Raw genomic sequence first — 55,114 nt, 5'->3', positions numbered from 1 at the left:
GTGAACAGGTGCGTCATCAGTCGATGGCGCGCACGGTGGGCCTGTTGCAGGATGCCGGACTGATCTCCGTCGACGCTCATCCGCAGGACCGCCGCCAGGTGGTCGTGACGGCCACGCCCGCCGGCAGGGAGTGCTTGAAACGCGATCGCACGGCGCGGGCAGCGGCACTGGTGGGCGCGATCGAACGTGCTCTGCCACTGGCGGAACGATCTCGGGTCGGGGCCGCGACCGAACTGCTCAACCTCCTCGCCGACGCCGTCGAGGCGTGACGCGCGACATCGGAAGGACCGTTCGCCGCGAGGAAGCGGCGAACCCCGGTGATGTCGCACATTCGTGAATGGTTCGGACCCGTTCGGCCGATGGTTGGATTGCGCCTTTCGGCCCTATCGTCCTGTCGCATGGCGAGCGAATTTCAGCGCAGCAAGGTGGTTCTGGTCTTCGGGGCCATGGACGTCACCGAGGACGGCTACCTGACCGAGGAGGACTTCCGGCTGCTCGCGCGGCGCTGGTCGGCGTTGCGCGGCAGCGACGAGAAGCTGCTGACCACGGTGATGCTGGGCTGGTGGGAGACCCTCCAGCAGGCCGCGGGTTCGGACCGGGTGACGCTGGACGACGTGCTGAGCGTCGTGGACGTGTTGCCGCACAACATCGAACCCGTGCTGGGCACGGCCGACGCGATGTTCGGCGTCGTCGACTCCGACAACGACGACTTCGTCTCCGAGGACGAGTACCGGGTGATGATCGAGGCGTGGCTCGGCCACGAGGGCACCACCGACTTCGCTGTGCTGGACCTCGACGGTGACGGCAGGCTGTCGCGCGCCGAGTTCGCCACGCTGTGGGCCGAGTTCTGGGCGGGCGACGACGCGGACGCGCCCGGCTCGTACGTGTTCGGCCCGGTTCAGGCGGCCTGAACGAGGGTGAAGAACTCCTGACGTGACGCGGGGTTCTCCCGCAGCACGCCCTTCAGCGCGGACGTGACCGTGCGGGAGCCGTTGACCCGCACGCCGCGCAACGCCATGCACATGTGCTCGGCCTCGATGACGACGCCGACTCCCAGGGGCTGCAACTGGTCCTGCAACCAGTCGGCGACCTGCTTGGTGAGCCGCTCCTGCACCTGGAGGTCCCGGGCGAACATCTCCACGACCCTGGCGAGCTTCGACAGCCCCAGGATCCGTTCGCCCGGCAGGTAACCGACGTGCGCGACGCCGTGGAACGGCAGCATGTGGTGCTCGCACAACGACTGCACCGGGATGCTGCGGGCGAGCACGAGTTCGTCGTAGCCCTCGTCGTTGGGGAACGTCGTCATGGTGAACTCGCGGGGCGTCAGCATCTCCGCGTAGGCGTGCGCGACCCGGCGGGGAGTGTCCGCGAGGTGCACCGAGTACGGGTCCTTGCCGAGTGCCTTGAGCAGGTCCGTTACCGCCCGCTGCGCCGCTTCGACGTCCATGCCGTCACGGTAGATCTGCTTTCCGAATTTAGTCAACAAGAGTAGTTTTTAGAGATGCCTGATCCCGTCGCCGCCGTCGCGGCCCTGGACGAACCGAACCGGCGCAGGCTCTACGACCTCGTGGCCGCCGCCACGTCTCCCATCAGCAAGGACGAGGCCGCGCAGGCCGTCGACCTGCCCCGCACGACGGCCGCGTTCCACCTCGACAAACTGGTGGAGATGGGCTTGCTCACAGTGGTCCACGAGCGCCGCACCGGACGGTCCGGGCCGGGCGCCGGGCGTCCCGCGAAGCTCTACCGGCGGTCGGACGAGCACATCGAGGTGTCCTTGCCGGACCGTCGCTACGAGGCCGCGAGCCACCTGCTGACGGACGCGGTGGTGGAGTCCGAGCAGACCGGTGAGCCGGCGCGGGTGATCCTGAACCGGCGGGCCTACGAGTGGGGTGCCGATGCCGCGGACCCGTCGGACGGCGTGGTGGAGGCGTTGGCGCGCTTGGGTTTCGAGCCACGGGTCGAGGGAACGTCGATCCTGCTGCGGAACTGCCCGTTCCACAGCCTGGCGCACCGGCACACCGAGTTGGTGTGCGGCATGAACCTCTGCCTCGTCAGCGGCCTGCTCGACGGGATCGAGGCGCACGGCGTCACCGCCCGCCTCGCCCCGTCGTCAGGCCACTGCTGCGTCCGGGTCGATCAGGCGCCGTCCTCCAGGTCGCCCTCGGTCTCCAGGTAGGCCGCCCGCAGCGCGTCCAGAGTGGACTCCTCCGGGTGCTCCCACATCTTGCGCTCGGCCGCCTCCAGCAGGCGTTCCGCGATGCCGTGCAACGCCCACGGGTTCGACGTCTGCATGAACTTGCGGGTCTCCGGGTCGAGCACGTACGTCTCGGTGAGCTTCTCGTACATCCAGTCGGCGACGACCCCGGTCGTGGCGTCGTAGCCGAAGAGGTACTCGACGGTGGCCTGGAGCTCGAACGCGCCCTTGTAGCCGTGGTTGCGCATCGCCCCGACCCAGCGCGGGTTCACCACGCGGGCGCGGAAGATCCGCGACGTCTCCTCGGTCAGCGTGCGGGTGCGGACGGCCTCGGGGCGCGTGCTGTCACCGACGTACGCGGCGGGTGCCTTGCCCGTCAACGCCTTCACCATCGTGACCATGCCGCCGTGGTACTGGAAGTAGTCGTCCGAGTCGGCGATGTCGTGCTCGCGGGTGTCGATGTTCTTGGCCGCCACCGCGATCCGGCGGTAGGCCGACTCCATGTCCGCCCGCGCGGCGATGCCGTCGACGCCGCGGCCGTAGGCGTAGCCGCCCCACACCGCGTAGACCTCGGCGATGTCGGACGAGTCGCGCCAGTTGCGGCTGTCGATCAACGGCAGCACGCCGGCACCGTACGCGCCCGGCTTGGAACCGAAGACGCGCAACGTGGCGCGGCGCTCGTCGCCGTGCTCTTCGAGGTCCTTGAGCATGTGCGCGCGCACGAAGTTCTGCTCGGCCGGTTCGTCCAGCGCGGCCACCAGCTGCACGGCATCGTCCAACATGGACACGACGTGCGGGAAGGCGTCCCGGAAGAAGCCGGAGATGCGGATCGTGACGTCGACGCGCGGGCGCTCCAGCTCGTCGAGCGGGACGACCTCGAGCCCGGTGACGCGGCGGGACTGGTCGTCCCACACCGGCCGGACGCCGAGCAGCGCGAACACCTCGGCGATGTCGTCGCCGGCGGTGCGCATCGCGGACGTGCCCCAGACCGACAGGCCGACCGAGGGCGGCCACTCACCGTCGTTCTCGTCGCGGTACCGGGCGAGCAGCGAGTCGGCCATCGCCTGGCCGGTCTCCCACGCGAGCCGCGACGGGATGGCCTTCGGGTCGACCGAGTAGAAGTTGCGGCCGGTCGGCAGCACGTTCACCAGGCCGCGCAACGGAGAACCCGACGGGCCCGCCGGGATGTAGCCGCCGTCCAGCGCGTGCAGGACGTTCGTCATCTCGTCGGTGGTGCGGGCCAACCGGGGCACGACCTCGACGGCCGCGAACTCCAGGATCTTCTGGACGTCCTCCGACTCGTGCAGACCCGCTGCGGCGGCACGGTCCCAGCCCGCGTCCTCCATCGCCTGGACGAGCCCGCGAGCCTCTTCCTCAACCGCGTCAACGTCTTCGCGGCCCGTGGTCGTGAGCCCGAGCGCCTCCCGCAGGCCGGGCAGTGCCGCGACCTGGCCGCCCCACATCTGCCGTGCCTGGAGCATGGCGAGCACAAGGTTGACGCGAACGCTGCCGGTCGGCGCCTCGCCGAGGATGTGCAGGCCGTCGCGGATCTGGACGTCCTTGACCTCGCACAGCCAGCCGTCGACGTGCAGGATGAACTCGTCGAACTCCGCGTCGTGCGGCCGGTCCTCCATGCCGAGGTCGTGGTCGAGCTTCGCGGCCTTGATCAGCGTCCAGATCTGCGCGCGGATCGCCGGCACCTTGGCCGGGTCCATCGCGGAGATGTTCCCGTACTCGTCCAGCAACTGCTCCAGGCGCGCGATGTCGCCGTAGCTGTCGGCGCGGGCCATCGGCGGCACGAGGTGGTCGACCAGCGTGGCGTGCGCGCGGCGCTTGGCCTGAGTGCCCTCGCCCGGGTCGTTGACGAGGAACGGGTAGATCAGCGGCAGGTCGCCGAGCGCCGCGTCCGTGCCGCAGGACGCCGACATGCCGACGGTCTTGCCGGGCAACCACTCCAGGTTGCCGTGCTTGCCGACGTGCACGACCGCGTCCGCGCCGAAGTTCGACTCGACCCACCGGTACGCCGCGAGGTAGTGGTGCGACGGCGGCAGGTCCGGGTCGTGGTAGATCGCGATGGGGTTCTCGCCGAACCCGCGCGGCGGCTGCACGATCACCGCGACGTTGCCGGACCGCAGCGCGGCCAGCACGATCTCGCCGTCCTTGGACTTCGAGTGGTCGACGAAGAGCGTGCCGGGCGCCTCGCCCCAGTGCTCCTGCATCGACTCGCGGAAGTCGTCCGGCAGCGTCTCGTAGAACTCGCGGTAGTCGGCCGCGGCGATGCGGATCGGGTTGCTCTCGAACTGCTCCTGCGTGAGCCAGTCGGCGTCCTGGCCGCCGGCCGCGATCAACGCGTGGATGAGCTTGTCGCCGTCGAGCTCGTCGACGCCCGGCAGCTCGTCGCCGATGTCGTACCCGTGCTCCCGCATGGCCTTCAGCAGCCGGACGGTCGACGCGGGGGTGTCGAGGCCGACGGCGTTGCCGATGCGCGAGTGCTTCGTCGGGTACGCCGACAGCATCACGACGATCTTGCGTTCGGCGACGGGGATGTGCCTGAGCCTGCCGTGCCGCACCGCGATGCCCGCGACGCGCAGCGCCCGTTCCGGGTCGGCGACGTAGACGGTGAGCCCGTCCTCGTCGATCTCCTTGAAGGAGAACGGAACCGTGATGATCCGGCCGTCGAACTCCGGGATCGCGACCTGGGTCGCGGTGTCCAAAGGAGACAGTCCGTCGTCGTTCTCGTCCCACGTCTCGCGGCTGGAGGTGAGGCACAGCCCTTGCAGGATCGGCACGTCCAGCGCGGCGAGCGCGCCGACGTCCCAAGCGTCGTCGTCGCCACCGGCGGACGCCTTGGCGGGGTTCGTGCCGCCCGCCGCGAGCACCGTGACGACCAGCGCGTCAGCCTTGCGCAGCGTGTCGAGCAGCTCGGGTTCGGCGGTCCTGAGCGACGAGCAGTACACGAGCAGGGCCTTGCCGCCCTTGGCCTCGATGGCGTCGCACAGGGCGTGCACGAACGCCGTGTTCCCGGCGACGTGGTGCGCGCGGTAGTAGAGCACCGCGACCGTGGGACCTTCGGCCTTCGTCTCCTCCCGCTCCAGCACACCCCACGTGGGGGTGGCGGCGGGGGCCGCGAAGCCGTGGCCGGTCAGCAGCACGGTGTCGGAGAGGAACTTGTGCAGCTCGGTGAGGTTCGCCGGACCGCCGTGCGCGAGGTAGAGGTGCGCCTCCGCGCACACGCCACCGGGCACCGTCGACAGCTCCATGAGCGCCGCGTCGGGCTGCATCTCACCGCCGAGCACGACCACGGGCAGCCCACAGGCGAGCAGCCAGTCGAGCCCTTCCTCCCACATCCTGCGGCCACCGAGGATGCGCACGAGCACCAGCTCGACGCCCTCCACGAGCCCGGGAAGGTCGTCGACGGTCGTGCGCGCGGGGTTGCCGAGCCGGTACTCGGCACCGCTCGCACGCGCCGACAGCAGGTCGGTGTCGGAGGTCGACAGCAGCAGGATCACGCAGGCTCCATCCCTCGTGGGGTCCTCGCCCCAGGTTGCGGGTGACGGCCGAAGCGGAGTTCCTGACTCCCAGCGTCGTGCACTGGTCACAGTGGCGGGACCGCGCCGGATTCACACCGGCTTCCTCCTGCGCTTCGTCGTTCGGGCTCACCCTAACCGGCGGGTTACAGTCCGACCTATGCGTAGTCACCCGGATGCCTGCCCCGGCGCCGTCGAGCTGCACGCCGCGGCCGACGGCGGGCTGGCGCGCATCCGGGTGCCGGGCGGCACCCTTTCCGCTACTCAGTGGGACGTGGTCCGGGAGGCCGCCGCAGAGCTGGGTTCGGGTGCCGTCGAGCTGACCTCGCGGGCGAACCTCCAGATCAGGGGCCTGGCGGACGGCGTGGAGCTGGGTGCGCGCCTGGCTGCGGCGGGGCTGCTGCCGTCGGCCACGCACGAGCGGATGCGCAACATCATCGCGGCGCCGTTGGAGGACAACCAGCCGCTGGTCGACGCTCTGGACTCGGCACTGTGCGCGGACGCCTCGCTGGCAGACCTGCCGGGCCGCTTCCTGCTGACGGTGGGTGCCGCGGCGAGTGGGCTCGGCGGGGACTTCGGGCTGGTCAGCGTCTCCCCTGGCGTCTTCGCCCTGCTGCTCGCGGGCCAGGACACCGGCGTCCGCGTGACCGATCCCGTGGACGCCGTGGTGTCCGCCGCCCGCCTCTTCCAGCAGTGGCGCGGCTCGGCCTGGCGCCTGTCCGAAGTGGACGACGGTGTGCGAAAGATCACCGCCCACTTCGGCACTTCGGACGCCCCGCGCATCACCCCGGCTGTGACCCCTGTCGCACCTTCACCGTTGACCCCGGGCGTCCCACTCGGCCGCCTCGACGCGACCCAACTCCCCGGCACCGCCCTGCGCCTGACCCCGTGGCGCAGCCTGGTCGTGCCGGCTGGCACCGACGTCTCCGGCCTCATCACCGACCCGCGCTCCCCCTGGCACGGCGTCAGCGCCTGCACCGGCCGCCCCGGCTGCGCCAAATCGCTCTCCGATGTCCGAGCCGACGCGCGCGCGTGGCTCGGCACCCCGCACTCCCGCCCTGTGCACTGGTCGGGCTGTGCCCGCCGCTGCGGCCGCCCGGCGGGCGAAGTGATCGAGTTCGTCGCGACCGGCGACGGCTACGAGGAGATCCGTTGACGCAGTACATCAAGGACGGGGCGGAGATCTACCGCCAGTCCTTCGCCACCATCCGCGCGGAGTCGGACCTCACCGGGTTCCCCGACGACGTCGCCCAGGTCGTCGTCCGCATGATCCACGCGTGCGGCATGACCGACCTGCCCGCCGACGTCGCGTTCTCGCCCAACGTCGTTCGCGACGCCCGCACCGCCCTGCGCAGCGGCGCGCCGATCCTGTGCGACGCCAACATGGTCGCGTCCGGTGTGACCCGCCGACGGCTGCCCAAAGACAACGAAGTCCTGTGCTACCTGCAGGATCCGCGCACACCGGCCCGAGCGCAGGCCATCGGCAACACGCGCAGTGCCGCCGCACTCGAGCTCCTGCAGGACCGGTTCGGCGGCGCGGTGATCGCGATCGGCAACGCGCCCACGGCGTTGTTCCACCTCCTCGACCTGATCGCCGCCGGGGCACCTCGGCCGGCCGCGATCCTCGGCATCCCGGTCGGGTTCATCGGGGCCGCGGAGTCCAAGGAAGCTTTGGCCGCAACGGATCTGGAGCACCTCGTGGTGCGCGGACGGCGCGGCGGCAGTGCCATGACGGCGGCGGCCATCAACGCGATCGCGAGCGAGGAAGAGTGACGGGCAAACTTTACGGCGTCGGCCTGGGTCCGGGCGACCCCGAACTCGTGACGGTCAAGGCCGCGCGGCTCATCAGCGAGGCCGACGTGGTGGCGTTCCACAGCGCGCGCCACGGCCGGAGTGTCGCGAAAACCATTGCGGCGCCTTACTTCCGCGACGGCCAGATCATGGAACAGCTCGTCTACCCGGTCACCACCGAGGACACGGACGACTACCAGGGCGAGATCGACGCCTTCTACGAGGAGGCCGCCGCCACGCTGGCCGCGCACCTCGACGCGGGCCGCGACGTCGTCGTGCTCGCCGCCGGAGACCCGTTCTTCTACGGCTCCTACATGCACATGCACAAGCGCCTCAAAGACCGCTACGAGTGGGAGGTCGTCCCCGGCGTCACGTCGGTGAGCGGCGCGAGTGCGGTCCTCGGCACGCCACTCGTCGAACGCGACGAGGTGCTCACGATCCTGCCCGGCACGCTCCCGCCCGCCGAGCTCGCGAGCCGTCTCGCCGACACCGACTCCGCCGCGATCCTCAAGCTGGGCCGCACTTTCGGCAACGTGCGGGAGGCGCTCGAAGCGTCCGGCAGGCTCGACGGCGCCTGGTACGTCGAGCGCGCGACCACCGGCAGGCAGAAGATGTCGCCGCTGGCCGACGTCGACCCCGCCGACGTCCCGTACTTCTCGATCGCCGTGCTGCCGAGCCAGTCGAAGCCCGCCAGGCCGAAGGGCGAGGTCGTCGTCATCGGCCTCGGCCCCGGCGACCGCGCGTGGCTCACCCCGGAGGCCCGCCAGGAGCTGGAGGCGGCCGATGAACTGGTCGGCTACAGCACCTACCTCGACCGGGTCCCGCACCGCCCCGGCCAGAAGAAGCACTCCTCGCACAACCAGGTCGAGTCCGAACGCGCCGCCTTCGCCCTGGACCTGGCCCGCAAGGGCGCGCGGGTCGCGGTCATCTCCTCGGGCGACCCCGGCGTCTTCGCGATGGCCACGGCGGTCCTCGAAGTGGCGGCGGAGACGAACGACGTGCCGGTGCGCGTCATCCCCGGTGTCACGGCCGCGAACGCCGTGGCCGCCAAGGCGGGTGCGCCGCTCGGGCACGACTACGCGGTGATCTCGCTCAGCGACCGCCTCAAGCCGTGGGACGTCATCGCCGACCGCCTCACCGCCACGGCGAAGGCCGACCTGGTGATCGCGATCTACAACCCCGCGTCGAAGGCCCGCACCCACCAGGTGGCGGACATGCGCGACCTGCTGCTCCAGCACCGCGCGCCGGAGACCCCGGTCGTCGTCGGACGTGACGTCGGCGGCCCGGAAGAGGAGATCCGCGTCCTCACGCTCGGCACGCTGGACCCGGCCACGATCGACATGCGCTGCCTGCTGATCATCGGCTCGTCCCAGACGATCGTGACCGCGCAGGGCGTGGTGTTCACACCCCGGCGGTACCCGACCAGCTGACGGCGTCGTCCACGGAGGCCACCATTTCCGCCGGCGGGAGCGGTGGCCTGCGCACGACCACCACCGGAATCCCGAGCTGCTGGGCGGCGTCGAGCTTGGCCGACGTCATCGCCCCGCCGCTGTCCTTGGTGACGAGCACGTCGATCCGCCGCGACCGCATCAGCTCCAGCTCACCGTCCACAGTGAACGGACCACGCGCGAGCAGCACCTCGATCCGGTGGGGCAGAGGCGGTTCCGGCGGCTCGACCATGCGCGCCAGGAACCACTGCGGGCACCCCGCGAACTCGGCGAGGTCCTGCCGCCCGGTCGTCAGGAACACCCTGGCGCCGGGCAGGGTCCGCGCGGCTTCGGCCACGCTGTCCACCCACACCCAGCCGGGCCGCGGCGCGAACCCGGGTCGCCGCAGGATCAGCAACGGCACGCCGACCCGCTGACAGGCCTCGAAAGCGTTCTGGGTGATCTGCCGCGCGAACGGGTGGGTCGCGTCGACCACAGCCCTGACAGCGTTGTCCCGCAACCACTCCGCCAGGCCGTAAACGCCGCCGAACCCGCCGATCCGCACCTCGCCGGCGGGGAGGGCCGGGTTGCTGACGCGCCCGGCCAACGACGAGACGACCTTCCGTTCCGCTGCCACCAGCCGCCGCGCGAGTTCCCGCGCCTCCCCCGTGCCGCCGAGGACCAGGATCATCGAACGCGGGTGGCCGAGTACAGGTGGCTGTCCGGGAACTGCGTCGCCCCCAGCACCTGTCCCACGATGATCACCGCGGTCCGCTTGATCCCGGCCGCCACGACCTGCGCCGCGATGTCGTCCAACGTCCCGCGCAGCACCACTTCGTCCGCGCGCGACGCGTAGGCGACGACCGCGACCGGGCAGTCCGGCCCGTAGTTCGGCACCAGCTCCGCCACGACGTCGGAGATCCGCTGCACGGCCAGGTGCAGCACCAGGGTCGCGTGGCTGCGGCCCAGCGTGTCCAGGTCCTCGCCCTCGGGCATCGGCGTGGCGCGCTGCGAGGTGCGCGTCAGGATCACGGTCTGTCCCACGCCGGGCACGGTGAGTTCGCGCTGCAACGACGCCGCGGCAGCGGCGAACGCGGGCACGCCCGGCGTCACGTCGTACTCGATACCGAGAGCGTCCAACCGGCGCATCTGCTCGGCCATCGCGCTGAACACCGCCGGGTCGCCGGAGTGCAGGCGGGCCACGTCGAGCCCGGCCTCCGCGGCCGCGACGAGTTCCGCGACGATCTCGTCCAAAGTCAGCTGCGCGGTGTCGATCTTTCGCGCGCCCGGCGGGCAGAAGTCCAGCAGTTCCACCGGGACCAGCGCGCCGGCGTAGAGGCAGACCGGCGACTTGGCGATCAACGACTGCCCGCGCACGGTGATGAGATCGGCCGCCCCCGGTCCGGCGCCGATGAAGTGCACGGTCACTTGATGACACTCCAGGTCGTCACGGGCATGTGCGGCCGCCACCCGGTGAACTTGCCGACCGCCGACCCGCGGTTCACCGCGATCCGCACCAGGTCGCCGCCGAGCTTCGCGTACCACTGCGCCACGACGGCCTCGGACTCGAGCGTCACGGCGTTCACCACCAAACGACCGCCGGAAGCCAAGGCGTCCCAGCAGGCCTGGAGCACGCCGGGCACGGTCACGCCGCCGCCGACGAAGATCGCGTCGGGCTTCTCCAGGCCCTGCAACGCCTCCGGCGCCCGTCCGATGTGGACCTCCACGCCGGGCACGCCCAGAGACGCAGCGTTACGACCGATTCGCTCTGCGCGTTCGGCCGACTGCTCGACGGCGATGGCGCGGCACGTCGGATGCGTGCGCGCCCACTCGATCGCGATCGAGCCCGATCCGGACCCGACGTCCCACAGCAGCTGCCCGGGCAGCGGCGCCAATCTCGACAGCGAAATAGCCCGCACCTCTCGCTTCGTCAGCTGGCCATCGGATTCGTACACGTCGTCGGGCAGTCCGGGAACCCGCGGGAGAGCGCTTCCGCCGTACTCGATCGCGATCACGCACAGGGGGTCCGAGTCCTGCCCGGACCAAGGGTAAACCCGCTCGGCGGCACCACCTAGCTGTTCGAGCACGATGATCGGGCCGGCAAGCGCCGCAACGGTCTCCGGGTCGCCACCGAGCACGAGCACGCGCCGTCCCGGAGTCAACACGGGGCGTAGCAGGTCGGCCGAACGGGCCACCAGCGACACGACCTCGACCTCGTTCAACGCCCATCCGAGCCGCGCGCAGGCGAGCGACACGGAGGACGGATGCGGGATCACCGTCACCCGGTCGCCCAGCAGCCGCACCAAAGTGGTCCCGATGCCGTGGAACATCGGATCCCCGGACGCGAGCACGCACACGTCCCGGTGCTTCTCGAACAGCTCGGGCAACGCCGGGACCAGCGGCGACGGCCAGGCGACGCGTTCGAACTCCCCCGGCACGAGATCCAGCTGCCGCTTCGACCCCATCAGCACACGCGAGCGGGAAACAGCCTGTTGGGCGGCAGGGGAAAGCCCGTCCCAGCCGTCGGCGCCGATGCCGACGACCACGACGTCAGACGGTGCCGGTGACACGCTTCACCTGGATCTCGATGACGACGCGCTCCGGGTTGACCCGCGGCTTCTTGTAGCGCAACGCGTACCGCCGTTCGGCCTCGCGCACGGATTCCACGTCGTCGCGCACGACGGCCGGACCCTCCAACGTGGACCAGCGGCGACCGTCCACCTGGCACACCGCGGCGTAGCCGGCCTCGCTGACGTGCTTGACCTTCCACGACGCGCCGGACGTGATGATCCGCGCGACCCCGGCCTCGGCGTCGAACGTGACGCCGACCGGCACCACGTGCGGAGTCCCGTCGAGACGGACGGTGGAAAGCGTGCACAGGTGCCGCTCGGTCCAGAACTCGGTGAACGCGGCACCGCGGTCGATCGACATGGCCTGATCATAGGTGCCGGCAGCGATGCGGCCCGTCACCAGGAGGAGGTGACGGGCCGCACTTCAGTGCTGCTCTGCGGACTGCTCTACGGGTAGTTGATGACGTTCACCGGGACCGTGCCCGGCGGTGTCACCCCGCCCACGCCGTTGATCACGTGGGAGATCGTGCCCTGGTAGTTCAGCGACACGGTGAGCAGGTTGTGCATCCTCACGCCGGACCGGTTCGGCACCTCGAACGCGTTCTCGGCGCGCACCGACGGGTTGACGTTGAAGAAGCAGTAGCTGCCCAGGCCCCACGCCTCGTGCGTCGTGACGCTGTCGGCGACCTTGTAGGCCGCGTAGCCCGTCACGCCGTTGGGCGCCATCCAGGCGGCCTGGTTGGGCACGTCGTACGGCATCTCGTTCTGGAAGAAGATGGTCCGCCCGCCGTTGCCGTTCCAGATGACCTGGTACTTCTGGTAGTGCTCGACGAACAGGCCGGTGGCCAGCACGTCGTTGCCGTTCACGACCAGGCCGGTGTCACCGATGGCCTCGTCCCAGCCCCAGGTGCCGGCGTTGCCGTGGTCGGCGCGCCAGATCCAGGTGTGGTCGATGATCGTGTTGTGGCTGTTGATCACGAGGCTGTTCGTCGCCTTGCCCGCGATCGCGCCGCCGACGCGGAAGAACACGTCCTGCAGCGTGGTCGGGTTGGACGCGTGCGACGCCGACGAGCCGGCCGGGCCGACGGTCAGCAGCGAGTTCGACAGCGTGGTGCCGGCGTCGAACAGGATGCCCTTGATCCGCACGCCGTCGACGTCCGCGACCTGCATCGCGGTGACGCCGTTCTGCGGCACGATCGTCGCGTAGCCGATGCCCAGCACGACGGTGTTGGGCCGCGTGATGTTGATCGTCTGGTTGACGTTGTAGATGCCGGGCGTGAAGAACAGGTTGCAGCCGTTGCCGAGCGCCGCGTTGATCGTGGCGGCCGTGTCGCCGGCCTTCACGACGTAGAACTCGCTCATCGGCTGCGACGTGCCGGGCGTGCCGCCGTTGACCCACGACGCGCCGGAGGCGTTGGTGCGCAACGAGGGCAGGAACACCCGGTACTTGCCGTTCTCGAAGTAGAGGTACGGCACGTCGCGGGAGATCGGCGTCGTCGCCAGGTTGGTCGACGGCGGGCTCGGGAACGTCGTGGCGGGCGCTCCGGGCGTGCCGGAGAACACCATGTTCCACACGCCGCCGTTCCAGCTGCCGTAGTTGGAGTCGCGGGTGTACCACTGCTGCTGCGACACCGAGGCGGTCTGCCCGGACACGCGCGTGTCGGCCGTGTAGCCGCCGCTCGCGAAGCCGTAGCTGGCCGGGTAGAGCGCGAGGTTGCCGCGGACGTCCATGCGGCGGAACGGCGCGGCCTGCGCGACGGCCCACCGGTTGGTGCCGCTGCTCGGGACCACGGCCATGTTCTCGGCGGAGCGCCAGAAGTTCTGCAGCGCCACGCCCTTGTCGGACTCGTTGAACGCGTCCACGGTGATGTCACCGTTGATCACGACGTCACCGGGGTTCTTGCCCAGCCCCGAAACCGACGTGTAGTAGCCGACGTCGTCGTGGATGCCGCTGTAGGTACCGGGCTTGAACAGGTGCGCGACCCGGCGAGGCGCCATCTGCGCGGTGATCGTGTCCTTCTGGTTGTTGAAGTCGATGTCGAGCTGCGTCTGGATGCTCGTCGCCGACATGCTCGGGTCGAAGATCCGGGTGTTCGGCCCGAAGTTCGGGGTGTCGGACTGCAGACACCCTTGCTGCGTCCCGATCGTGTACGTCGCGCTGGCCACGGCCGAGTTCACGAGCCCGGACTTGATGCCGATCGCGCTGATCGTCCTGTTGCCGGTCACGGAGATCGGCCCGCTGTACACGGGCGAGCTGCCGGTCGGCGTCGAACCGTCCACTGTGTACCGGATGGTCGCGCCGGACGTGCTCGTCGAGATGGTCACCGTCTGCGCGGACGCGTAGGCACCACCGGGCGGACTGAACGTCGGTGTGGCGACCGGCGTGCCGATCACGTAGGACGCGCTGCCCACCACCGAGTTCGGTTGCCCCGACTTGATGCCGATGGCGTTGACGGTCCTGCTGCTGGGCACGCTGATCGGCCCGCTGTACACCGGGCTGCTGGTGGTCGGCGTCGACCCGTCCGTGGTGTAGCGGATCGTCGCACCGCTGGTAGAGGTCGAGATCGTCACCGTCTGCGCGGTCGAGTACGTGCCCGCGGGCGGGCTGAACGTCGGCGTCGCGACCGGTTGCGCCGCACCCTGGTGGGTGTAGGTGAAGTGCGGCGTGTCGTACTGCGGACCGCTCTTCTCGTAGGTGAACCAGTACTCGATGACCGTGCCCGACGACAGCGACCCGACGGTCTTCTGCCAGGTCCCGGCGTTGTTGGTCATGCGGAAGTTCTGCTGCGGAGTACCCGTGACCAGGTAGTGCACGTCGACGTAGTTGGCAGGGGTCGTCGGCGTGAAGTTGATCCGGGCCTGAGTCGCGTCGATCGCGGTCACGTTCTGCGTGTAGTCCTCGGCCGCGTGGGCGGCCTGGACCGTCGCCAATGACGACAGGGCAATCGCTGCGGCGGCTAGTCCCCGCCGCCATCTCGTCTTTGAGAGCGCTCTCACACCTGGAACGGTAAAGCCGAGATGTCAGCTTTGGAAGACGTAAGTTACGTGAAAGCTCGAACGCTCTAGCGCCGCGCGATTCCCGGTCCCCGAACCGTTTTCACCCGAACGAGCACCTGATTGTATGGAATACAAGCCATAGCGTCGTCATATGACTGCATCCACGGCGTACAGCCGGGACCTCGGCGACGAGCTCCGACGGCTCCGCGAGACCTGCATGGGTCTGGCCGGCAACAAGATGGCCGAACGGCTCGGCTGGGACCCGAGCAAGGTCTCAACAGTTGAGAACGGCAGGGCACGGGCCAGCGAGGTCGACCTCATCCAGTACTTGTCCATGTGCGGCAAGGACATCGACTTCATCAACGACTTCCGGCGCCGCTACCAGTACGCGTTCGACGAGTACATCGTCCAGCTGCCGGACAACCTCCGCACCGTCGGCAAAGCCGAGGCGACCGCCGTGACGATCACCAGTTACGACACGATGCTCGTACCCGGCCTCCACCAGATTCCCGAGTACGCCGAGGAGGTGTACCGGGTGCACGGAACGGTCTCGAGGGAGCGCATTCCCGAACTCGTGCAGTGCCGGACAGACCGACAGTCGGTGCTACGACGACACGATCGGCCGGATTGCGTGTTCTACGTCCATGAGCTAGCGCTGCAACAGCCGATGGGTGATGCTGCCGTCATGCAGGCCCAGTACAGGCGCCTGCACGCCGCTGCGCACATGATCCGGCTCGTCCCAGCAGACGTGCCCGTGATGTCGGCAGGGTTCATGATGTGGGAGTACGAGAAGGCGAAACCCGTCGCCTACAGCGAGTCGGAGTTCGCGTGCGTCTTCGTGCAGGACCTCGGTGCGATCGCGAAGGCACGACAGCTCTTCGAACGCCTGGCGAAGGTCGCCCTGGACCACGGGCACACGCGTCACAGGCTGGCCCAGTACCTGACCCAGCCGATCGGAGTGGGATGAGTCCGCCTCCAACCAACCGCATGCCGCGCACCTCGGCAGGGCAACTCGCCTCGGCATAGCCGCCGCCCTCGACTCGAAGAACGCGGGCGGCGACGTGCTCGCGTTCTCGTCCCCCGCCTGGCAGAGCCTGCTCAGGCACCTCGGCTAGCTACTGCATGTTGGTGACGTGGCGGTGCGCGGCATCGGCCGTGCAGGCGTAGAGCTGCAGGTTGTAGCTGCGCCCGATCATCAGCATCGTCGGCTCGTTCGGCGACGGGAACGGCGGGTGCTCACGTTCCGCGTCCTCGACCGGCTGCCAGGCGCCCAGGCCGTCCCACTCCGCGCTGGCCAGGGTGAGCAGCGGCGTGACGTCCGCGGAGCAGTCGGGGCAGGACATCGGGAACGGGTCGGAGAAGCTCCACGGCCCGTGCCCGCCGGCCTTGGTGCCGTCGGCCACCGCCAGAGCCAGCTGATATGCCCCGTGGTCGCCGTCTTCCCACTCCTGCACCAACGCCGCCAGGTCGCGCGGCAGGCAGTGCGGCGCCGGGTACTCCACGACCTCCTCCGGGTGCAGCACGCACGGCTGCGGCAGGTAGTGCTCCTCCACGGCGGCGGGCGACGGCGCGTCCACCAGCGGGTCGGTCACGTCGGCGGCCACCCGCCAGCGCAGCACGGTGCTCGGCACGTAGCCCTCGTCCTCGTGGTCGAACGGGCACCACAGCACCTGCAGCAGGTCCGCGCCGCCCGGACTGGGCAGGCCGGGGACGTCGCGCGCGTACAGCTGGGCGACCGGCACCATCGGCAGCGGGCCGTGCTGCGCGATCTCCTCGCCGTCGTCCACCCGGTCGACGACGACCTTCTCCTGCTCTGTCAACAGGTTCTGGCGAGGCTCACGCGGGCGTGCCCACGCCTCGGCAAGGATTCGGCGCCGTGCCAGCACGTCCGGGATGCTCGCGCCTTCGAGCACCGGGCCGGCGTGTTCGGCGCAGGTGGGCCAGGCCTCGTCCGACGGCCACAGCAGCGGACCGCCGATCGAGCTGTCCGCGGCGGTCGGCTCCCCCGGCCTGGGGTGCAGCCGCACGGTGGTGCGGGCGAGCAGGGCTAGGCCGGGGATGAGCGCCGCGATGTCGACGTGGCGCGGCGGCGTGGTGCGGACCATGGCGCCGATCGTAGGGCTCAGGTTCCCCGGTTCTCGTTGAGGTAGTTGTAGATCGTGTAGCGGGTTACCTCGAGGTCGGCCGCGAGTGCGTCGACCGAGTCGCGGATCAGGAAGTAGCCCGCCTCGTCCAGCACGCGGACGACCTGCGACTTGTGCACCTTCTTCATCAGTTCGACCGGCACGCCGACGTCGGCGATCGCCTTCTCCACCAGGACGCGTTGGAGTGTGTCCACGTCCTGCGGGAACGACTCGACCGGGCCGGACGCCTCGTGGGCCGCCAGTTTGTTGACGCACAGGCATCCCACGGCCACGCCCGCCGCGTCGCGGACGAAGGTGGTGGAGGACCAGATGGCGCGGCCGTCCGGGGCGTAGGTCTCGTAGCCCGGCATGTCGGTGGTGGTGCCGCGGCGCACCAGGCCGAGCAGCAGGTCCGTCATCGGGCCGCCCACCTGGCGGCCGGTCAGGGAGCCCGCGATGGCGATGATGGAGTTCGGCAGCCGGGACAGGTCGTGCACGACGACCTCGGTGTCCGGGCCCAGGGCGGACGCGAGGCTGTCGATCGTGGGCACCAATGCGGAGAGCGCGGCCGGGATCGGCGAAGAAGCGTTGCCGGACAACGACTTCAGGGCCGCGCGCACCCGTTCCAGCGTGCCGCGCGAGGTGGTGGCGTGCGGGGACAGCCGGACGTGCTCGGGGCGCACGGTGGCGGTGACACCGAAAGCGTTCAGCGCCTCCCCCACGACCGAGGCGGCCTCGGGCATGGTGAACGCGAGGATGCCTGCCCTGCGTTCGCGGGCCGACACGATCTTGCCGCCGGCCGAGAGCACGATCTCCTCGACCTCGCCGACGATCTCGCTCACGGCGGCGTCCAAAGCGGACACACCGGCCAGTTCCACCAGTTCCAGGGCTTCGGCGAACGCGCCGGAGACGACCGGGGAGAGGTTCGTGATGTTCCAGGAGGCGGCGTCCGGGGCGGCGGCGTGCACGGAGTCGTCGAACAGGCCCGCGTCCAGCGCGCCCGTCCAGCCCGACAGCACGGGCGACAACCGTTCCAGGGCGCGGTCCGACAGCACGACGAAGCCGGTGCTCCAGCCCGCGCGCAGCCACTTCTGGCCGCCGACCACGAGCACGTCGGCGAGCTCCCACGGTTCGTCGACCACGCCGAAGCCCTGGATGCCGTCCACGATCAGCAGGCGGTCGCCCACGGTCTCGCGCAACGCGGCCAGGTCCGCGCGGTAGCCGGTGCGGAAGTCCACAGCGGACACGGACAGCGCCGACACCTCGGGCGTCAACCCGACGGCCACCGCCGCCGGGTGCACCGGGCCGTCCAGCACGACCGACGGGAGGCCCGCCCGCACCCACGGATAGGTGTTGGACGGGAACTCCGCCGCCGAGTACATGACCGTGCCGGACAGCCCGAAGGCCGCCTGGAACAGGCCGATCGACGTGTTCGGCACCAGAGCCACGTGGTCGGTGTCCGTGCGGCACAGGCGCGCCACGGCCGCCTTCACCCGTTGCTCCTCGCGCATCAGGGTGTCCACAGTGGAGGGACCGGCCAGCGAGGCCTGTTCCATCAACCGCGAGGTGGCGGTGACCACCGGCAACGACGGCGGGCCGAAGCGGGCGAAGTCGAGATACCCCTCGGGTTCGCGGAACTGGGAGAGGTACGAGGCGTCGATCAACTCAGAGCACCTTTGCGAGGAACTGTTGCGTGCGCGGCTGCTGCGGATTGTCCAGGACGTCGGACGGGGTGCCGGACTCGACCACCGCGCCGTCGACCAGGAACACCACGCGGTCGGCGACCGAGCGGGCGAAGCCGATCTCGTGGGTCACCACGATCATCGTCATGCCGTCGCGGGCGAGCGAGGTCATCACGTCGAGCACCTCGCCGACCAGCTCCGGGTCCAACGCGGACGTGGGCTCGTCGAACAGCATCAGCTTGGGCTTCATCGCCAGAGCGCGCGCGATCGCAACACGTTGCTGCTGACCGCCGGACAGCTGGCCGGGGTACGAACCGGCCTTCTCGGCCAGACCGACCCGTTCCAGCAGCTGCGCCGCCTCCGCGCGCACCTCGGCCCGGGGGCGTCCGAGGACCTGGATCGGGCCCTCCATGACGTTCTCCAGCGCCGTGCGGTGCGGGAAGAGGTTGAACCGCTGGAACACCATGCCGACGTCCCGCCGTTGCCGGGCGACGTCCTTCTCCCGCAGTTCGTGGAGCTTGCCGCCGGCGGCGCGGAACCCGACCGGCACGCCGTCGACCCAGATCCGTCCGGCGTCGATGGTCTCCAGGTGGTTCACGCACCGCAGGAACGTGGACTTGCCGGCGCCGGACGGCCCGAGCAGGCACACGACCTCGCCGCGCTCGACCTCCATGTCGATGCCCTTGAGGACCTCGGTGTGGCCGAACGACTTGCGGACCCCAACCGCCTCAACGAGGGCCATAAGCACGCTCCAGGTAGTGCTGCCCGATCGACGCGAGGGACACCATCACGAGGTACCAGGCCGCGGCGGCGAACAGGGTTTCCATGATCTCCAGGTTGCGCGACGAGATGTTGTTCGCCGCGTGGATGAGCTCGGTGAAGGCGATCACCGACGCCATCGAGGTGCCCTTGATCATGTTGATGAAGTTGTTGCCCGTCGGCGGGATGATCACGCGCATCGCCTGCGGCAGCACGACTCTGCTGAGCGTCTTGAGCGGCGTCATGCCGATCGACTTGGCCGCCTCGGTCTGGCCCTCGTCCACGCTGCTCAGGCCCGCGCGGACGATCTCGGCCATGTACGCGCTCTCGTTCAGGCCGAGCCCGAGCAACGCCGCCACGAACGCCGTCATGACCACGTTGGTGGGCACCGAGAACAGCATCGGGATGCTGATGTTCTTGAAGATCAGCGCCAGGTTGAACCAGATCAGGATCTGCAGCAGCACCGGCAGCCCGCGGAACAACCAGATGTAGCCGACCGCGAACCACCGCGCGACGGGGTTCGCCGACAGCCGCATCAACGCGATGACGACGCCGAGGACGATCGCGCCACCCTGCGCGGCGACGGCGAGCACGATCGTGTTGAGCAGGCCTTCGAGCATGACGGGGTGCGTGAAGAACCCCGGCACGTCCTCCCACTGGATCTGGGCCTCGGACATGGCCCAGCCCAGCCCCGCGATGACGACGAGGATGACCGCGCCGCTGACCCACCGCCAGGGGTGGCGCAGCGGCACGACCACCAGTTCCTCACTTGCCATTGATCTGGGCCTTCGTGATCGCACCCTGCTTGATGTCCCAGGTGGTGACGATCTTCTCGTAGGTGCCGTCGTCGATCAGGGCCTGGAGCGCGGCCTTGATCGCCTCGGAGAGCTTGGCGTTCTTCTTCGCGACGCCGATGCCGTACGGGCCACCGTTGATCGGGGCGAGCGGCACGACCTCGAAGTACTGGCCGTCACCCGCGGTCTTCGCGACGTACACCGCGGTCGGCAGGTCGTTGAGGATCGCGGCGACGCGGCCGGTGCGCAGCTGGTTCTGGTTGCCGGTGTCGCTGTCGGTCACGCTGAGGGTGACCTCCTGCTTGCCCGCCGCCTTGCACTTCTCGCTCTGCTCCTTGCCGAACTGCTCCTGCGAGCTGCCCAGGTTCACCGCGATGCCCTTGCCGCACAGGTCGTCGACCGTCTTGACGCCCTGCGGGTTCCCCTTCTGCACCATGATCGTGATGCCGGAGGTGAAGTAGTCGACGAAGTCGATCTTCTGCTGGCGCTCGGCGGTGTCGTTCATCGCCGCCATCGTCACGTCGACGCGGCCGGTCTCCAGGCTGGTGATCAGCGAGCTGAACGCCATGTCGCTGTGCTCGGCCTTGAGCCCGAGCTTGGCGGCGATCGCCTTGATCAGGTCGACCTCGGACCCCATCGGGGTCTTGCCGTCCTGGTCGTAGAAGTTGTTCGGCGGGTTCTGGATGTTCGACCCGACCTTCAACGTGCCGGCCGACGCGATCTCGGGCGGCAGCAGCGCGGCGAGCTTGTCGTCCTTCTGGACCGACGACAGGTCGGACGACGGCGGAGTGGACGTCTGAGTCGACTCAGACGTGGACCCGCAGGCAGCGAGCCCCAGTACGAGCAGCGAGGTCACGAGCAGGCGCGGCTTCATGGCCGGGAACCGTACAACCCCAAGTTGAAGACGTCCACAAAAAGTTGAAGCAACCATTTGCGACAGTTCGGCGGCACCACCACCGAGGAAGCCGCCTGAGCTGCACAAACAGACTGTTGAAGATCTCCACAAAAAGTTGAGAGAACGGTGACCGGGTGGCACTCCGGCTACAGCAGCTCCCGCAGCGCGTCCCGTTCGGTCGGCAGGCCTGCCTTCCGCAGCCACCCCTTCGGGTTGGCGATCGAGCCCCAGCACTCGTCGTTGGTCACGAGCGCGGCGAGGAACCGGTGCTGTGCCGCGGTGAGCGCGTCGGCGGGACCGCTGGGGAACGCCCTGACCAGCAGCGGTCCCCAATCCGAGTCGACGGTGTACGCGTTGGTCATCCGCGCGATGGCGACGGCCTCGTCCGCGATCTCGTCGAACGTGGTGGTGCGCCGCAGCAGCGCCGCGACGAGGTGGAACCGCAGCATCATGTCGAGTTGCGGCGGCCGGCCGCCCAGCAGGTCGTCCGCGGCCGCCGGGTCGCGCAACGCCGCGCGCACCTCGGCCAGAGCGGCGGGATCGTCGTCGTACGCGGTGGCGATGGCCGCGTACGCGCGCACGCCGGGGTGTTCGTCGTCGAGCAGCACCGGCACACCCCAGCCGCCCAGGGTCAGCGCGATGCCGGCCCTTTCCAGCGGAGACGCCTCCCGCGCCGCGCTCAGCAACCGTTCGGCGACCCCGGCTCGGTGACCGGCGAGCTCGGCGGCGCCCAGCAGGCGGGCCACCGCGCCGGTCGCGGCCTGGCGCACAGCGGCGTCGGCGTCGTCCAGGAACGGAACGACCTGGCCGAACAGGTCGGGCAGGAGCGCACGACCGGCCCGCACGGCCGCCTCTTCCTCGTCGTCGAACTCCTCGTCGAACTCGTCCCCGAAGGACTCCTGGTCGTAGGTGACGGACTCCGCGAACGCCCCCAGCCACTCCAGCAGGGCGGCGCGCAGCGGACGTTCGCGGTCGTCCCACGGCAGCGCGCTCTCGCACGGCAGGCTCACCCGCGGGTCGCCGAGGATCGAGGCCACGTACTCGGCGGCGGGCGCGGTGGACGAGTACACCGATCCCTGGTGCAGCACGGCCGCGTCGAGGTAGCCGAGGGCGTTGCCGCACGCCTCCTCGTCCTCGCTGAGCAGGTCGAGCAACGGCCTGGGGGCGTCCGCGGCGGAGCCGTAGGCGTGACCGAGCTCGTCCCACCGGGTGTCCCGCAAGATCTCTTCGGCAGTGCGCACGGCGTGATCATGTCAGGGCGTGACCGGGCGCACGCTGGGAATTCCATCGGCCCCCGCTTCGTTGGACGGGGAGCCCCCAGCGAACGAGGAGGACCAACATGGCGACGGTCGAGCTGACCAAGGAGAACTTCGACGAGGTGGTCGGCGGCTCCGAGGGCTCCGGCATCGTCCTGGTCGACTTCTGGGCCGAGTGGTGCGGTCCGTGCCGCGCGTTCGGGCCCACGTACGAGGCCGCTTCGGACAAGAACGAGGACGTCGTGTTCGGCAAGGTCGACACGGAGGCGCAGCAGGAGCTCGCGGCCACGTTCGGCATCCGGTCGATCCCGACGTTGATGATCGTGCGCGAAGGCGTCGTGCTGTTCTCGCAGCCGGGCGCGCTGCCCGGGCCGGCCCTCGACGACCTGATCGAGCAGGCGCGGAAGGTGGACATGGACGACGTGCGCGCCAAGGTGGCGGAGGCCCAGGCCCAGCAGGGCTGATTGGTCTAGCGCCTGCGTGGGTACCTGACGTGCATGAACAGCGACACGTCGACCGCGCAGCTGGTGCATCAGCTGTCCGAGCAGGTGAGCACGCTCGCGCGTGACGAGATTCGTCTCGCCGTCGCCGAGCTGAAGGACAAGGGCAAGCACGCCGGTGTCGGCGCCGGGATGTTCGGCGCGGCCGGCGTGTTCGCGTGGTGGGGCGGGCTCAGCGTCGTCGCGGGCCTGATCCTGCTGCTGGCTCTCGCAGTTCCGCCCTGGGCGGCCGCCTTGATCGTCGCGGCCGCCCTTCTGCTGTGCGCGGGCGTCTTCGCGCTCGTGGGCAAGAGCCAGGTGAAACAGGCCGCTCCCCCGATCCCGCGGCAGGCGATGGACAACGTCCAGCAGGACATCGCGACGATCAAGGAGAGCGCGCACCGATGAGCGACGAGAAGAAGCAGCTGCAGGCGGAGGTCGAACGGGCCCGGCGTGAGCTGGGCGAGACCGTGGAGGCGTTGGCGCACAAGGTCGACGTGCCCGCCCGCGTGAAGGAGCAGGCGCAGGAGACGCGGCTGAAGGTCACGGCGGCGACCGACAACGCGATCAGCTCGCTGCCCGAGCCGGTGGCCGAGCAGGTCGAGAAGGCGCGCCGGCACCCCGGCGCGGTCGCGGCCGCGCTGATCGCGTTGGTCGTCGCGATCTGGGCGATTTCCCGGAGGAACCGATGAAACTCCTGTACCGGCCGCTGGGAATGCTGTTCGGCGCGCTCGGCGGGTTCCTCGCGTCCGCTCTCTTCGGGCAGATCTGGAAACTCGTCGCGGGCGACAAAGAAGCGCCCAGCGCCACCATGCGCAACCGCGCGTGGAGCGAGGTGTTGCTGGCAGCGGCGTTGCAGGGCGCGATCTTCGGCCTGGTCAAGGCCGCGATCGACCGCGGTGGCGCCAAGGGCTTCCAGAAGCTCACCGGGGAATGGCCCGGCGACGAAGAAGATTGAGCCGGCGAATCGAGACGCGGCGGTTCACGACCACACCCGCGGCGTTTTAACCTGACCCGGTTCCCCCGGGAAAGGTCAGTGATGACTCGTCAGCTGCGGGCTCGTGCGCTTTCTTCGACGTTCGAACCGCTCGGCGCCGACCCGGACGCGAAGGACCGGCACCGGCTCGGCGTCGTGCGGTTCGCCGGCACGTCCTTCAACCCGGTGGTGCGGAACGGCTACCCGGAACTGACCGTGCACCTCGCGGACGAGCACCGCGGGTTCGCCGAGGTCTGGACGAGCGCGCACGGCGTCGAGTCCGGTGAGCACAAGGCGATCGCGTACGCGCACGACGGCGAGTACCTGTTCTGCGCGGGCCGGATCCCGCCGTGCGACGAGCACACCTACGCGGGCCGGCTGGCGTTCCGCGCGGCGCTCGAACTGGCGGGCAAGCTCGGTTACCACCACGTGTTCCGGATGTGGAACTACCTGCAGGACCTCAGCCCGCGCGTCTACCGCGAGTTCCTGCTGGGCCAGGCGGAGGCGTTCGCGCGGCGGCCGGTGACGTGGAGCGGCCTCACCGCGGCCACGGTCGTCGGCTCGCGCGGCGGCGGCATCGCGTTCCACTTCCTCGCCTGCCGCACCGGCGAGCCCGTCACGATCATCTCGGCGAACGGCGCGCGCGGCGTCTACCTGAACGGGCGGCTGTACTTCTCCGCCCCGTCGCTGGACGACGCCGAGGAACTGATGAGCGCGCGCACCCTCGCCCAGTGGGGTGTCGGCGACGGGTTCGGGCTGCACGACGTGACGTCGCTGAAGGTCTACTCAGGGCGGCCGGGAGCCCAGCGCGACGACCGTCTGGCCCCCGAGACGAGCGTGGCGTTCGTGCAGGCCACCCTGCTCGGCGACGAACACGCGACGGAGTTCGAGGGCGTCGCCGGCTGAGGCCTGCGGATCTTTGAATCCTCAACTACTCTGACCCTCATGCCACAGCCAGAGGGTGAAGAGCTCGCCGCCATCCGGGCCAAGCGCGACGACCTGCGCGAACGGTACGTGAAGCCACTCGCCGAACGGGGCGGCTCGCCGACGCGCGGAGTTCACCACATCGCGTTGATCTGCAAGGACGTCGAGGAGACGATCAAGTTCTACCAGGAGTTCCTCGGCTTCCCGTTGGTCGAGCTCGTGGAGAACCGCGACTACAACGGCTCCAGCCACTTCTTCTTCGACCTGGGCGCGAAGAACCTGCTGGGGTTCTTCGACTTCCCCGGCCACGACCACCCGGCGTTCTCCGAGACGATCGGTGCCGTTCAGCACCTCGCCCTCTCGACGTCGCCCGAGCGGTTCGACGAGATCAAGTCCAAGCTGGACGAGGCGGGGATCGAGTACCTGGGCCCCGACCGCGGCGTCGAGGACAGCCTGTACATCCGCGACCCCAACGGTGTAGGGATTGAGTTCTACCGGGAAGTTCTCGGCGAGTTCGAAGGCACGACGCTGATCAACTGAGGACGGAGTCGCAGTGGCGCAAGAGGTCAAGGGCATCGTCGCCCGGGGCAAAGGTCAACCCGTCGAGCTCACCTCGGTGCTGGTGCCCGACCCCGGCCCCGGCGAGGCCGTGGTGAAGATCCAGGCGTGCGGCGTCTGCCACACCGACCTGCACTACCGCGAGGGCGGCATCAACGACGACTTCCCGTTCCTGCTGGGCCACGAGGCCGCGGGTGTGGTGGAGTCGGTCGGTGCCGGCGTCACGGATCTGGAGCCCGGCGACTTCGTCGTGCTGAACTGGCGCGCGGTCTGCGGCACGTGCCGTGCTTGTCGTCGCGGCAAGCCCTGGTACTGCTTCTCGACGTTCAACGCCTCGCAGCCGATGACGCTGACGGACGGCACGAAGCTCTCGCCCGCGCTGGGCATCGGCGCGTTCGTCGAGAAGACGCTGGTCCACTCCGGACAGTGCACGAAGGTCGACCCGGCCGCGCGCGCCGCGGCCGTCGGCCTGCTGGGCTGCGGTGTGATGGCCGGTGTCGGCGCCGCGGTGAACACCGGTGGCGTGGGCCGCGGCGACTCGGTGGCCGTGATCGGCTGCGGCGGTGTCGGTGACGGCGCCATCGCGGGCGCGCGCATCGCCGGCGCCGCGAAGATCATCGCCGTGGACACCGACCCGCGGAAGCTGGAGTGGGCCAAGGGTTTCGGCGCCACGCACACGATCAACGCCCGCGAGGTCGACGACGTCGTCACGGCGATCCAGGACCTGACCGACTCGTTCGGCGCGGACGTCGTGATCGACGCGGTCGGCCGCCCGGAGACGTGGAAGCAGGCGTTCTACGCCCGCGACCTCGCCGGAACCGTTGTCCTGGTGGGTGTTCCGACGCCGGACATGCAGCTCGAGATGCCGCTGATCGACTTCTTCAGCCGCGGCGGCTCCCTGAAGTCCTCGTGGTACGGCGACTGCCTGCCGTCGCGCGACTTCCCGATGCTGGTGGACCTCTACCAGCAGGGCCGCTTCGACCTGGACGCGTTCGTCACCGAGGAGATCCAGCTCGACGGCGTCGAGGCCGCGTTCGAGAAGATGCACCACGGCGACGTGCTGCGATCGGTCGTGGTGTTCTGATGGCACTGCGCGTCGACCACACCGTCACCTCGGGCACGTTCTCGCTCGACGGCGAGACCTTCGACGTCGACAACAACGTCTGGGTCATCGGCGACGACGAGGAGTGCGTCGTCATCGACGCCCCGCACGACGTGGACGCGATCCTCAAGGCGGTCGACGGCCGCCGCGTGGTCGCGATCCTGCTGACGCACGCCCACGACGACCACGTCCGCGTCGCCCCGGACCTGGCGCACGCGACGGGTGCGCCGATGGCGTTGCACCAGGCCGACCACGTGGTCTGGAACCTGACGCACACCGGCGTGATCCCGCACCAGGCCCTGGAAGACGGTCAGGTGCTCACGGTCGCCGGCGAGGAGATCCACGTGCTGCACACGCCCGGCCACTCGCCGGGCGCCGTGTGCTTCCACGTGCCCTCGCTGGGCGCGGTGTTCACCGGCGACACCCTGTTCCAGGGCGGACCGGGCGCGACGGGCCGGTCGTTCTCGGACCGGCCGACGATCGAGGCGTCCATCCGGGAGAAGCTGCTGACGCTGCCCGGCGACACGGTGGTGCACACGGGCCACGGCCCGGACACCACGATCGCCGCCGAGGTGTTCTAGCGGCGGTGTTCTAGGCGAAGACGATGTCGACGGACTCGGGGTGTTCGACCGAGTCCGTCAGCACGTGGAACGGGTGCGGCCCGTCCGGCAGGTCGAAGGCGAGCGCCACGACCTCGTCGGCGTCGAACAGCCTGACTCGCCCGCTCACGCCCCTCAGGACGCCGGAGAAGTACGGCATCGCGGCCGCCTCGGGCCCCGGCTCGCCACGCCACACCCTCACGGTGACCGGTCCGTCGACAGACGGCTGGACGCTGAACGCGACGGAGTCGTCCTCCACGTCGTACTGCGCCGCCGCCGGGTCCCACGAGTCGTGCCGGAGCCCGGAGACGTGCGCGTCCTCCAGGAACAGGCACCCGTGGTGGACCTCGGCCGTGACGGCGACGATCAACTCGCCCATCAGAACCTCGGCGGCCGCTTCTCCAGGAACGCCGTCACGCCCTCGGCGTAGTCGGCGCTGGAGGCGGCCTCCGCGTACAGGGCGCGCACGAAGTCGTCCTCGTGCCCGCCGTCCGTGATCGAGTTGATGATCTTCTTGGCACCGCGCACCGACACCTGCGCGCGGCCGGCGATCTGCTCGGACAGTTCCTTCACGCGGGCGTCCAGCGACTCCACGACCTCGTTGACGAGACCGATGCGCAAAGCCGTGGCGGAATCCAGCAGGTCCGCCGAGAACAGGATCTGCTTCGCCCATGCCGGGCCCACGGCGTCCACCAGGGCCTTGGTCGAGGTGAAGTTGTAGACGATGCCGAGCTTCGCGGGCGTGATGCCGAACCGGGCATCAGCGGACGCCACCCGGATGTCGCAGGCGAGAGCGATCTCGCAGCCGCCGCCGACGCAGAAGCCGGACACGGCGGCGATCGTGGGCTTGCCGAGCTGGGAGATGGCGCGCTCGCCCAGGTGGACGGCCTCGCCGTAGTGCGCGGCGCCTTCCGGGCCGCGGCGCAACGTGCCGAACTCGGCGATGTCGGCGCCCGCCGAGAAGTGCTCGCCACCCCGGATGACCAGCACGCGGACGTCGTCGGCGGCGGCGACGCGAGCCATCAGGCCTGGCAGTGCCGACCACATGTCGAACGACATGGCGTTGCGCTTGGCCGGGCGGTTGATCGTCAACGTCGCGACCGGGCCGGCCGCGGTCAGGTCCAGGAACTCGCTCACCCGCCGCACGATACCCATCAGGTTCTGGGGGCACGCGCGGTCACATGGGGGTAGGAATGCGTTCACGCCCTTGTAAAGTCGCTTGCCGACAGAGGGAGGGAACGTGACCGCGGCCGCGATCGGGGCTTCGACGCTGCGCACGCTCGCGGTGCGCCTGCGCACCAGTGCGCCGGTGTCCGCGCGCATCCTCTCCGAGCTGGCGAGCGAGCTCGACAAGGGTGGGCCGGTGGCGGACCTGTTGTGCTCGCACAGCGCCGTGCACAGCCCGTTGTTCGGCATCCAGGCGCTCGCGGGCGTGCGGTTGCTGATGTTGTCGGGCAAGGCGCCGGAGCTCAGCCAGCGGTTCTCGAGCGCGCACGCGGCGGCGATGGCCGGGGAGTCCGACTCGACGGCGTTGCTGGCGTGGCTCGCGGCGCGGCGGGCGATCGTCGAGAACGCGGGCGACATCCTCGCGGCGCTGGACCGGACCGTGCAGCAGCACCAGCCCAAGACGGCCGCGTTCCTGCTCAGGGGCCTGACGATGATCGGCGCGCCGAAGGTCAGGTTGCTGGAGCTGGGCGCGTGCGCCGGACTGAACCTCATCCTCGACCACTACCGCTGGTTCGGCCTCGGCTGGGAGTGGGGCGACCAGGACTCGCCGGTGCGCCTCGCCGCCGTCGGGCCGCAGCCGCCGCCCAAGCTGGAGATCGTCGACCGGGCCGGGTGCGACCTGCAGCCGCGCGATCCGGCCGACCCCAAGCACGCGATGATCCTGCACTCGTTCATCCCGCCCGAGCACGACGCGCTGCGCTGGGACCTCGACGACGCCATCGAGCTCGCGGGCAAGGTCGGCGTGAAGGTGGCGCGCTCCCCCGCCGGCCGGTGGCTGCGGGAGAACCTCGTGCCGCCCGACGAGCGCGCCACGTACACGGTGATCTGGCACAGCTCGTTCTGGGCGTACCTGAGCGAGGACGAGCGCAACGAGATCGAGACGACGCTGACCGCGGCCGCCGGCTCGATGCCACTCGCGCGCGTCGCCTACGAGTCGACAGACTTTCGCTCAAACCCCAGGCTGACGGTCACCATCTACAGCTAACGTGCGCCGTCGTGAAAACGATCCGCGCCTCCCTGCTGGCCGTCGCTCTCTTCACCACGGCCCTGACGGCACCGGCGAACGCCGCCGTCTCCGACCACGACCTGGCGTTCCACTGGGCCCCGGTCCACTACCAGGACACCGACTCGTCCGACCACGACGCCGACTACCTGTCCACAGTGGACTTCGACGGCGACTGGAACACGCTGAACAACTGGGAGAACCAGCCCCAGCTCGCGAAGCTCACCGGCGCCGCCTACTACAGCGTCGTCGAGACCTCGACGCACTGGTTCCTCGTCTACGGCTTCTACCACCCGCGCGACTGGGACGACCAGCCCGACCCGTTCGGCACGAGGACCCACGAGAACGACCTGGAGGGCGTCCTGCTCGCCGTCCGCAAGGACGCCGGGTTCGGCAAGCTCGAAGCCGCGGTCACGGTGGCGCACAGCGACTTCTACTCCTACACCCCGGCCGGCTCGCCCTACACCAACGGCAGCGAGACCATCGACGGCACGCTGCTGCTCAGCAACGGCCGCCCCACGACGTTCCAGGAGGCCAAGGGCCACGGCCTGTACCGCTGGAACGGCGCCGAGTTCCCCGGCGGCGACGGCGTGGTCTACGTACCCGCGGCCACCGGCGAGGTGCCGTCGGGCGGCAACGACCGCAGCGTGGGCTACCGGCTCGTGAACATCCTCGACGCCAACGGCATGTGGGCGCGCCGCAACAACACGGAGACGTTCGCGTCGTTCGGCACGTTCCGCGGCGACAACGGCAAGGACAACGCCGCGCACGCGCCGTGGGGCTGGGACGACCAGAACGACGGCCCGATCTACCGCGGCTACCTGGCCACCGACCCGGCCGCCGTCATCGATCGCTACTTCGCGAACAAGGGCACCTTCAGCCTCACCTACACCCGCAACGCCTTCCGCTGACCGGCCGCAAACGTTTACAGTGTGTTTCACCGCCGCCGTGACTCCTCCCCGAGATGAGGAACGCATGGACGGCAGGATCAACCGCAGGCTGCTGATGAAGTCCACCGTCGTGGCCGCGATCGCCCTCCCGACCCTGAACGGAACGGCGATCGCGGTGCCGGAACTGCCCTGGCCCGCCGCCAACGACATCGTGCGCAACACACGGCTACCGCAGTTCCCCGACCGGAATTTCGACGTCACCACGTATGGCGCCAAGGGCGACAACAAGACCGACAACACCGAGGCGTTCAAACGCGCCATCACCGCGTGCAACGCCGCCGGCGGTGGTCACGTCACGGTCCCGAAGGGCACCTACGTCACCGGCGCGATCCACCTGCTGAGCAACGTCGACTTCCACCTCGCCGACGGCGTGCTGTTGAAGTTCTCGGGCGACGCCTCGAAGTTCCCCACCGTGTTCACCCGCTACGAGGGCATCGAGTGCATGAACCGCTCCCCCATGGTCTACGCGCACCGCCAGACCAACATCGCCCTCACCGGCAGGGGCACGCTCGACGCCGGCGCGACCGGCAGCTGGAACAAGGGCAGCGACCGGAGCTACCTGGAGTCGTTGGTGGCCAAGGGAACCCCGCCGGAGAAGCGCGTGGTTCCGGGTTCGGGCAAGAACATGCGGTCGACGTTCATCGAGCCCTACGACTGCGACACCGTGCTGATCCAGGGCATCACCTTGAAGAACCCCAAGTTCTGGCAGATCCACCCCACGCTCTGCCGCAACGTCACGGTCGACGACGTGCACACCGACCCCACGACGTCCGCCAACAACACGGACGCGTGCGACCCCGAGTCGTGCGACCACGTCGTGATCTCCAACAGCGATCTGGGCGCGCACGACGACAACGTCGCGATCAAGTCGGGCCGGGACGAGGACGGTCGCCGCGTCAACGTGCCGTGCCAGAACATCGTCGTCGTCAACTGCCGCATGAACGGCAACTGGGGCGCCATCACGTGCGGCTCCGAGCAGACCGGCGGCATCCGCAACGTCTACGGCTACAAGCTGAACTGCGTCAACGCCACCAAGTTCGCGCTCTACGTCAAGTCGAACACCAAGCGCGGCGGCTTCTCGCAGAACATCAACCTGGACAGCGTCTCCGGCACGTTCGAACGCGCCTTCGTCTACGTCACCACGACCTACAACTCGCAGACGGGCGGCAACGTCCCGAAGTTCGGCCCGTTCACGGTCGCGAACTCCAGCAGCACCAAGGCGTCCAAGGTCCTCGACGTGTCAGGCCTGAGCCAGGAGCACGTGAAGGGGCTGGAGCTGCGGGACTCGAAGTTCACCGTCAGCTCCACCACCAACACCGTGAAGAACGTCGACGGCCTGAAGTTCACCAACGTCACGGCGAACGGCAAGCCGATGACCAGTTAGGCGACCCGCGGGTACTTCCGCACCATGCCGGGTGGCGCGGCGAAGGGTGCCCACGTGCCCTCCGCCTGCGCCAGGCGGTCCGCCACCACCCACAGGACGGTGGAGTTGAAGCCGTACCCCAGGTGCGAGGACGACACCTGGACGTTCTCCCGGCGCGGCCCCGGTTCCTCGACGCACGACTCCCACGAGACGATGCCGTCCGTCTTGGAGTAGATCGACGTGGCGGGCACCGGGATCGGCGGCCGCGTCGACTCCAGCGGCGGGAACTCGTCCTTCGGGATGTGCAGGCGCGAGAACAACCCGAACGCGGGCATGGCCCGGGACTGCACGGGGTCGCTCATGTTGTACGGCGACCCCATCGTGATCACCTGACGCACGCGGTGCGGGTGGTCGCGCGCCATCTCGCGCGCGAAGATCCCGCCGAGCGACCAGCCCACAATGGACACCGGGCCGCCGTGGTCGTCGGAAACCTTCTTCACCAAGGCGTGCATGCCGTCGACGGCGCGACGCGTGGGGCCGATGTTGCGCCCGAGGCCCCAGCCGTGCACCTCGTAACCCAAACCGGACAAAAAACGCCGCAACATGACGGTGGACGAGTCGGTCGCACCGAGTCCCGGGAACACCAGCACCGGGTGGCCGTCACCGGCGGGAGCGCCCTGCAGCGTCGACCGCGTGGCGACGAACTCGCCGACGTCGAGAGCGCAGCGCGTGGGCTCGGTGAGGTACCAGAACAGACCAGGTGCGGAGCCTCTGACGAGCTGGAGGCGAGAGGCAGCAGGAACTTCGAAGACTTCGTCCGAAGGTACAGCGGACATAGGAGCCTCCCCACACGTCGACAACCCCGAGCCGGCGTTCTGGGCGGCGTTGCCCAGTACTCCCATGATGTTTCTTGAACGATCTTTTGGCCAGTACTTTCGAGTCTCGATTCGCCACGTCCCGGTAACACGTTGGCAACCTCACAGGTGTGCAGTGCCTCTCACCTGCATGGACGTCGTTCAGCTTGCGCAGCTCCTCTACTCTTTTTCGAGTGGATCGCATGAGCTCTTTGGACGCCAGCTTCTACTTCATCGAGGACGAGAACGTGCCGATGCACGTGGGTTCCGTCCTGGTCTTCGAGGGACCGGTCCCGTCGTACGGCGACGTGATCCGGCTCTTCCTGGCGCGCATGGACCAGGTGCCGCGCTACCGGCAGAAGGTGAAGGCGCTGCCGTTCCACGTCGGCCGCCCGGTGTGGGTCGACGACGACCACTTCAACATCCTCTACCACGTGCGCCACACCGCGGTGCCGTCGCCGGGCGGGGAGGACCAGCTGCGCAACCTCGCGGGCCGGATCTTCGCGCAGAAGCTCGACGACAAGAAGCCGATGTGGGAGGCGTGGCTCGTCGAGGGTCTCGAAGACGGCCGCTGGGCGATCATCTCCAAGGTCCACCACTGCATGATCGACGGAGTGTCCGGAACGGACATGCTCCAGCTCATCCTCGACTTCAAGTCCGAAAGCGTGCTGCCGGAGCCGAAGGAGTGGAAGCCGGAGAAGCAACCGTCCACCCTGGACCTCGTGATCGACGGCGTGCGCGACGCCGTGGTGACGCCGGTGCAGCACCTGTCCGCGTTGCCCGCCGTGGCGCGCAACGTGCGGTCGCTGAGCGAGATCGTGGACTTCGGCAAGACCGTTCTCGGTTCTCTTCCCGGTACCGCCAAGCGTTTGGTCACGCGGGCGGCGACGTCGCTCAACGGTCCCATCGGGCCGCACCGCCGCTGGGTGTGGGCGCGTGCGAACCTGGCTGAGATCAAACAGATTCGCGCCGCCGCGGGTGGCACCGTCAACGACGTCATCCTGACGGCGATCACGCGCGGGTTCCGCGATCTGCTGGAGAAGCGCGGCGAACTGACCGAGGGCATGGTCGTGCGGACCATGGTGCCGGTGTCGATGCGCAAGGCGGACCAGCACAACGAGCTCAACAACCGCGTCAGCGCCGTGCTGGTGAACCTGCCCGTCGGCGAGGCGGACCCGGTGAAGCGCCTCGCGTCGATCCGCGCGCAGATGGACGACCTGAAGAGCTCGCGCCAGGCCGCGGGCGCCGACGTGATCACGAACCTGTCGAACTTCGCCGCGCCGACGCTGATGGCGCTGGGGTCGCGCACCGCGATGCGGTTCCCGCAGCAGATCCTGCAGACCGTCACCACGAACGTGCCGGGCCCGCGGATCCCGCTCTACATGCTCGGCCGCCCGCTGGTGGAGATGTTCCCGTACGTGCCGGTCGCCTCGACGATCCGGATCACCGTCGGCATCTTCTCCTACCTCGACCGGTTCACGTTCGGCATCAACGCCGACTTCGACGGCGTGCCGGACGTCCAGCTGCTCGCGGACGGCATCCGCAACGGCTTCGACGAGATGGTGGCGCTGGCCGCCGAGGCCGCGGAGAAGACGGAAGCGGCTCAGAAGGTCGTGGACGCCGCTCCCGCCAAGCCCGCTGCCAAGAAGCCCGCTCCCAAGCCCCGTGCCGTGCGGTCGACCACCAAGGCCGCCACGAACGGCGTGAAGCCGGAGACGACGGCCTGAGACACGACCTGACGATCCAGGCGGGCGCGCACGAGGCGCGCCTGACCGTGGTCGGACTCGACGCACGGCTGGGCGCCCTGGGACTGGCGCTCGGTCAGCTCGACGACGTCCGGATCGAGCTGGAGGACGTGCGCTGGTCGCGCTGGCGGGCCCGCCGCGCGACGGTCGTGTGCCGGGACGTGCACGTGAACCCGCCGGCGGTCCTGGTGGCGTCGCCCGTCGAGTTCCGCGTCGAGGTCGACAAGGCAGACATCCCGGAGTTGCAACCGTTCGGTTGGTTACCGCTGACCATCCAGTTGGTTGGTACGGAACTGCACGTCAGGCCGCACAAGTGGCTGCCCGCGAAGGTGTTCGCCGTGCCGGAGCTGCCGCGCGGCATCGAACTCGCCGGCGTCGAGCAGCACGACGACCACTTCGTGCTGACCGGGGCCGCCCCCGTGCTGCGGGAGCGGCTCACCCTCGGTCAGCTGGCGGACGTGCTCAGGCGGTTGGCGTCCATCCAGGCCAGGACCCTCTCGGACACGACCTCGGGGATCTCCATCTGGGGCACGTGACCGATGTTCGCGAACTCGTCGTAGCGCCAGTGCGGGTACCTCCGCGCCACGTACCGGGCGGCGGCGACGTTGACCAGGCGGTCCTTGTCGCCGCTCATCAGGAACACCGGCACGCGGACCTTGGCCATCGCCGCGTAGTAGGCGCCGCGCTTGGAGCTCGTGAACACGACGCTGCGCGCGGCGGCGAGGAACGCCTTGTCGAGCCCCTCGACCTTGGCCCGTTCCCCGATCAGGTGCTCGCTCGCCTGCTTGAGCTCCTCGGGGATGCCGGACGGGTCGACGCAGACCAGTTCCAGCAGCCGCTCGACCTGCCGGCGCGCGGGGACGGTCTTCGACTTCGCGAGGAACCGCTCCCCCAGGCCCGGCACCGAGTACATGAAGAACGTGCCGAGCATCGTCGGGTCAGGCCGCGTCCCGAGCACCATCGGCAGCGCGGGGTCGACCAGCACCAGGCCCCTGACCAGCTCGGGGTCGTAGGCGGTCTGGAAGAGCGAGATCAGCCCGCCCATCGAGTTGCCGACGAGGATCACGGGCTCCCGCACCACCTCGCGCAGGAACCGTCCCAGCAGCCTCGTGTTGGCCTGGACGGTGGTCTCCCTGCCCTCCGGGTTGGTGAGGCCGTGCCCGGCGAGGTCGACGGCCGTGACGCGGGCCCGCTGCGCCAGCAACGGTGCCAGCAGCACCCAGTTGAGGTGCGAGCCGCCGAGCCCGTGCACGAGGACGACGCGAGGACCGTCCTCCGGTCCGCCGAAGTCGACCCAGTGCACGGGCCCGTCGAGGTCCGCGTGGTGGCTGGTCCCGCCGAAGTGCGCCACAGTCGTCATACCAACCAGTATGTCGCCAGAAGTGACTCACCGGTAGTGAGCTCTACCTCGGCTTCCACGGCGTCGCCGGCACGCACGTCGCGGGGTCGGCCCGCCGGTCGCCCTGGACGATCTTGCCCTGGGGGTCGACGAAGCACTTCTTCCACACGTCGGCACCGGTGCCGAGCAGGGTGCCCGCCGCGTCGTAGAAGTGCAGCACCCCCTGGTCGTCGATGTTCGGGATCTGCCAGTCCGACGGGTAGTAGATCCGGACGGCGTACGTGCCATTCGCGATCGAGGCCTCGACGGTCTTGCCGTCGATCGTGTACGTCACCCGCGCCACCGTGTCGTCGACCCTGCCGAGGACGGTGCGGATGCCGGGCACGCCCTTGTAGACGGGCTTCAGGTTGAGGTCACCGCCGGCGCTCGCACCGCTGTGGTCGACCGAGAAGTGCCCCGGCAGCCACTTCACCTCGGTGCCGGAGAAGCCGGAGTTGTACTCCATGCCGCCGACGCCGATGGTGCAGTCCAGCGCCGAGTTCTCGGTGTAGAGCAACGCGAACCGGATCTGGCCTTCCAGCAACTGGTAGAGCTTCGCCTCACCGGCGGTGGCGATCTTCGCGCACCCCTTCTCGATCGCCGCGACCTCCTCCGGCGGCACGCCGAAGTCCGGTTCCTTCGGCGGTGGCGAAGTGGTGACCTGCACAGCCGGTGCGGGCGGCCCGGGGGTCGGCGGGAGCAGCGCGACGCTGGTGGCCACCGCCGCCACCGAGGCCACCCCGGCGAGCACCGGGAACAGCCACCGGCGCCTGCTCCGGCCGGTGACGGCGCGTTCGACCTCGGCGCGGATCCGGGCCTGCCGGCCGGGAGGCAGGTCGCGGGTGGGTGGGAGCATGCTGGTCATCGGTCCTCCCCTGCGGGCACGAGCACCAGGTGGTGCTGCTGGAGCTTCGACTTGGCCTTGCTGACCCGCGCGCGGACGCTGCCCTCGGTGATGCCGAAGACGGCCGCCGCGTCGGCGTACGACACCTCGGCCCACACGCACAGCGCGAGCGCCTCACGTTCGTTGCGCGGCAACTTCCGCACGGCGTCGAGCAGGTCTCGCATCCGTTGCTGGTCGTCGAGCCGTTCGGCCACGAGGTCGGCGTGGTCGGGCACTGTCTGGTCGTGGGTCGCGCGCTTGAGGTTCTTGAGGCGCCTGGTCAGCGAGCGCTGTTCGTTGCGCACGACGTTGGTCGCGACGGTGAGCAGCCACGGCAGCGCCGACTCGCGTTCGAGCCGCACGTCACCGCGCTTGCGCCAGGCCAGCAGGAAGGTCGCCTGCAGGTGGTCCTCCGCCTCGGCCCACGAGGCCGTCAACCGGAAGCAGTGGTTGTAGACCGCCTTCGCGTGCCGGTCGAACAGCACCCCGAAGGCGTGCGCACCGCCCCCAGCGGCCTGCGACCACAGCGCGCGGTCGTCAGGGTCTTCGGTTGTCATGCCTGTTCGTGTCCGCCCGCCCCGGAAGTGTTGGCACCGTCTTCACGTGCCGCTCTACCGTTGCGGAGCGTGGCACATCTGGGGGTGGCGGGGATCGCGCGGGCGGCGTACTGCGAGGACGTGCCTCCTAGTACTGACCGAGCCAGGCCTCGTCGATCCTCAGCTGTGCCTTGCCCTGCGTCGAGGTCTTCTCCACCCGCACGTGCCGGGTCGTCGTGTTCGCGGGCAGGTCGAGGAACTGCACGCCCCGGTGGTTGGGCAGCGAGCCCGACTTCACCTTCGTCCAGGTGGTGCCGTTGTCGGACGTGTAGAGGTTGTAGGCCTTGATCCGCGCTGAGTTCGACGCCGGGTAGGTGGTGGAGTCCTCGCGCTGGTTCAGCGCGACGTACGAGACCTTCTTCGCGCTGCCGAGGTCGAACCGGAGCGACACCGTGCCCGCACCCGTTGCGTCCCAATAGGTCTGGTAGTTGCCGTCGGCCGCGTGCGAGGCAGGGTGACCGGACCCCGCGGCCGAGGCGCTCATCGTGTAGCTCGACGGCAGGATGACGCCTTCCCGTCCGGCCGTCTCGACCTTGAACACCGTGTCGTACTGGTCCCAGTTCGCGATGCCGGTCAGCGTGATCGTGCCCGCGGACTGCGACCACTGCACCGCGGCCCCGGTGCGCAGATTGGTCACGCGGCTGACCTTGTAACCGTTGTCGCGCACCTTCAGCGTGCTGCCGGACGGTTTGGTGATGACGTGCACGTAGTGGTTGTCCGGGTTGGACTTCGAGACGGTCGTGACGCCGTGCGCGCCGTCGTTCCAGAACCCCGGCTTGAGCCCGCCGTGCAGGTAGCCGCCGCCGTAGGTGCCGCCGATCGACTCCCAGATGTCGCCGAGGTAGGTGTTCGCGAAGGTGTTGAAGGAGGCCTGGTTCGAGGGGAACCTGCCGTTGACCATCGCGGTCTCCGCCATCAACGCCTTGACGTCGCTGCCGGCGTTGGTGATCAGCCGCCCGAGCGTGAGCTTGTGGTCGACGGCGGAGTTCGAGCCCGAGTACCACCACGCGCCGGTGCTCGGCAGCTTGAAGCACGCCTCGATGAGTCTCGGTGCGGCCGTGTAGACCGCCTGCGGGTAGTCGTAGTTCGGGGTCATGCCGGTCTTCTGCTCGTTGCTGATCGTGTCCATGATCGGCGTGTCCTCGTTGTTGTTGCTGAGGACCATGTCCGGCCGATCGCGCCGGATCCGTTCGTACAGGCCGTTCTGCTCCCAGTACGCGTTGTCGTTGTCGATCCAGAACCCGGCGAGCTTCGGGTAGCGCTGCATCACCTCGACGAAGTTGTCGTAGCTGAACTGCCCGAACCCCGGCCGTTCCTGGAGGTTCACCGCCTTGCCCTTGTACTTCGAGTACCCGGCGGAGTCGAGCCACTCGTGCCCGCCCTCGTCGTGCCACTGCGGGTCGTCGGTCATGTAGTTGACGACCTTCACGCCCTGCGCGGAGGCGGCGTCGATCAGCTCGCCGAGGAAGTCCCGCTTGGTGGCGCAACTGCCGGGAATCGCCGACGGCCACGCCCGCGCGTACCCGAGCCTGCTGTGGAACGACGCGAGCACGATGTACTGCGCGTGCAGCTTCTTCGCCTCGTCCACCCAGTACCGCGCGTTCCACCCGCCGCCCGTGACGGCGGCTTCCCAAGCGGCACAACTGGTGTAGCCGGGACTGGTCCGCATCCCCCAGTGCAGGAACAGCCCGGACGTGGCCGCCCGCAGCCAGTCCTGGCGTGGGTGCAGCACCTCGGCGCGGGCCGGCAGGCTCACGCCCGCGACGAGAAGGACGGCGGTCATCACCACGCCGAGCCGGCGCAACGTTCTCCGCACGAGCGAGCCTCCTGACGGACGGGCTCCCCGCGGCGGAGGGAAGACGTGCCCAGGTCTACGCCGATCCCGCCCCCACTTCAAGAGTTCATCGGAGGTCTGACGTTGTTACATGACCGAAGGCGGCGGATTTTGCCCGAATGAACCGATGTCTGCTCGCGTCTCACCACGTGGGCGGCCTGGCCGAACGCGGCGTGCGGGTGTCAGCATCGGAGGCGTGTCCCAGGCATCCGTGCTCAGCACGCGCCGTCACGTCGACCTCCGTCGGCAGGCGAGCGCGATCTGTGCCGTGCCCGCCTTCGCCTGACCGGAGAGCAGCCCCTGCGAGAAGGGGAGGGACGCATGAGCCGCACCGCCGCCACCGTGCTCAGGTCCGTGCTGGACCACGGGCCCGTCGCGCGCAGCACCATCGCCCGCCTCACCGGGCTGAGCGCCGCCACCGTCACGAAGCAGTACGCCGAGCTCGCCGAACGCGGGCTGGTGCGCGAGGTCGACGCGCGGGTGCCGCGGGTGACGATCGGGCGGCCGCACGTGCCGGTGGACATCGACGTGGAACGGCACGTGGTGTGCGGGGTGCACATCGCTTACGGGCACACGACGTTGTCGCTCGTGGACCTGCGCGGGCGGGTGCTCGCCGAGGAACGCGAGCCGCACCACCGGCCGAGTGCGACGCAGGCGTTGCGGCGGATCGCCGAACGGGTGCCCGCGTTCCTGCGGCGGCACGACCGGGTGCCGATCGGGGTTGGCGTGGCCACCGGTGGGCGCGTGGACGACGGCACGATCGTGGAGCACAGCCAGCTCGGCTGGAGAGACGTCCCCGCCGGGGACTTCCTGACCACCGCGCTCGACATGGCAGTTCAGGTCGAGTCGCACTCGAGGGCGCTCGCGCGGGCCGAGCAGCTCTTCGGGGCTGATCCCAGAGCCCGCACCAGCCTGGTGCACCTGTTCGTGGGCAACGTGGTCGACGCGGCCATCGTCACCGGCGGGTCGGTGCACAGCGGTCCGGGTGGCGCGGCGGGCGAGATCGCGCACCTGCGGCTGCGCGACGACGACACGCCGTGCCCGTGCGGGCGCAGGGGTTGCCTGGAGGCCGCGACGTCGAACCGGACGCTCGCGGAACGGGCCGCGCGGCTCGGGATCATCGCGGAACCGGTGCTGGACCTGCTGATCGAGGCCGGGCAACGAGGTGAGCCACAGGCCGTCGAGCTGTTCCGGCGACGGTCGCGGCTCGTCGGCCAGGCCGCCCAGCTGCTGCTCGACGTAATCAACCCGGACGTGCTGGTCGTGGTGGAGGCGGGCGTGATCTTCGTTCCCGGATGCTGGAACGAATTGACAGAGGAAATCACGCGCAAGGACGACGTCATTCGAACGAGTTTCGGCGCGGAGGTTCTCAGCGTCGCCGCCGGAAGTGTCGTGCTCAGCGATATCTACGGTGGAACGACTTATTTTAGCTGAGCGGAAAATAGACACCGCGAACGCCTGAACTGCACGCTTGTGGCATGACCTCAGTTCAGGAAAAGACGCTCACCGTCAAGCCGGTCGCCGGGCACATCGGCGCGGAAATCTCGGGCATCGACATTTCCCGGCCCCTTCGCGCGGCCGAGCTGGACACCCTCCAGAACGCACTCCACCGGCACAAGGTGATTTTCTTCCGCGACCAGGATCTGGACCACGCGAGCCAGATCGCGTTCGGCCGCCAGTTCGGCGAGCTCACCTACGCGCATCCGCACGACGACGCCCCGCCGACCGGTTTCCCGGAGATCTTCACGATCGACCCGCGCCGCTACGAGGACCGCTACGGCAAGGACTTCAAACAGTCCCAGAAGCGCCAGTACAGCTACTTCTCGGGCTGGCACACCGACGTCACCGCCGCGGTGAACCCGCCGGCCGCCTCGATCCTGCGCGCCGAGGTGGTGCCCGAGATCGGCGGCGACACGACGTGGACCAACCTCGTCGCCGCCTACAACGGCCTGTCGGAGCCCATCAGGTCCTTTGTGGACGGGCTCAGGGCCGAGCACCGCTACGGCGGGTCGGTGAAGGTCGCGGACGGCGCGTACGCCAAGCGCGTCAACGACAACCTGCTCGTCGCCGAACACCCCGTCGTCCGCGTGCACCCCGTCACCGGCGAGAAGGGCCTGTTCGTCAACCCCGGCTTCACCAGCCACGTCGTCGGCGTGTCGGCGAGCGAGAGCAAGGCGATCCTCGACCTGCTCTACGCCGAGCTCACCCGGCCCGAGTACACCGTGCGGTTCCGCTGGGAACCGGGCAGCGTCGCCTTCTGGGACAACCGAGCCACCGCCCACCTCGCCCCGCGCGACCTGGAGCACCTCGACGTCCAGCGCACCCTGCACCGCGTCACGATCATCGGCGACACCCCGGTGGGCCCGGACGGCCGCGAGTCCACGCTGCTCGCGGGCCGCCCGTTCACCGCCGACCACGCCGTGGTGGTGGACTGATGCTGACCAGGCGTTCCCTGCTGCTCGGCCTCGCGGCTCTCGGTGCCGCGGGGTGCTCCGCGGGCGGCACCACCACGCAGCAGGTCCTCGGCGACCTGCCCACCACACCCCCGCCACCTGACACCAGGCTGTCGATCTCCATCCGCACCACGCTCAAGCAGCTCGAAGCGAGCGGGGAACTGGGCAAACTCCCGTTCCAGGTCAGCGACTGGCCGAACATCAGCGCCGGGCCGGACGTCATCCAGGCGTTCCGCGCCCGGTCGGTGGACCTGGGCTCCAACGCCGGCATCCCGCCGATCCAGGCGCAGGCCACGCGGCTGCAGACGAAGATCGTCGCGGTCGGCGAACGCGACAAGCCGCTCTACACCTACGCCACCAAACCGGGTTCGCCGATCAAGTCACTCGCAGACTTCAAGGGCAGGAAGATCGCGTTCAGCCAGGGCCAGGCGCAGGGCGTGGTCGTCCTGCGCACCCTCAAGGAGCTCGGCCTGAAGATCAGCGACGTCGAGCTGATCCCGTTGACCAGCAACCAGTTCCTCACCGCCGTGCAGGCGGGCCAGGTCGACGTCGCCGTGCTCGCCGAGCCGCAGCTCACCAAGTACCTCGGCCAGTACCCGGACGCCACCGCGATCCCGATGAACTCCGTCGACCTGCTCACCGTCCTCTGGGCCCCGGTCGAGGTCCTCAACGACCCCGCGAAACTGGCCGCCATCAAGGCGTTCATCCCGTTCTGGGCGCGCGGCACCGTGTGGAGCTACGAGAACCCCGACAAGTGGGTCGACCACTACTACGTCAAGGACCAGAACGTCTCGAAGGCCGACGGCGACCGCATCGTGCAGTCCACCCCGCCGCTGACCTTCCCCACGAACTGGGATCGGGCGATCAAGTGGGAGCAGGAGACCGCGGACCTGCTGGCAGAAGGCGGTTTCGTGGAGAAGTTCGACGTCACCGAACTCTTCGACCGCCGGTTCGAGAAGGTCGCCGCCGAGGCCGTCGACGCCAGGTACCGGAGCCGGACATGACCCACGTGCTCGACCGCCCCGCCACCCTCGCGGCACCCACCACACCAACCCGCCGCAAACGCCTGGGACTCGGCAGACCCATCCCCTACGGCCGGGTCCTCGGCCCGGCGCTGATCCTCGCGGTCTGGAGCATCGCCTCCGCGACCGGCGCCCTCGACCCGCGCATCCTCAGCGCACCGTGGACGATCGTCCACACCGGAATCGAGCTCACTGAGAACGGCAAGCTCCCCGAGAGCATCCTCACCTCGCTGCAACGCGCCGCCCTCGGCTTCTTCTTCGGCGCCGCAACGGGAACGCTGCTCGCCATCGCGTCCGGTCTCAGCCGCGTCGGCGAGGCCCTGATCGACGGCACGGTCCAGGTCAAGCGCGCGATCCCGTCCCTCGGCCTGATCCCGCTGCTGATCCTCTGGCTCGGCATCGGCGAGGAGTTCAAGATCGTCGTGATCGCCGTGACCATCGCGACGATCATGTACCTGCAGACCTACGCGGCGCTCACGGGCATCGACAGCCGGTACGTCGAACTCGCCGAGGCCGTCGGCCTGAACCGCGCCCAGTACGTGCGCAAGGTCGTCTTCCCCGGCGCGCTCCCCGGCTTCTTCCTCGGCCTGCGGCTCGCCGTCACGGCGTCCTGGCTCTCGCTCGTGGTGCTGGAGCAGATCAACGCCACCAGCGGCATCGGCTACCTGATGTTCCAGGCGCAGAACTACGGCCAGACCGACGTGATCGTCGTCGGGCTCGTCGTCTACGGCCTCTTCGGGTTCGTCTCGGACGCGGTGCTGCGGATCCTCGAACGGAGGGCGCTGGCATGGCGACGCACGCTGTCCGGGTGAACGGCCTCACGAGGCAGTTCCAGGACCGCAAGATCCTCGACGACCTCGACCTCACCATCGCACCAGGCGAGTTCGTCGCACTGCTGGGCCGCAGCGGTTCCGGCAAGTCCACGCTGCTCAAGGCCATCGCCGGCCTCGACCACGACGTCACCGGCGAGGGCACCCTCGAAGTCCCGCACGAGGTCGCCGTCGCGTTCCAGGACTCCCGTCTGCTCCCCTGGCTGCGCGTCCTCGACAACGTCGAACTCGGCGTCAAACCCGGCAAGGGCAGGGCGGCGCTGGAAGAGGTAGGGCTCAAGGGCCGGGAACGCGCCTGGCCCGCCGAGCTCTCCGGCGGCGAGCAGCAACGCGTCGCGCTCGCCCGCTGCCTCGTCCGCGAACCCCGCCTGCTGCTCGCCGACGAACCGTTCGGCGCCCTGGACGCGTTGACCCGCATCAAGATGCACGACCTGCTGCGCGAACTGTGCGCCCGGCACCGGCCCGCCGTCCTGCTGGTCACGCACGACGTCGACGAGGCGATCGAACTCGCCGACCGCGTCCTCGTCCTGCAGGACGGCCGCATCGGCCTCGACCTCCCGGCGCACGACGCCGACCGCACGCACCTGTTGTCCGCCCTCGGCATCGGAGCACCCGCATGACGCTGCACCTCAACCTCTTTCTGCACGACACCGGCCACCACGAGGCGTCCTGGCGGCTGCCGGAGTCGAACCCGTTGGCGCACATCGACATCGCCTACCACCAGCGCGTCGCGAAGATCGCCGAGGACGCCAAGTTCGACTCGGTCTTCCTCGCGGACTCCCCGGTGCTGTGGGGAAATCCGAGCCGCAGGCCGTCCGGCAAGATCGAACCGACGATCCTGCTGACCGCGATCGCCGCCGTCACAACACGAATCGGCCTGATCGCCACGGCCTCCACCACCTACAACGACCCGTTCAACCTCGCCCGCCGGTTCAGCTCCCTCGACCACGTGAGCGGCGGCCGTGCGGGCTGGAACATCGTCACGACCGCGGGCGACGACGCGGCCCGCAACTTCGGCCTCGACGCCCAGCCCGCGCACCTGACCCGGTACGACCGCGCGGCCGAGTTCGTCGAGGTGTCGAAGAAGCTCTGGGACTCCTGGGACGACGACGCGATCGTCGCCGACAAGGCGGAAGGCGTGCACGCGCGGGACGACCGCGTGCACCCGATCGACCACGTCGGCCCGCACTTCAAGGTCCGCGGCCCGCTCAACCTGCCGCGCTCACCCCAGGGCTACCCGCTGCTCGTCCAGGCCGGCTCGTCCGAGGACGGCAGGGACTTCGCCGCGAAACACGCCGAAGCCGTCTTCACCGCGCACCAGACCCTCGAAGACGCCGTCGCGTTCTACCAGGACGTGAAGCGCCGGGCGGTCGAGTTCGGCCGCGACCCGAACGAGGTCAAGATCCTGCCCGGCCTGGTCCCGGTCATCGGCGCCACCGAAGAAGAAGCGCACGCCCTCGACGCCGAGCTGGAACGCCTGATCCTCCCCGAGCACGCCGCGAAGCAGCTCGCGGGCCTGCTCAGGGTCGACCACCTCGAACTGGACGAGGAACTCCCGGCCGACCTCCCGGACGAGGCCGCGATCGAGGGCGCCAAGTCCCGCTACACGCTGATCGTCGAGCTGGCCCGGCGCGAACGCCTGACCGTCCGGCAGCTGATCGGCAGGCTCGGCGGCGGCCGCGGCCACCGGACGTTCACCGGCACCGCGCTCCAGGTCGCCGACCAGATCGAGCAGTGGCACGCGGGGGGCGCGGCGGACGGGTTCAACATCATGCCCGCCGTGCTGCCGTCCGGCCTGGAACGCTTCGCCGACGACGTGCTGCCGATCCTGCGCCGGCGCGGCCTCTTCCGCACCGACTACACCGGCACGACCCTGCGCGAGCACTACGGCCTGCGGCGCCCGGCGAGCCAGTTCACCGCGCTACCCGTGTGACGGGTGCCCGTAGAGCCCCACGCCGGCGATCTCCAGCGTCGTGAGGAACGTGGTCGAGGCCTGGTAGGAGGCCTCGACCAGTTCCGCGGTGTGCGAGAAGTCCAGCGGCGTCACGGCCTGCACCGGCGCACCCGGCAGGTACAGCACCGGCGCGCTCTGCGAGGCCAGCTCCACCTCCAGCACCGCCTGGTTGCGCATCCCCAGGGTCGCCCAGAACAGCAACGTCTCGGCCAGCGTCTCCGGCACCGTCGGCAGGTGGCCGGGGAACGCGCAGTCAAGCACCACCAACGACTTCGCGCCCATCGCCAGCGCCTGCCGGATCGGCACGTTCGCCAGCACGCCGCCGTCGTAGAGCACGCGGTCGCCGATCCGCACCGGCGGGTAGACGCCGGGGATCGCCGCGCTGGCGAGGATCGCCGGGATCAGCTCGCCCTCGGTGATGTTCACCGCCTCGCCCGTCACGCAGTCCACCGACACCGCGCCGAACGGCAGCGCCAGGTCCGCGAACGAGGCGCAGCCGTCGAGTCCGTCGGCGAGCACGGACTCCAGCCCGGTGTTCGGGAAGAGGTAGGTCTTGTTGGTGCGCAACGACCTCAGCTGCGCGATCGGCCCGCCAGGGAACACCCGCGGCCGGGTCATGCCCTCCCACAGCAGCGCAAGCCGTTCGAACGCCTTGTCCGGGTCGAGCGCGAGCAGCGAGCCGTTGACCGACCCGACCGACGTGCCGACCACCAGGTCCGGGCGCACCCCGTGCTCGTGCAACGCCCGCAGCATGCCCACCTGCGCGGCGCCAAGGCTTCCCCCGCCGCCGAGCACGAACCCGACTGGTCCTGGCAGTTCGATCGTCACGTCCGGTGATCCTAAAGTGAGGCAACGGGTTCAGCTTGCTTCGGTCTACACTGAAGCTACTGAGTGCACGAGCAGTGGAATCGCCAGCTCGGCCCGCGTCCGCGAGCCGTGCATCCCGGTCAGGCCGCTCAGCAACGGCTCGGCCTGGCTGCGCACCACCACGTGCGCGTCCCGCATCGCCACCACGACGTCCCCGATCCGGTCCAGCGCCAGCGGGCTCACCGGCCCGAACCACCCGGCCTCGACGGCCTCGTCCCTGCTCAGCACGTCCGCGCGGGCCCCGAGGAACTCCCGCCAGGTCGACAGCACCTCGTCGCTCTCGACGTGCAGGTACCGCACCCGCGGCTCGCCGGCGACCACCCGGACCCCCTGCCAGAGCACCGGTTCCGTGTCGAAGTCGATCCGCTCGTCCACGGTGACCATGCCGTGGTCGGCCGTGACCACGAGCTGCGCGCCGGCAGGCAACCGCGACGCGATCCGCTCGGCCAGCGAGTCCACGAACTCCAGCTGGATCAGCCACTCCTCGGACCCCGGCCCGTAGAAGTGCCCGATCGTGTCGAGGTCCGCGTGGTAGGCGTAGCAGAACGACCGGTCCTGCTGGACCGCCGCGACGGCCCCGAGCGCCAGGTCGCCGAACCCCGCCACGCCGCGGAACCAGGATCCGCGCAGCACCGCCCTCGTCAGTCCGGACGAGCGGTGCAGCAACGGCGCGACGGCGCTCACCGCGACCCCGGCGGCGGCCGCGCGTTCGAACAGCGTGGGGTGCGGCTGCACGACCTCCGGCACGAGCGTCTTGCGCAGGTCGTGGCCGTGTTCGGCGGCCCGCGACCAGGTCAGCGAGTTCAGCACCTCGTCCCCGACGGCGAAGGTGTAGCCGACGATGCCGTGCTCGCCGGAGTGCAGCCCGGTGCCGATCGAGGCGATGCTCGTGGCCGTCGAGGACGGGAACCCCGCGTCGATGGAGCGGTCCGGCAGCGAGGACAGGAACGGCGCGTGCGCGGCGTGCTCGCGCAGCAACTCGTGGCCGAGGCCGTCTACGAGCAGCAGGACGACACGCCGGGCCGCGGGCAGCCCGAGCGTGTTGTCGGCACCCGGAACGTCCAGGCCCGACAGCAGTGAGGGAACGACCTCGGCGATGGTCATGAAGGACACCGTGCCACGTCGAATCGGACAGCGGGCAGAATGGCGCGCTGTGACAACGCTCATCCACCAGAAGATCGCTGACGAGCTCGGCGTGGCCGCTGGCCAGGTCGGCTCTGCTGTCGAACTGCTCGACGGTGGCGCGACCGTCCCGTTCGTCGCCCGCTACCGCAAGGAGGCGACCGGCGGTCTCGACGACGCCCAGCTGCGCACGCTCGAGGAACGCCTCGGCTACCTGCGCGAGCTGGAAGAGCGCCGGGCGGCCGTCCTCAACTCGATCAGCGAGCAGGGCAAGCTCACCGAAGCCCTCGAAGCGCAGATCCTCGCCGCCGAGTCCAAGGCGCGGCTGGAGGACCTCTACCTGCCGTACAAGCAGAAGCGCCGCACCAAGGCCCAGATCGCGAAGGAGGCGGGCCTGGAGCCCCTCGCCGACGCACTTCTGGGTGATCCTGGCCTGAACCCTCAGGAAGAGGCCGCGAAGTTCGTCGACCCGGCCAAGGAGGTCGCGGACGCCGCGGCCGCCCTGCAGGGCGCGCGGGCCATCCTGGTCGAGCGGTTCGGCGAGGACGGCGACCTGATCGGTGACCTGCGCGAGCAGATGTGGACGCGCGGCCGGGTCGTCTCCAAGGTCCGCGAGGGCAAGGAGACCGACGGCGCCAAGTTCGCCGACTACTTCGAGTTCGACGAGCCGTTCGCGAAGCTGCCGTCGCACCGCATCCTCGCGCTGTTCCGCGGCGAGAAGGAGGAGGTCCTCGACCTCGTCCTGGAGCCGGAGGAGCCCAACGAGGAAGGCGGCCCGTCCACGTTCGAGGTCCGCATCGCGTCGCGGTTCGGCATCGACGACCGGGGCCGTCCCGGTGACAAGTGGCTCACCGACACCGTGCGCTGGGCGTGGCGGACCCGCATCCTCGTGCACCTGGGCATCGACCTGCGCGGCCGGCTGCGCTCGTTCGCCGAGGACGAGGCCGTCAAGGTCTTCGCGTCGAACCTGCGCGACCTGCTGCTCGCCGCCCCGGCCGGCACCCGCGCCACCATGGGCCTCGACCCCGGCTACCGCACCGGCGTGAAGGTCGCGATCGTCGACGCCACCGGCAAGGTCGTCGCGCACGGCGTCATCCAGCCGCACGTGCCCGCGAACCGCTGGGACGAGTCGATCGCGAAGCTCGCCGCGTGGTCCAAGCAGCACAACGTCGACCTGATCGCCATCGGCAACGGCACGGCCTCGCGCGAGACCGACAAGCTCGCCGCCGACCTGATCAAGCGCCACCCCGACCTGGGCCTCACCAAGATCGTGGTGTCCGAGGCGGGCGCGTCGGTGTACTCGGCGTCGGCCTACGCGTCGTCCGAACTGCCGGGCCTCGACGTCTCGATCCGCGGCGCCGTGTCGATCGCACGCCGCCTGCAGGACCCGCTGGCCGAGCTGGTGAAGATCGACCCGAAGTCGATCGGCGTCGGCCAGTACCAGCACGACCTCGCGGAGTCGAAGCTGTCGCGCTCGCTCGACGCGGTGGTCGAGGACTGCGTGAACGCGGTCGGCGTGGACCTCAACACCGCGTCCGTGCCGCTGCTGACCCGCGTCTCCGGCATCACCGCCGGGCTCGCGGAGAACATCGTGCTGCACCGCGACTCGAACGGTCCGTTCAAGACCCGCAAGTCGCTGATGGAGGTGGCGCGGCTCGGCCCGAAGGCGTTCGAGCAGTGCGCGGGCTTCCTCAAGATCCGCGGGGGCGACGAGCCGCTCGACGCGTCCTCGGTGCACCCCGAGGCGTACCCGGTCGTGCGCCGCATCCAGGAGGCCGCGGGCGCCGAGCTGATCGGCAACACGGCGGTGCTCACGAAGGTGCGGCCCGAGCAGTTCGTGGACGACCAGTTCGGCCTGCCGACCGTGACGGACATCCTGCGCGAGCTGGAGAAGCCCGGCCGCGACCCGCGCCCGGCGTTCAAGACGGCGACCTTCGCGGACGGCGTCGAGAAGATCGCCGACCTCAAGCCCGGCATGGTGCTGGAGGGCGTCGTGACGAACGTGGCCGCGTTCGGCGCGTTCGTGGACATCGGCGTGCACCAGGACGGCCTCGTGCACATCTCGGCGTTGTCCAACACCTACGTGAAGGACCCGCGCGACGTCGTGAAGTCCGGTGACGTGGTGCGGGTGAAGGTCCTGGAGGTCGACGAGGCCCGCAAGCGCATCGGCCTCACGCTGCGGCTGACCGACGAGCCGGGCAAGCCCGCGCCGAAGCAGCAGGGCGGCGGTGGCGGCCGGGACCGCGGTGGCCGTCCGCAGCAGCGCGGTGGTGGCCAGCAGCGCGGCGGGCAGCAGCAGCGCAACTCGCCGCCGCCCGCGAGCGGCTCGATGGCGGACGCGCTCCGCAAGGCCGGGTTCGGCAAGTAGAAAGGACGGAGAACGGCCCCTCCCGCGCTCGGGAGGGGCCGTTTCTCATTTGGCGGGTGTGGGGCCTGCCGGAGGCGGCAGAAGCCAAGCCTCGTGGCGCTGGCAGCCGATGGCGGAGCCGCGGAGGCGCCGTGCCGTTACTTGGCGCGGGTGCCCTTGGCCTTCACGAGCTCGGACTCGAACAGCTCCTCGACAGTGGTCAACCCGCCCGGCACCTTCGAGTCGACCTTGGCGATGTAGGACTGCGTGGCCGACGGCCGTCCGACGAGCGAGTAGTGCAGCGCGCCGGTCAGGCCCTGCGTGTCCAGGCCGTTGGTGTCGTGGAACGCGTCCAGCACGCCGTCGCGGGTGAGGTCGCCCTTCTGGCAGGCCTTCTCGACGACCGACAGGAACACCTTCGCGACCGTGTAGCCGTGGTCGACGTAGATCGCGGGCTTCTCGTTCGGGTAGGCCTTGTTGAACGCCGCCGCGACCTCGCGCGGGCCCTGCTGCGAGCCGGTGAACGGCGCCACCGACGTCACCACGGTCACCTGCTTCTCGACGGCCGGGCCGACCGGCGAGTCGAGGATCGCGGTGTCGAAGCCGACCACGTTGACCAGGAACGGCACGTCCCACTTGAGGGCCGCGGCCACACCGACGGCGGCGGCGGTCTGCGGCGGGGTGGTGCTCAGCACGACGGCCTTGGCTCCGGCGGCCTTCAGCGCGGCGATCTGCTGCGAGAGGTCGGCCGCGGTCTCGCTGATGGGCTGCTCGGCGATCTTCATGTTCCACTGCGTGCCGACGAACCGGCTGCCTTCGACGGCGTTGTCGCCGTAGCTGCCCTGCGCGAAGACGTGGCCGACGGTGTCGCCCTCCTTGATCACGCCACGGCGCTTGTAGTGATCAAGTCCGTTGATGACGTCGAGGTCGTACGTCGTGCCCACGATCATCATGTGCGGGTTGCCGAGCAATGACGCGGCCCACGACGCGGGAGCCGTCAGCGTGCGGGTCTGCATGATGTCGGGCTCGATGGCGGCGGTCATCGGGGTGCCCGCGAGCTCCAGCAAGCCGAGCACCTGCGGCTCCAGGTCGAAGTAGGCGTCGAGGGCCTTCTGCACGTCGTACGCGTGGTCCTTGACCTTCAGGTCGATCTTGCGGCCGCAGATGCCGCCGCGGTCGTTGACCTGCTTCAAGTACAGCTCGTAGCCCTTCATGCGGGTCAGCGCCGAGCCCTTGAACGGACCTGTCATGTCGGTCAGGACGCCGAGCGAGATCGTGTCGTCGGTAACGCCCGGCCCCGTCTTCAACTGGGGCTTGTCAGCTGTCTCGGAGCCACAGCCGGCCACGAGGACGGCGAGCGCCAAGGCGGCGGTGGGCAGTACGCGGCGGAGGGGCATGCAGAGGTCCTTGTCCAAATGATCGACACATACTAAGCGGTAGCTCAGTATTGACACGGGGGTCACATAACACCCCCTTATGTGTTACGGCTCACAGAGACGTAAGGTTCATGTGACTACCGCTCGACTACGGAGTGTGCTAGCTCTTCGGTACCGAACGAAATGAGATACGGCGTCTTCGGTCACATCTCACACCTCCGTACGGGCGCATCCGAACGCGTGAAGATCTGCAATGGTTGCTCCCACACGGGTATTGGGGAGGCGTGCGTGAACGAGGCCGACGCGATCGTCATCGGGTCAGGACCCAACGGACTGGTGGCGGCCGCGCTGCTCGCCGACGCCGGCTGGGACGTCCTCGTGCTGGAGCGGCGCGACAGCCCCGGTGGTGCCGTGACGTCGGCGGAGATGACCGCGCCGGGCTTCACCAACGACGTGTACAGCGCCTTTTACCCGTTGGGTCTCGGCTCTCCCGTGCTGGGTGCCCTGAACCTCGACGTGCGGTGGGAGCACGCTCCAGCCGTCCTAGCGCACGTGCTGCCGGATGACCGAGTCGCGTTGCTCTCCCGCGACGTCGAGGTGACGGCCAAATCCGTCGGCACCTTTGCCCACGCGGACAGCGACCGCTGGCAGACGGAGTACGCGAAGTGGCTCCAGGTGCGCGAAGGGGTACTTCACTCTCTGTTGCAACCGTTTCCACCCGTGCGCGGCGGCCTCTCGCTGCTGCGGTCGGCCGGGATCGGCGAGGCGCTGCGGCTGGCGCGGACGCTGACGATGCCGGTGCGACGGCTGGGCGAGGAGCTGTTCGACGGCGAGGGCGCCCGTGTGTTGCTGGCGGGCAACACGATGCACACGGACCTCGGCCCCGACCAGGCGGGCGGCGCGGGCTTCGGCTGGCTGCTCGCGATGCTCGGCCAGGAGGTCGGCAACCCGGTCCCGCGCGGCGGTGCTCGTGAGCTGACGGCGTCCCTGGTGCGCCGGTTCGGTGGCCGGGTCGAGACGAACGCCGAGGTGACCGACGTGCTGCACGCGCGCGGTGTGGCCGTGGGCGTGCGTCTGGCCGATGGCTCGGTCGTGCGCGCACGCCGTGCCGTCGTCGCGGATATCCCGGCCCCGTCGCTCTACCTGGACCTCCTCGGCCCCGACGCGTTGCCGGCGAAGCTCGCCGAGGACCTGCGCCGCTTCCAGTGGGACAGCGACACGATCAAGGTCGACTGGGCGCTCTCCGGCCCCATCCCGTGGACGAACCCGGAGGCCGCGCAGGCGGGCACGGTCCACCTCGGCGGGGACGTGAACGGCCTGGCGGGCGTCGCGCACGAGCTGGCCTGCGGCAAGGTGCCGCGCACGCCGTTCGTGGTGATGGGCCAGATGACGACGACCGACCCGACCCGGTCCCCCGCCGGCACCGAGGCCGCCTGGGCGTACACGCACGTGCCGCTGGGCGGGAACTGGACGCCGGACCGGCTGAAGCGCCGGGCCGACCGCCTCGAGGTGATGATCGAGGAACGCGCCCCCGGCTTCCGGTCCCGCATCCTCGGCCGGTCGGTGCTCGGCCCGGCCGAGATCGGGTCGGTCAACGGCGGCACCGGCGCCATCCACCAGCAGCTGGTGTTCCGCCCGTTGCCGGGCCTCGGGCGTGCGGACACGCCGTTCGACCGCCTGTACCTCGCGGGCTCGTCGGCCTGGCCGGGCGGTGGCGTGCACGGCGCGGCGGGCGCGAACGCGGCACGGGCGGCGCTGGCCCGGTGGGGCGCGGCCGGTGAGCTGTACAAGACCCTGGTGCAGGGCCTGCACAAAGCCCTCTACTGAGTGCGAGCGAACTTTCGGGCGCGCGACGCCCGCAGGTAGCCCATCACGAGCGCTTCGAGGTCGGGATGCGTTGTCTCCCACCCCTTCGGCACGTTTCCCCGCACCAGCGCCGTGGTCTGGCGGGAGGTGTGCGAGGCGTCGACCACGCCGTCCGCCTCCAGCTCCTGTCCGGCGGGCCCGACGACGACGTGGTGCTCGTGCAGGATCTCGTCGATCTCGCCGCACACCTGCACGCGGCCCTCGTCCAGCAGCAGCAGGTGGTCGCAGACGTCACCGAGGTCGGTGAGCAGGTGCGACGACAGCAGGACCGTCGTGCCGCGTTCGGCGACCTCGGTCATGAGGATCCGCAACGTCTCGTCGCGCGCCAACGGGTCGAGGTCGGACATCGGTTCGTCCAGCAGCAGCACCTTCGGCAGGCGCCCCAGCGCCAGTGCGATCGCGACCTGTGTGCGCGCACCGGCCGACAGCGTGCGCACCTTCGCGTCCTTGTCCACGCCCGCGAGGAGGTCGAGCACCTCGTCGGCGCGTTCGGCCGACCACCGGTCGTTCATCGCGGCGCCCGCCCGCATCAGCTCGCGGACCGTGAACTGGTCGTACAGCGGCCTTTTCTGGGTCAGCAACGACACGTCGGGGTGCATCCGGCCGCGCACCGCCGTGCCGTGCACGGTGATCTCGCCGCTCGTGGGCCGGGCGAGGCCGGCGATCAGCGACAGCAACGTGCTCTTGCCCGCGCCGTTCGGCCCGACGAGGCCCGTGACGCTGCCCTCCGGCAGCTCGAACGAGCACTCGTCGAGGGCTTTGGTGCGCCCGAAGTGCTTCGCGACGTTCTCCGCCCGCACCGGACTGGCGTTCATGCTGCCCCCACGTCCACAGTGGACATCAGTAGTGCGTGTCCCGCACGTCGGTGTAGATGGCGTCGACCTCGTCGCCGGACAGCCCCTCGCCGACCGCGCGGTCCATCCAGCTCTCCAGGTCCTGCCGCAGCGGCGCGTCCGCCTTCGCCGCGTCGGTGGCGAGCGAGGCCGTGACGAACGTGCCCATCCCCCGCCTGCCCTCCACGAGCCCCTCGTGCTCGAGCTCGCGGTAGGCCTTCAGCACGGTGTTGGGGTTGACCCTGGTGGCCTCCACCACCTCCCGTGCCGTCGGCAGCTTGTCGCCGGGTCCGAGCAGCCCCATCCGCATGGCCTGCTTGACCTGCGCGGCGATCTGGAGATAGGTGGACACCCCGGAGTGCCGATCGATGCGAAACTCGATCACGCCGCTCAGCATAGGTGCCCACCCTCCCGGCTCACGCCTGCCTGCGCACAGCCCACACCGTGCCGAGCACGAACAGCACCGCGGCCCCGGTGAAGATCGACGCCTCCAGCAGGTGCAGCGTGTTCACCTGGTCGACCGGGATGACGTCGGCGAACCGCTGCGCCAGCCCGTTCTCCCGGTAGCAGGCCTCGAAGTCCGTGACCGCCTGCGCGTCACCGCGGGCGGAGCAGTTCATCATCGGCGTCGGATCCGCGACCACCGCGCCCCTGGCGTCGAGGAACCCCGATTCCACCACCAGCGGCCCGCGCTCGACGGTCGAGCGCCCGTCGAGGTCGTCGGACAGCACCCTGGTCGGCGTGATCAGGTTCTCCCGCACACCCCCGAGCACCACCCGCACCACGACGAACAGCCCAAGCGTCACCGTCATCGCCACGAGCGTCCGCCTCGACAGCGCGCCGGCGAACATCCCGAGCGCGTAGGCGAAGAGCGTGTACGCGACCGGCGAGACGCCCTGCGCGTCGAACGTCGTGACGTAGAACGGCCCGGCCGCAAGTGGCCCGAGCTTGCCCGCCGCGTCCACCCAGCTGTGCACGGCGGCCTGGTAAGCGAGCACCACGACCAGCGCGGGCAACGCGGCGACCGCGAACTTGGTCACCATCCACCGCGTCCTGCTGACCGACTGCGTGAACGCCAGCGCGTGCGTGCCCTGCTCGTACTCCCGCGCGAACAACGGCGCGCCGACGAACACCCCGATCAGCGCGGGCGCGGCGATGACCGTGCCGTGCGCGACGTGCAGCCGGTCGAACCAGGTGTTCTGGAACTCGCTGGCCGCCTCCCCGCGACACGCGTCCAGCCCCTTGGCGACGCAGTCGAGCAGGTTGCGAGCGTTGAGGTCCGCCACCATCGCGGCTTTGAGCAACAGAATCGCGGCCACGCTGACCACCAGCCCCGCGGCGAGCGTGATGAACACGGCCCGCTGCTGCCGCCACACGACCCACGTCATGCCGCCACCTCCATCCGCATGTGCGCGAGCGCGAGCTGACTGAGCGTCCGGTGTTGCGGGTAGGCGTTGAGCAGGTCCCTGACGTCGCCTGCCAGTCGCACTTTGCCTTCTGCCAGGAGCACCAGGTGGTCGCACACGTCTTCCAGCTCCGCCAGCACGTGCGAGGAGAGGAGGACCGTGATGTTCTGTTGGCGGCACTCCTGCACGAGCGTGGTGAGAACGTCCTCGCGGGCCAGCGGGTCCAGGTCCGCCAGGGGCTCGTCGAGCATCAGGAGCTTCGGGCGTTTGCCCAGGGCCAGGGCCAGCGCCACTCGCGTTCGCTGGCCGCCGGAGAGGGTGCCCACCTTGGCTTGTGGCGGCACCTGCGCGTTGTGGATCAGGTGCTCGGCGTAGGTCTGGTCCCAGCTCGGGTTGGTTTGCTGGCCGTATTTCAGCGTCTCGGTGACGGTGAACTGCGGGTACAGGGGTTTGGCTTGGGTCAGGAACGCTACTGAGCGGTGCATGCCTCGGCCGTTCGGTGCCTCGCCGAAGACCTTGATTTGGCCTGTGGTCGGGCGTAGGAGGCCGGTG

General features: G+C 69.6%; 55 protein-coding genes, 1 pseudogene and 1 riboswitch (2 of these 57 only partly in view). Of the genes and pseudogenes, 29 read left to right on the top strand and 27 right to left on the bottom strand.

Annotation, left to right across the window (positions count from 1 at the left end; all coding sequences use genetic code 11):
• Together ACFWNN_RS16100 and ACFWNN_RS16095 are read left to right on the top strand one after the other, a co-directional pair.
• Positions 1 to 269 carry the 3' portion of a MarR family transcriptional regulator gene (locus ACFWNN_RS16100; protein ID WP_382440667.1) on the top strand. Its footprint begins 190 nt before the window's first position, so only the last 269 of its 459 coding nucleotides appear in the window; its start codon lies beyond the left edge, outside the window; the stop codon is at positions 267 to 269.
• A 129-nt stretch (positions 270 to 398) separates the two neighbouring features.
• Positions 399 to 911 (top strand): EF-hand domain-containing protein, encoded by a 513-nt coding sequence (locus tag ACFWNN_RS16095; RefSeq protein ID WP_382440666.1) that lies wholly within the window; start codon positions 399 to 401, stop codon positions 909 to 911.
• Here the strand turns inward: ACFWNN_RS16095 and folE are convergent.
• Positions 899 to 1,447, bottom strand: coding sequence for a GTP cyclohydrolase I FolE (gene folE, locus ACFWNN_RS16090; protein WP_382440665.1), 549 nt, complete (start codon positions 1,445 to 1,447; stop codon positions 899 to 901). The genes ACFWNN_RS16095 and folE overlap by 13 nt on opposite strands.
• A 54-nt stretch (positions 1,448 to 1,501) precedes the next feature.
• Between folE and ACFWNN_RS16085 the strand changes: the two genes are divergently transcribed.
• The gene (locus ACFWNN_RS16085; protein ID WP_382440664.1) at positions 1,502 to 2,176 is read left to right on the top strand and encodes a helix-turn-helix transcriptional regulator; all 675 of its coding nucleotides are present in this window, start codon (positions 1,502 to 1,504) and stop codon (positions 2,174 to 2,176) included.
• Here ACFWNN_RS16085 and cobN read toward each other — a convergent pair.
• Complete coding sequence (gene cobN, locus ACFWNN_RS16080) at positions 2,137 to 5,703, bottom strand: cobaltochelatase subunit CobN (RefSeq protein ID WP_382440663.1); 3,567 nt, start codon at positions 5,701 to 5,703, stop codon at positions 2,137 to 2,139. The two genes, ACFWNN_RS16085 and cobN, sit on opposite strands and share 40 nt — an antisense overlap.
• A 34-nt stretch (positions 5,704 to 5,737) precedes the next feature.
• Positions 5,738 to 5,873, bottom strand: a riboswitch (cobalamin riboswitch).
• Between the two features lie 8 nt (positions 5,874 to 5,881).
• Here cobN and ACFWNN_RS16075 point away from each other — a divergent pair.
• From ACFWNN_RS16075 to ACFWNN_RS16065, 3 genes are read left to right on the top strand one after another with little or no spacing between them, the layout of a single operon-like run.
• A complete protein-coding gene (locus ACFWNN_RS16075) occupies positions 5,882 to 6,877 on the top strand; it encodes a hypothetical protein (RefSeq protein ID WP_382440662.1) in 996 nt (331 codons plus the stop codon).
• Entirely contained in the window at positions 6,874 to 7,494 is a 621-nt protein-coding gene (locus ACFWNN_RS16070) for a precorrin-8X methylmutase (protein ID WP_382440661.1), read from the top strand. The genes ACFWNN_RS16075 and ACFWNN_RS16070 overlap by 4 nt, the downstream gene beginning before the upstream one ends.
• Positions 7,491 to 8,942 carry a precorrin-2 C(20)-methyltransferase gene (locus ACFWNN_RS16065; RefSeq protein ID WP_382440660.1) on the top strand — a complete coding sequence of 484 codons (1,452 nt, stop codon included), beginning with the start codon at positions 7,491 to 7,493 and terminating at the stop codon, positions 8,940 to 8,942. Before ACFWNN_RS16070 ends, ACFWNN_RS16065 begins: the two co-directional genes overlap by 4 nt.
• On the opposite strand, the gene ACFWNN_RS16060 is transcribed toward ACFWNN_RS16065, so the two are convergent.
• The 5 genes from ACFWNN_RS16060 to ACFWNN_RS16040 form a co-directional block, all read right to left on the bottom strand.
• Positions 8,914 to 9,630 (bottom strand): cobalt-precorrin-6A reductase, encoded by a 717-nt coding sequence (locus ACFWNN_RS16060; RefSeq protein ID WP_382440659.1) that lies wholly within the window; start codon positions 9,628 to 9,630, stop codon positions 8,914 to 8,916. The genes ACFWNN_RS16065 and ACFWNN_RS16060 overlap by 29 nt on opposite strands.
• Positions 9,627 to 10,367, bottom strand: coding sequence for a precorrin-4 C(11)-methyltransferase (cobM, locus tag ACFWNN_RS16055; protein ID WP_382440658.1), 741 nt, complete (start codon positions 10,365 to 10,367; stop codon positions 9,627 to 9,629). Before cobM ends, ACFWNN_RS16060 begins: the two co-directional genes overlap by 4 nt.
• The gene (gene cbiE, locus ACFWNN_RS16050) at positions 10,364 to 11,509 is read right to left on the bottom strand and encodes a precorrin-6y C5,15-methyltransferase (decarboxylating) subunit CbiE (RefSeq protein WP_382440657.1); all 1,146 of its coding nucleotides are present in this window, start codon (positions 11,507 to 11,509) and stop codon (positions 10,364 to 10,366) included. The genes cobM and cbiE overlap by 4 nt, the downstream gene beginning before the upstream one ends.
• Positions 11,490 to 11,870 (bottom strand): TIGR03618 family F420-dependent PPOX class oxidoreductase, encoded by a 381-nt coding sequence (locus ACFWNN_RS16045; RefSeq protein WP_382440656.1) that lies wholly within the window; start codon positions 11,868 to 11,870, stop codon positions 11,490 to 11,492. Before ACFWNN_RS16045 ends, cbiE begins: the two co-directional genes overlap by 20 nt.
• 86 nt (positions 11,871 to 11,956) lie before the next feature.
• Positions 11,957 to 14,440 carry a chitobiase/beta-hexosaminidase C-terminal domain-containing protein gene (locus ACFWNN_RS16040; protein ID WP_382440655.1) on the bottom strand — a complete coding sequence of 828 codons (2,484 nt, stop codon included), beginning with the start codon at positions 14,438 to 14,440 and terminating at the stop codon, positions 11,957 to 11,959.
• A 217-nt stretch (positions 14,441 to 14,657) separates the two neighbouring features.
• On the opposite strand from ACFWNN_RS16040, the gene ACFWNN_RS16035 reads away from it, so the two are divergent.
• Positions 14,658 to 15,473 carry a helix-turn-helix domain-containing protein gene (locus tag ACFWNN_RS16035; RefSeq protein WP_382440654.1) on the top strand — a complete coding sequence of 272 codons (816 nt, stop codon included), beginning with the start codon at positions 14,658 to 14,660 and terminating at the stop codon, positions 15,471 to 15,473.
• Positions 15,474 to 15,621: 148 nt separating this feature from the next.
• Here the strand turns inward: ACFWNN_RS16035 and ACFWNN_RS16030 are convergent, their stop codons facing one another.
• The 6 genes from ACFWNN_RS16030 to ACFWNN_RS16005 all read right to left on the bottom strand — a co-directional run bounded on the left by ACFWNN_RS16030 (position 15,622) and on the right by ACFWNN_RS16005 (position 22,000).
• Positions 15,622 to 16,611 (bottom strand): hypothetical protein, encoded by a 990-nt coding sequence (locus tag ACFWNN_RS16030; RefSeq protein WP_382440653.1) that lies wholly within the window; start codon positions 16,609 to 16,611, stop codon positions 15,622 to 15,624.
• A 17-nt stretch (positions 16,612 to 16,628) separates the two neighbouring features.
• Positions 16,629 to 18,293 carry an aminotransferase class V-fold PLP-dependent enzyme gene (locus ACFWNN_RS16025; RefSeq protein WP_382440652.1) on the bottom strand — a complete coding sequence of 555 codons (1,665 nt, stop codon included), beginning with the start codon at positions 18,291 to 18,293 and terminating at the stop codon, positions 16,629 to 16,631.
• A 1-nt stretch (position 18,294) separates the two neighbouring features.
• Entirely contained in the window at positions 18,295 to 19,053 is a 759-nt protein-coding gene (locus ACFWNN_RS16020; RefSeq protein ID WP_382440651.1) for an amino acid ABC transporter ATP-binding protein, read from the bottom strand.
• Positions 19,040 to 19,846 carry an amino acid ABC transporter permease gene (locus tag ACFWNN_RS16015; protein WP_382440650.1) on the bottom strand — a complete coding sequence of 269 codons (807 nt, stop codon included), beginning with the start codon at positions 19,844 to 19,846 and terminating at the stop codon, positions 19,040 to 19,042. The genes ACFWNN_RS16020 and ACFWNN_RS16015 overlap by 14 nt, the downstream gene beginning before the upstream one ends.
• A complete protein-coding gene (locus ACFWNN_RS16010; protein WP_382440649.1) occupies positions 19,836 to 20,738 on the bottom strand; it encodes an ABC transporter substrate-binding protein in 903 nt (300 codons plus the stop codon). Before ACFWNN_RS16010 ends, ACFWNN_RS16015 begins: the two co-directional genes overlap by 11 nt.
• A gap of 167 nt (positions 20,739 to 20,905) precedes the next feature.
• A complete protein-coding gene (locus ACFWNN_RS16005; protein WP_382440648.1) occupies positions 20,906 to 22,000 on the bottom strand; it encodes a HEAT repeat domain-containing protein in 1,095 nt (364 codons plus the stop codon).
• A 98-nt stretch (positions 22,001 to 22,098) separates the two neighbouring features.
• Here ACFWNN_RS16005 and trxA point away from each other — a divergent pair, with 98 nt between their 5' ends.
• The 8 genes from trxA (at position 22,099) to ACFWNN_RS15965 (ending at position 26,635) form a co-directional block, all read left to right on the top strand.
• Positions 22,099 to 22,479: a thioredoxin gene (gene trxA / locus ACFWNN_RS16000; RefSeq protein WP_382440647.1), complete on the top strand. Its 381-nt coding sequence runs from the start codon at positions 22,099 to 22,101 to the stop codon at positions 22,477 to 22,479.
• Between the two features lie 33 nt (positions 22,480 to 22,512).
• Entirely contained in the window at positions 22,513 to 22,902 is a 390-nt protein-coding gene (locus ACFWNN_RS15995; protein WP_382440646.1) for a phage holin family protein, read from the top strand.
• Positions 22,899 to 23,186, top strand: a complete 288-nt coding sequence (locus ACFWNN_RS15990; protein WP_382440645.1) for a DUF3618 domain-containing protein — start codon at positions 22,899 to 22,901, stop codon at positions 23,184 to 23,186. The genes ACFWNN_RS15995 and ACFWNN_RS15990 overlap by 4 nt, the downstream gene beginning before the upstream one ends.
• A complete protein-coding gene (locus ACFWNN_RS15985; protein WP_382440644.1) occupies positions 23,183 to 23,452 on the top strand; it encodes a DUF4235 domain-containing protein in 270 nt (89 codons plus the stop codon). Before ACFWNN_RS15990 ends, ACFWNN_RS15985 begins: the two co-directional genes overlap by 4 nt.
• Positions 23,453 to 23,533: 81 nt before the next feature.
• A complete protein-coding gene (locus tag ACFWNN_RS15980) occupies positions 23,534 to 24,376 on the top strand; it encodes a hypothetical protein (RefSeq protein WP_382440643.1) in 843 nt (280 codons plus the stop codon).
• Positions 24,377 to 24,415: 39 nt separating this feature from the next.
• Positions 24,416 to 24,934, top strand: a complete 519-nt coding sequence (locus ACFWNN_RS15975; protein WP_382440642.1) for a VOC family protein — start codon at positions 24,416 to 24,418, stop codon at positions 24,932 to 24,934.
• 13 nt (positions 24,935 to 24,947) lie between these two features.
• Complete coding sequence (locus ACFWNN_RS15970) at positions 24,948 to 26,036, top strand: S-(hydroxymethyl)mycothiol dehydrogenase (protein ID WP_382440641.1); 1,089 nt, start codon at positions 24,948 to 24,950, stop codon at positions 26,034 to 26,036.
• Entirely contained in the window at positions 26,036 to 26,635 is a 600-nt protein-coding gene (locus tag ACFWNN_RS15965) for an MBL fold metallo-hydrolase (protein ID WP_382440640.1), read from the top strand. The genes ACFWNN_RS15970 and ACFWNN_RS15965 overlap by 1 nt, the downstream gene beginning before the upstream one ends.
• Before the next feature lie 10 nt (positions 26,636 to 26,645).
• On the opposite strand, the gene ACFWNN_RS15960 is transcribed toward ACFWNN_RS15965, so the two are convergent.
• Both ACFWNN_RS15960 and ACFWNN_RS15955 read right to left on the bottom strand, forming a co-directional pair.
• On the bottom strand, positions 26,646 to 27,032 hold the full coding sequence (locus ACFWNN_RS15960) for a hypothetical protein (RefSeq protein ID WP_382440639.1): 387 nt from the start codon (positions 27,030 to 27,032) through the stop codon (positions 26,646 to 26,648).
• Complete coding sequence (locus ACFWNN_RS15955; RefSeq protein WP_382440638.1) at positions 27,032 to 27,790, bottom strand: enoyl-CoA hydratase/isomerase family protein; 759 nt, start codon at positions 27,788 to 27,790, stop codon at positions 27,032 to 27,034. The genes ACFWNN_RS15960 and ACFWNN_RS15955 overlap by 1 nt, the downstream gene beginning before the upstream one ends.
• A 103-nt stretch (positions 27,791 to 27,893) precedes the next feature.
• Between ACFWNN_RS15955 and ACFWNN_RS15950 the strand changes: the two genes are divergently transcribed.
• From ACFWNN_RS15950 to ACFWNN_RS15940, 3 genes are all read left to right on the top strand, one after another.
• The gene (locus ACFWNN_RS15950) at positions 27,894 to 28,865 is read left to right on the top strand and encodes a DUF2332 family protein (protein ID WP_382440637.1); all 972 of its coding nucleotides are present in this window, start codon (positions 27,894 to 27,896) and stop codon (positions 28,863 to 28,865) included.
• Between the two features lie 11 nt (positions 28,866 to 28,876).
• Positions 28,877 to 29,794: a hypothetical protein gene (locus ACFWNN_RS15945; RefSeq protein WP_382440636.1), complete on the top strand. Its 918-nt coding sequence runs from the start codon at positions 28,877 to 28,879 to the stop codon at positions 29,792 to 29,794.
• 64 nt (positions 29,795 to 29,858) lie between these two features.
• Positions 29,859 to 31,217: a glycoside hydrolase family 28 protein gene (locus tag ACFWNN_RS15940; protein WP_382440635.1), complete on the top strand. Its 1,359-nt coding sequence runs from the start codon at positions 29,859 to 29,861 to the stop codon at positions 31,215 to 31,217.
• Here the strand turns inward: ACFWNN_RS15940 and ACFWNN_RS15935 are convergent.
• Positions 31,214 to 32,032, bottom strand: a complete 819-nt coding sequence (locus tag ACFWNN_RS15935; protein WP_382440634.1) for an esterase/lipase family protein — start codon at positions 32,030 to 32,032, stop codon at positions 31,214 to 31,216. The genes ACFWNN_RS15940 and ACFWNN_RS15935 overlap by 4 nt on opposite strands.
• 221 nt (positions 32,033 to 32,253) lie before the next feature.
• On the opposite strand from ACFWNN_RS15935, the gene ACFWNN_RS15930 reads away from it, so the two are divergent.
• Positions 32,254 to 33,777: a wax ester/triacylglycerol synthase family O-acyltransferase gene (locus ACFWNN_RS15930; protein WP_382440633.1), complete on the top strand. Its 1,524-nt coding sequence runs from the start codon at positions 32,254 to 32,256 to the stop codon at positions 33,775 to 33,777.
• A gap of 47 nt (positions 33,778 to 33,824) precedes the next feature.
• Positions 33,825 to 34,331 (top strand): hypothetical protein, encoded by a 507-nt coding sequence (locus tag ACFWNN_RS15925; RefSeq protein ID WP_382440632.1) that lies wholly within the window; start codon positions 33,825 to 33,827, stop codon positions 34,329 to 34,331.
• Here the strand turns inward: ACFWNN_RS15925 and ACFWNN_RS15920 are convergent.
• The 4 genes from ACFWNN_RS15920 to ACFWNN_RS15905 all read right to left on the bottom strand — a co-directional run bounded on the left by ACFWNN_RS15920 (position 34,241) and on the right by ACFWNN_RS15905 (position 38,468).
• Positions 34,241 to 35,155 carry an alpha/beta fold hydrolase gene (locus ACFWNN_RS15920; RefSeq protein WP_382440631.1) on the bottom strand — a complete coding sequence of 305 codons (915 nt, stop codon included), beginning with the start codon at positions 35,153 to 35,155 and terminating at the stop codon, positions 34,241 to 34,243. The genes ACFWNN_RS15925 and ACFWNN_RS15920 overlap by 91 nt on opposite strands.
• Positions 35,156 to 35,198: 43 nt before the next feature.
• Complete coding sequence (locus ACFWNN_RS15915) at positions 35,199 to 36,038, bottom strand: hypothetical protein (protein ID WP_382440630.1); 840 nt, start codon at positions 36,036 to 36,038, stop codon at positions 35,199 to 35,201.
• Entirely contained in the window at positions 36,035 to 36,613 is a 579-nt protein-coding gene (locus ACFWNN_RS15910) for an RNA polymerase sigma factor (RefSeq protein ID WP_382440629.1), read from the bottom strand. The genes ACFWNN_RS15915 and ACFWNN_RS15910 overlap by 4 nt, the downstream gene beginning before the upstream one ends.
• A gap of 127 nt (positions 36,614 to 36,740) precedes the next feature.
• Positions 36,741 to 38,468, bottom strand: a complete 1,728-nt coding sequence (locus tag ACFWNN_RS15905; protein WP_382440628.1) for a discoidin domain-containing protein — start codon at positions 38,466 to 38,468, stop codon at positions 36,741 to 36,743.
• Between the two features lie 109 nt (positions 38,469 to 38,577).
• Here ACFWNN_RS15905 and ACFWNN_RS15900 point away from each other — a divergent pair, with 109 nt between their 5' ends.
• The 7 genes from ACFWNN_RS15900 to ACFWNN_RS15870 are packed head-to-tail and all read left to right on the top strand — an operon-like array spanning position 38,578 to position 44,724.
• A complete protein-coding gene (locus tag ACFWNN_RS15900) occupies positions 38,578 to 38,772 on the top strand; it encodes a putative leader peptide (RefSeq protein WP_382440627.1) in 195 nt (64 codons plus the stop codon).
• 35 nt (positions 38,773 to 38,807) lie between these two features.
• Positions 38,808 to 39,920 carry an ROK family protein gene (locus tag ACFWNN_RS15895; protein WP_382440626.1) on the top strand — a complete coding sequence of 371 codons (1,113 nt, stop codon included), beginning with the start codon at positions 38,808 to 38,810 and terminating at the stop codon, positions 39,918 to 39,920.
• A 44-nt stretch (positions 39,921 to 39,964) separates the two neighbouring features.
• Positions 39,965 to 40,921: a TauD/TfdA dioxygenase family protein gene (locus tag ACFWNN_RS15890; RefSeq protein ID WP_382440625.1), complete on the top strand. Its 957-nt coding sequence runs from the start codon at positions 39,965 to 39,967 to the stop codon at positions 40,919 to 40,921.
• Positions 40,921 to 41,943 carry an ABC transporter substrate-binding protein gene (locus ACFWNN_RS15885; protein ID WP_382440624.1) on the top strand — a complete coding sequence of 341 codons (1,023 nt, stop codon included), beginning with the start codon at positions 40,921 to 40,923 and terminating at the stop codon, positions 41,941 to 41,943. Before ACFWNN_RS15890 ends, ACFWNN_RS15885 begins: the two co-directional genes overlap by 1 nt.
• A complete protein-coding gene (locus tag ACFWNN_RS15880; RefSeq protein WP_382440623.1) occupies positions 41,940 to 42,773 on the top strand; it encodes an ABC transporter permease in 834 nt (277 codons plus the stop codon). The genes ACFWNN_RS15885 and ACFWNN_RS15880 overlap by 4 nt, the downstream gene beginning before the upstream one ends.
• A complete protein-coding gene (locus ACFWNN_RS15875; protein WP_382440622.1) occupies positions 42,749 to 43,411 on the top strand; it encodes an ABC transporter ATP-binding protein in 663 nt (220 codons plus the stop codon). The genes ACFWNN_RS15880 and ACFWNN_RS15875 overlap by 25 nt, the downstream gene beginning before the upstream one ends.
• The gene (locus ACFWNN_RS15870; RefSeq protein WP_382440621.1) at positions 43,408 to 44,724 is read left to right on the top strand and encodes an LLM class flavin-dependent oxidoreductase; all 1,317 of its coding nucleotides are present in this window, start codon (positions 43,408 to 43,410) and stop codon (positions 44,722 to 44,724) included. Before ACFWNN_RS15875 ends, ACFWNN_RS15870 begins: the two co-directional genes overlap by 4 nt.
• Here ACFWNN_RS15870 and ACFWNN_RS15865 read toward each other — a convergent pair.
• Together ACFWNN_RS15865 and ACFWNN_RS15860 are read right to left on the bottom strand one after the other, a co-directional pair.
• On the bottom strand, positions 44,713 to 45,573 hold the full coding sequence (locus tag ACFWNN_RS15865; RefSeq protein ID WP_382440620.1) for a patatin-like phospholipase family protein: 861 nt from the start codon (positions 45,571 to 45,573) through the stop codon (positions 44,713 to 44,715). The genes ACFWNN_RS15870 and ACFWNN_RS15865 overlap by 12 nt on opposite strands.
• 45 nt (positions 45,574 to 45,618) lie before the next feature.
• Complete coding sequence (locus ACFWNN_RS15860) at positions 45,619 to 46,716, bottom strand: alkaline phosphatase family protein (protein WP_382440619.1); 1,098 nt, start codon at positions 46,714 to 46,716, stop codon at positions 45,619 to 45,621.
• A 49-nt stretch (positions 46,717 to 46,765) separates the two neighbouring features.
• Between ACFWNN_RS15860 and ACFWNN_RS15855 the strand changes: the two genes are divergently transcribed.
• Positions 46,766 to 49,102 carry a Tex family protein gene (locus tag ACFWNN_RS15855; protein WP_382440618.1) on the top strand — a complete coding sequence of 779 codons (2,337 nt, stop codon included), beginning with the start codon at positions 46,766 to 46,768 and terminating at the stop codon, positions 49,100 to 49,102.
• 137 nt (positions 49,103 to 49,239) lie between these two features.
• On the opposite strand, the gene ACFWNN_RS15850 is transcribed toward ACFWNN_RS15855, so the two are convergent.
• A complete protein-coding gene (locus tag ACFWNN_RS15850) occupies positions 49,240 to 50,478 on the bottom strand; it encodes an ABC transporter substrate-binding protein (RefSeq protein ID WP_382440617.1) in 1,239 nt (412 codons plus the stop codon).
• A 267-nt stretch (positions 50,479 to 50,745) separates the two neighbouring features.
• On the opposite strand from ACFWNN_RS15850, the gene ACFWNN_RS15845 reads away from it, so the two are divergent.
• Positions 50,746 to 52,284, top strand: coding sequence for a phytoene desaturase family protein (locus ACFWNN_RS15845; protein ID WP_382440616.1), 1,539 nt, complete (start codon positions 50,746 to 50,748; stop codon positions 52,282 to 52,284).
• On the opposite strand, the gene ACFWNN_RS15840 is transcribed toward ACFWNN_RS15845, so the two are convergent.
• From ACFWNN_RS15840 to ACFWNN_RS15825, 4 genes and pseudogenes are all read right to left on the bottom strand, one after another.
• Positions 52,278 to 53,138, bottom strand: a complete 861-nt coding sequence (locus ACFWNN_RS15840; RefSeq protein WP_382440615.1) for an ABC transporter ATP-binding protein — start codon at positions 53,136 to 53,138, stop codon at positions 52,278 to 52,280. The two genes, ACFWNN_RS15845 and ACFWNN_RS15840, sit on opposite strands and share 7 nt — an antisense overlap.
• A 25-nt stretch (positions 53,139 to 53,163) precedes the next feature.
• Positions 53,164 to 53,541, bottom strand: coding sequence for a GntR family transcriptional regulator (locus ACFWNN_RS15835; RefSeq protein ID WP_382440614.1), 378 nt, complete (start codon positions 53,539 to 53,541; stop codon positions 53,164 to 53,166).
• A gap of 31 nt (positions 53,542 to 53,572) precedes the next feature.
• Complete coding sequence (locus ACFWNN_RS15830) at positions 53,573 to 54,544, bottom strand: ABC transporter permease (RefSeq protein WP_382440613.1); 972 nt, start codon at positions 54,542 to 54,544, stop codon at positions 53,573 to 53,575.
• Between the two features lie 224 nt (positions 54,545 to 54,768).
• A pseudogene (locus ACFWNN_RS15825) lies at positions 54,769 to 55,114 on the bottom strand (ATP-binding cassette domain-containing protein); its annotated part runs 161 nt beyond the window's last position; the annotation flags it as partial.

The sequence above is a fragment of the Lentzea sp. NPDC058450 genome, from assembly GCF_042721395.1.
Classification (GTDB): domain Bacteria; phylum Actinomycetota; class Actinomycetes; order Mycobacteriales; family Pseudonocardiaceae; genus Lentzea.
This window is presented reverse-complemented; position numbering and strand designations above follow the sequence as displayed.

What these genes read in the sequence shown, in the direction of transcription:
- ACFWNN_RS16060 (WP_382440659.1), bottom strand. Translation starts at nt 9,630, where the DNA reads ATGATCCTGGTCCTCGGCGGCACGGGGGAGGCGCGGGAACTCGCGCGG.
- ACFWNN_RS15840 (WP_382440615.1), bottom strand. Translation starts at nt 53,138, where the DNA reads ATGAACGCCAGTCCGGTGCGGGCGGAGAACGTCGCGAAGCACTTCGGG.
- ACFWNN_RS15850 (WP_382440617.1), bottom strand. Translation starts at nt 50,478, where the DNA reads ATGCCCCTCCGCCGCGTACTGCCCACCGCCGCCTTGGCGCTCGCCGTC.
- ACFWNN_RS15960 (WP_382440639.1), bottom strand. Translation starts at nt 27,032, where the DNA reads ATGGGCGAGTTGATCGTCGCCGTCACGGCCGAGGTCCACCACGGGTGC.
- ACFWNN_RS15875 (WP_382440622.1), top strand. Translation starts at nt 42,749, where the DNA reads ATGGCGACGCACGCTGTCCGGGTGAACGGCCTCACGAGGCAGTTCCAG.
- ACFWNN_RS15935 (WP_382440634.1), bottom strand. Translation starts at nt 32,032, where the DNA reads ATGTCCGCTGTACCTTCGGACGAAGTCTTCGAAGTTCCTGCTGCCTCT.
- ACFWNN_RS15980 (WP_382440643.1), top strand. Translation starts at nt 23,534, where the DNA reads ATGACTCGTCAGCTGCGGGCTCGTGCGCTTTCTTCGACGTTCGAACCG.
- ACFWNN_RS15870 (WP_382440621.1), top strand. Translation starts at nt 43,408, where the DNA reads ATGACGCTGCACCTCAACCTCTTTCTGCACGACACCGGCCACCACGAG.
- ACFWNN_RS15965 (WP_382440640.1), top strand. Translation starts at nt 26,036, where the DNA reads ATGGCACTGCGCGTCGACCACACCGTCACCTCGGGCACGTTCTCGCTC.
- ACFWNN_RS15830 (WP_382440613.1), bottom strand. Translation starts at nt 54,544, where the DNA reads ATGACGTGGGTCGTGTGGCGGCAGCAGCGGGCCGTGTTCATCACGCTC.
- ACFWNN_RS16075 (WP_382440662.1), top strand. Translation starts at nt 5,882, where the DNA reads ATGCGTAGTCACCCGGATGCCTGCCCCGGCGCCGTCGAGCTGCACGCC.
- ACFWNN_RS16010 (WP_382440649.1), bottom strand. Translation starts at nt 20,738, where the DNA reads ATGAAGCCGCGCCTGCTCGTGACCTCGCTGCTCGTACTGGGGCTCGCT.
- ACFWNN_RS15940 (WP_382440635.1), top strand. Translation starts at nt 29,859, where the DNA reads ATGGACGGCAGGATCAACCGCAGGCTGCTGATGAAGTCCACCGTCGTG.
- ACFWNN_RS15895 (WP_382440626.1), top strand. Translation starts at nt 38,808, where the DNA reads ATGAGCCGCACCGCCGCCACCGTGCTCAGGTCCGTGCTGGACCACGGG.
- ACFWNN_RS15985 (WP_382440644.1), top strand. Translation starts at nt 23,183, where the DNA reads ATGAAACTCCTGTACCGGCCGCTGGGAATGCTGTTCGGCGCGCTCGGC.
- ACFWNN_RS15995 (WP_382440646.1), top strand. Translation starts at nt 22,513, where the DNA reads ATGAACAGCGACACGTCGACCGCGCAGCTGGTGCATCAGCTGTCCGAG.
- ACFWNN_RS15880 (WP_382440623.1), top strand. Translation starts at nt 41,940, where the DNA reads ATGACCCACGTGCTCGACCGCCCCGCCACCCTCGCGGCACCCACCACA.
- ACFWNN_RS15920 (WP_382440631.1), bottom strand. Translation starts at nt 35,155, where the DNA reads ATGACGACTGTGGCGCACTTCGGCGGGACCAGCCACCACGCGGACCTC.
- ACFWNN_RS16095 (WP_382440666.1), top strand. Translation starts at nt 399, where the DNA reads ATGGCGAGCGAATTTCAGCGCAGCAAGGTGGTTCTGGTCTTCGGGGCC.
- ACFWNN_RS15860 (WP_382440619.1), bottom strand. Translation starts at nt 46,716, where the DNA reads ATGACCATCGCCGAGGTCGTTCCCTCACTGCTGTCGGGCCTGGACGTT.
- ACFWNN_RS15885 (WP_382440624.1), top strand. Translation starts at nt 40,921, where the DNA reads ATGCTGACCAGGCGTTCCCTGCTGCTCGGCCTCGCGGCTCTCGGTGCC.
- ACFWNN_RS15910 (WP_382440629.1), bottom strand. Translation starts at nt 36,613, where the DNA reads ATGACAACCGAAGACCCTGACGACCGCGCGCTGTGGTCGCAGGCCGCT.
- ACFWNN_RS15930 (WP_382440633.1), top strand. Translation starts at nt 32,254, where the DNA reads ATGAGCTCTTTGGACGCCAGCTTCTACTTCATCGAGGACGAGAACGTG.
- ACFWNN_RS15890 (WP_382440625.1), top strand. Translation starts at nt 39,965, where the DNA reads ATGACCTCAGTTCAGGAAAAGACGCTCACCGTCAAGCCGGTCGCCGGG.
- folE (WP_382440665.1), bottom strand. Translation starts at nt 1,447, where the DNA reads ATGGACGTCGAAGCGGCGCAGCGGGCGGTAACGGACCTGCTCAAGGCA.
- ACFWNN_RS16045 (WP_382440656.1), bottom strand. Translation starts at nt 11,870, where the DNA reads ATGTCGATCGACCGCGGTGCCGCGTTCACCGAGTTCTGGACCGAGCGG.
- ACFWNN_RS15975 (WP_382440642.1), top strand. Translation starts at nt 24,416, where the DNA reads ATGCCACAGCCAGAGGGTGAAGAGCTCGCCGCCATCCGGGCCAAGCGC.
- ACFWNN_RS16030 (WP_382440653.1), bottom strand. Translation starts at nt 16,611, where the DNA reads ATGGTCCGCACCACGCCGCCGCGCCACGTCGACATCGCGGCGCTCATC.
- ACFWNN_RS15915 (WP_382440630.1), bottom strand. Translation starts at nt 36,038, where the DNA reads ATGACCAGCATGCTCCCACCCACCCGCGACCTGCCTCCCGGCCGGCAG.
- ACFWNN_RS15900 (WP_382440627.1), top strand. Translation starts at nt 38,578, where the DNA reads ATGACCGAAGGCGGCGGATTTTGCCCGAATGAACCGATGTCTGCTCGC.
- ACFWNN_RS16020 (WP_382440651.1), bottom strand. Translation starts at nt 19,053, where the DNA reads ATGGCCCTCGTTGAGGCGGTTGGGGTCCGCAAGTCGTTCGGCCACACC.
- ACFWNN_RS15990 (WP_382440645.1), top strand. Translation starts at nt 22,899, where the DNA reads ATGAGCGACGAGAAGAAGCAGCTGCAGGCGGAGGTCGAACGGGCCCGG.
- trxA (WP_382440647.1), top strand. Translation starts at nt 22,099, where the DNA reads ATGGCGACGGTCGAGCTGACCAAGGAGAACTTCGACGAGGTGGTCGGC.
- ACFWNN_RS16035 (WP_382440654.1), top strand. Translation starts at nt 14,658, where the DNA reads ATGACTGCATCCACGGCGTACAGCCGGGACCTCGGCGACGAGCTCCGA.
- ACFWNN_RS16085 (WP_382440664.1), top strand. Translation starts at nt 1,502, where the DNA reads ATGCCTGATCCCGTCGCCGCCGTCGCGGCCCTGGACGAACCGAACCGG.
- ACFWNN_RS16015 (WP_382440650.1), bottom strand. Translation starts at nt 19,846, where the DNA reads ATGGCAAGTGAGGAACTGGTGGTCGTGCCGCTGCGCCACCCCTGGCGG.